Origin of the sequence: Bacillus sp. JNUCC-21 (assembly GCF_041222765.1) — a bacterium.
Lineage (GTDB): Bacteria > Bacillota > Bacilli > Bacillales > Bacillaceae > Bacillus > Bacillus velezensis.
In genome coordinates, this window is record NZ_CP166019.1 from 3,527,160 (window position 1) to 3,584,147 (window position 56,988).

A 56,988-nucleotide genomic window follows, 5' to 3' on the forward strand; every position below is an offset into this window, starting at 1 on the left:
TTTCGGTGAAAAGTGAGCCGCAAAGGCGAACGGAAGCCCGAGCTCTCCCGCAAGACGCGCGCTGAAGCCGCTTGAGCCCAAAAGCCAGATCGGCACGTCCAGCCCTTCGCCCGGAATGGCGCGGACTTGATTGCGCACATTGCCGGACGGTTTGAAGTAATTTCTCAATTCTTCAAGCTGCTCCGGAAAATCTTCCCCGCTGTTTATGTTTCTTCGTAAGGCTCTCGCCGTTAATTGGTCGGTCCCCGGCGCGCGTCCGAGCCCCAGGTCAATCCGCCCCGGATACAACGTTTCAAGGGTTCCGAATTGCTCCGCGATCACAAGTGAAGAATGATTCGGCAGCATAATACCCCCAGAACCGACGCGGATTTTTTTCGTGCCTCCGGCGATGTGGCCGATCAGCACCGCCGTTGCCGAGCTGGCAACTCCTTCTATATTATGATGCTCCGCAAGCCAATAGCGGTTATAGCCCCACTCCTCGGCGCGGCGCGCTAAATCCATGCTGTTGCGGAACGATTCAGCAACCGTTCCCCCCTGTACGACCGGCGATAAATTCAATACGGAAAACGCAGTATCTTTCAATGTATGTTCAGCCATCGTTTTCTCCTTTGCGGTTTAGTGTAAGCAGATCTTAAACAAGGTCTCTACCACACACCTTACCACAGCTTTTCCCGTGAGTTAAACAATTTGATTCGATGATCTTCGAACAATCAGTCAGCGGTCGTCACTAGTGAACTCTTTATGAATGAATCTATTACATTCAGATATGATGAGCTTTTCATCCTATAAAAGTGAAAATCTATCGTTGAAAGAACAGACCCAATAATGTTAAGATATGTATGATATTGAATAGGAAGGAAGTCATAGTCTATATGCGTAAAAAAATCTTAATGGCACTCACAACAGCTTTACTGGCAGCAATCTTCTTTACAGGAAACACCGATAAGGCATATGCCGCAGACTTTTACTCCGGCACTCAGCAGCATTTAAATGTAAGCGGATTTACCGATGCCTCCTACTACACGAAAAAAGCGAAAAGTGTCGATTTTACTCTCAGTACAGCGTATCCGTCAGATCGAACTTTTAAAGGAAACCTATACTTACAGCGAAAGTCCGGAAAGAAATGGACGACTTGTAAAAAAACAACCTTTTCTTTCTCAGTATGGGTGACTAAGTCATTCTCTTTAAAAGGATGCAAGACAGGCTATTATCGTGTCAAAGCTACGTTCAGCGGTTCAAAACTTGTCAATACGACAAACTCTTTTAAAATTAACCGATAAGATTCAGGGCCCTAAGATGATTAGGGTCTTTTTTTATTCGTTCTTTGTGAGTTCCTGTGCGATTTGAATAAAAAGTTTTGCCGCCAATGAAGCCTCCTTTACGGACGGAACGGCAAGCAGAACATCTCGGTACACCGCCTGATTGAGTTCTCTTGTCACGACATTTTCCGGCAGCGATATTCCCGACATAGACATTTGTGATAATATCGCAATTCCCAGCCCCTCTTTGATCATGCTGATGGACGTATTGACGTTGTAAACAGTGAATGCGGCAGTCAGCACAGATCCCGCCTCCTTAAACATATCAATAAACGGTGATTCGTATCCTCCGTCACAGATAATCATCGGCTGGCGGTCAAGATCTAACAGAGTGATTGACTCACAGCCGCAAAGCGGATGATCATTTCTAAGCACGACGGCCATTTTATCTTTTTTCAGCGGCAGATATTCCATGTCTTCCGTAGGAAAAAGAGTGATACCCACATCTATTACCCGGGAGCGGAGCCATTCCTTTACTTCGTTAACCGTTCCTTCATGAAGCACCAGCTCAAGCTTCGGATACCGTTTTTTAAACACGCTGATCAGCTTTGGAATGAAATAAGCGGAAGCGGCCGGAAATGTGCCGATGTGAATCGTTCCCTGTTCAAGCCCTCTTTCCGCGGCCGCCAGCTGCTCGGCTTTTTCTATGCCTTTGAGCACCTCTCTGATATGGACGAGAATTTTTCCGCCCGTGTCCGTGAGCCTTACGCCGTTGCGGCGCTCGCGGATGATCAGCTTGATGCCGAGCTCTGACTCAAGCGCAGAAATGGCATGGCTGACAGCGGGCTGCGTCATATTCAGCGCCTGCCCCGCTTTTGTAAAGCTTCCCGTTTCAGCGATTTGAACAAAAACCCGCAGTTGTGTAATCGTCATAACGTTTTACTTATGCTCCTTATAAAAAAGATTCATTTTATTTATCTTACTGATTACCGTATCATATGATGGAATTGTTCTACAAGGAGTGAACGACGTGAAACAGCTTTCGAAAATACAGACGGCTCTTATGCTGGCGTTTCTAGTCACGGTATGGGGAATTAACTGGCCGCTGACAAAGGCCGCGCTTGCCTATTCGCCGCCTCTTCTGTTTGCCGGAATCCGCACTCTGATCGGCGGACTTCTATTATTAATGGTGGCGCTGCCCCGTTTTAAAAAGCTGCGTTTTAAAGAAACGTGGCCGATCTATCTTATTTCTGCCATTTTAAATATTACTTTATTTTACGGCCTGCAAACGGTCGGCTTGAATTACCTGCCTGCCGGCTTATTTTCAGCCATCGTGTTTTTCCAGCCGGTGTTAATGGGCGTTTTTTCTTGGCTGTGGCTCGGGGAATCGATGTATCCTTTAAAAATAGCCGGTCTTATTCTGGGCTTTGCCGGTGTCGCCGTCATCAGCGCAGCCGGTTTCGGAGGCCATATTTCCATCGCCGGCATTCTTTTGGCCTTAGGCTCCGCGGTCAGCTGGGCGCTCGGCACGGTATATGTGAAAAGAACGGGCGGACGCGCGGACTCTATCTGGATGGTCGCTCTGCAGCTTCTGATCGGCGGCGTGCTGCTTGTCAGCTCCGGCCATTTTTCAGAAAGCTTTTCAGCGATTCAATGGAAAGCTCCGTTCATTCTCAGCCTTCTGTTCATTTCAGTTTTTGTTATCGCGCTCGGCTGGCTCGCCTTTTTTACGCTTGTCGGTTCAGGGGAAGCAAGCAAGGTTGCCTCTTACACCTTCCTGATCCCGCTCATATCCATTACCGTCAGCTCGATATTCTTGCATGAGCCGCTGACCGTCAGCCTTTTAGCCGGACTGCTTCTGATCGTCACAAGCATTTGTTTTGTGAATATAACACCAAAGAAACTGAAAACACCTGCTCTGGCCGCAGAAAAAAAGGCCGTTCATTAAAAAAACTCTTGCCGCGGGGCAAGAGTTTTTTTATTTATTGACGTCTCCCTTTCACGAGATACGCAGCCGTAATGAGGAGATAGATGGCCGCAGTGATGCATGTGATGACGATGGATGTCGTCGCAATTACGCCGATCAGGATGGCCAAAAGCGCAAGCACCGCAAACCATGTCGTGTACGGGAACCATTTGACGTAATAAGCCGGCTGTTCTGTTGAATGTTTTCTTGATTTCAAATGGGCGAATCCGATAATCAGCCAGATGAACAGCACGGTATAGCCGAGGGAACCCATCAAATAATTAAACGTCTGGCTTCCTGCGAATAAAGAAATCAGGACGCCTACATATAAAAATGACGTACAAGTCAGAATCGCATAGACGGGAACCTTTTTCTTCGACAGTTTTGAAAAGATTTTCGGCAGCCGGCCGTCAGAAGCCTGCGTAAACAAGACACGGGATGATCCGTACAGTCCCGAGTTCATAGACGAGATAATCGCAAGAAGAATGACGGCATTCATAATATGGTCGGCACCCGGAATTCCGATCATCTTAAATACTATGACAAACGGGCTTTCGGGAACGCTGTTAACTTGATTCCAAGGAATCAGGCTGACGATGATGAAAAACGGCAGCAAGTAAAAAGCGACAATCCGCGTTAACGTGCTTCGGACAGCTTTCGGGATCACCTTTTCGGGGTTTTTTGTCTCCGCCAGCGTGACGCCGATGATTTCCGTTCCGCCGTATGAGTAGATCACGACGAGCATCGCCGTAATGACACCCCCCGCTCCATGCGGGAAAAACCCTCCGTGATCCGTTAAATGAGACAGCCCCGGCGCCGTGTGATTGCCGAATGAGAAAAATAATAGCAGAATCCCGCATAAAATAAAGATGACAATCACTGTAATTTTAATGAGCGCGAGCCAGTACTCCGTCTCGGCAAACAGTTTCACAGAAAGCATGTTTACGACCGTCACCACAATGGAAATGATCAAAGCCAATATCCATATCGGACATTCCGGCAGCCAATATTGAATGAAAATGGCGGCTACGACCGCCTCAGCAGCAATATTGAGCACCCACATTTTCCAATAGATCCAGTCTAAAAAGTATGCAGCGTACGACCCGAGAGACTGCTGAACCAAATCACGGAACGTCCTTGCATGTTTGTTTCTGACTGCCATTTCGGCCAGCCCCTGCATAATAAACAGCAGAATGATTCCGCCGAGGAGGTAGGCCAGCAGCACGGACGGCCCCGCTTCATCAATCGCCGTGCTGCTGCCTTTAAAGAGCCCGGCCCCGATTGCGCCTCCAAGCGCCATCATCATAATGTGTCTGGACGACATCGTCCGTTTTAACGTTTGCTTGTCCTTTTCCATCTATCACACGCCCTCTCGCAAAAAGTGTTCATCACATAAAAAAGCACGCCGCCTCTTTGGGAAAAGAGACGGCGTGCCTCAGGCAGCCGCGGTACCACTCTTGTTGATCCCGAATATCCGGAATCCAGCTTAAAAACCTTTTAACGAAGGTCAGCCGTTAGGACATAGGGAATATTTCGACAATTCCGTTCCGCCCTGCCACTTCCGGGCGAGTTCAAAGAACAATCAGTCCGCGTTGCACCAACCCGCGGCTCTCTTTTTCTGACTGGATTCTTTTACTGCTCCCGTTCACAGTGTTTTATGTTAAATGAATCTCTTGAGTTTTTATTTTCTGAATATAGTAACATAATATACAGTCTTCTATTTTCAAAGTCAATACTAATTTTTTCCGCTGGTTTTCTTATCACCTATTTAAGACATTTTGACTGACCATGTTTATATTCATATGCGGGGTGAGCCGGCCCCTAATATAGCGTAATCAGCACTTTATATATATTGTTCAAACAAAAATTCCGACGAAAGGTTTTACTCTTATGCTGGTATCCCAGCTTAGTAACTGTACACATTTCATTTCTAATCGTTCAACTCCAATGACTCCGCAAGGTTCTATACCCGGAAGTCATATTCCATTTATTAAAGCTATTGACATGAAACCAATTCCATAAATTAAACTCGTGGAGAACACTATTTGGCGTAACACGAAACTGTATAGAAACATTAGTGGCGTTACAGCTAGTGTTTTTGAGTTTTTAAAGGAGATTTTCAGGATACAAATAACAATAACGAGAAAATCAGGTGTAGAAAGATGAATGATACACCTATTTTTTTACAAAAATGATAATAAAGGGTTGATATGGTACGGGTTTCACACTTTAAGATGATGATGTGTCTTCACTGAATACTAAATAAATATTTCCAGGAGGAGTTTCCTATGCAGTCCAGCACATCATTTAACAGCCCAGCTTACCTTGAAACAAATGGAGTAATGAAAATCGCTGATATAACCTATAGTAATAACGAATGGCTGAACTTCGACATTGGAGGAGAAGGAATTTTTAAGAAATCAGGTTCTTATTTAGTTCCATCTCTTCCAGTAGAATTTCATTGTCATGGAATCGGTCACTATGATTTTAGCAATTTAGATCAATTAGATATTGAAAAGATCAATACACTAGCTGAAATAGAAGGGATTTTCTGTGTACCCTCTATTTTTCTTCCTCATAATCAATTAGATCAATTTGCAGCCTTTATGAAAGAGTTCCATACACAAAAGAGAAAGGGACGTTACCGTAATATTTTAGGTATTTCACTAGAAGAACCATTATTGGCCAGCTTTGCAGGCACACCGGAAAAAGGGAATTGGGCACCCTTAAAAGAAGAATGGGAAAAGATCGCTTCTTGCGGAGAATACGGTCTTATTTATACTGTACTGTCCCCAGATGCTATGACTGAAAACTCCTATCTAAAGAAATATATGACAGAAGAACATCCGAGTTTAGAATGGATTGTGGATACACTTGTGGAGGCTGGAGTAAAACCGGCGCTGGGTCACTTCCAAAAAGCATACCCGGAGGAAACCTCTGAACTTATAATGAAAGTTATAGATACAGCGCAAAAACGCAGCAATTACACTGGATCAGATGCCGTTTTAACAGATCATTTGTTTAATGATATGCCAAACAATTTTAAACACACCTGGAGAACACCCCAAGAAAGAGTACATAGATTAGAGGGGTTAAAAGATGCTCGGTTAGATAAATGGAACATAGATAATATCAACACACTTGTCGGAGAAGTTCCCGGTACTTTGATGAGAGCCGCGAAAGAAGGTTTACTAACCATTTGTATGAATTTTGATAGTGAACATGTAGACTTAGAAGTTGCACGACGGGTTGTAGAACTTGTTGGCTCTAAGGGTATTATAGCAATGACAGATCGCATTGACACAGATTCCATGTGCGGCCAATCACTGGAGAAAATTGAAGGGAATAATCTGTGGTATCAAGGGAAAGGGTATGTAGCAGCAGGGTCTTACACAATTGATCGGCTTATGCATAATATTCGTGCTATAGGTTTTAATGAGAAAGTTGTATGGAATATGACATCATTTGTACCATTAAAAGCTTGTCATTTCCTAAATGAACTTGAAAACCTATCCATGAAGCCCTTCAGTTTTATAGATGAAACGAAAAAAAGAGCTCATTTCAAAGCGCCTGCCCCAGAGCTGGTTCTGCGCTAAGCAAAAAAGACCACCATAAAGTGGTCTTTTTAAGTTGACTTTCTTTTCATAAGTTTTAGGTTCAACTTATTTATATTGGGGACATCTTTGTTATTCATTAAGTTATATAATAAATTTGCTGCTGTTTGTCCCAACTCTTTAATAGGTTGATGTATCGTTGAAAGTTCTATTACCTTAGATATCGGCTGATTATCAAATCCTATAACCGCCAGTTCTTCAGGTATTCGTATTCCCTGTCTTTTCGCTTCATAAATGATCCCCGCCGCAACATAATCACTTCCTACAACCATTGCCGCAGGACGAGGTGACTTATTTAGCAATAATTTTGCTATTTCTATACCATTCTCAATAGTGTACTGTTCCTCAAAGTACCAATTATCACTCCATTTCAATCCGTATTCATTTTGAAAGTGAAAAAATGATTTTTTTCTGCTTATGCCAACACCGCTCTTAGGATTTCCTATACACAGACCAATGGATTGATGTCCTTGATTTCGCAGATGATCAATTGCCATTTTGATTCCTGACTCATGATTAATAAATATATGTGCAACCTGTTTGCTTGCAGAAGCTTCACAGGAAACAATATTGCCAAACCCAGATATCTCGTCGAGTACGTGAGGGGGGCTTACACAGGATCCCAAAATAAGACCGTCAATAAGTTTGTATTTCAGTCTGTTAAAAAACTCCATTTCTTGTTCAGGATCGTTATTTGATTGGTGCACAAGCAAACTGTAATTATGTTTATTACACTCTTCGCCTATTCCGGCAATCAGTTTACTGAAAAACGGATGGTTGATTTTAGGAACAATGACTCCGAATACATTTGTCTTCCCCCTGGATAGGTTAATCGCGTTGAAATTCGGTACATAATTTAATTCCTTCATAGCTTTTAACACAGCGTCCCGCTTCTCAGGTTTTACATAAGGATGATTATTGAGAACTCTGGAAACTGTTGTCCGAGAAACGTTCGCTTTCTTTGCTATCTCTGTAATGTTTGTCATTACTGTTACTCCTTCTTAGACAGCGTTATCAGGATTTTACACTGAACAACACAAGGGAAAATAAGCATTTAATGAATTGTTTTATCATGGCCTGCATGAATATGTGCGCCTTCCTGTCCCACACTATAAATAGAACGGGGCTTCCCCATCTTGTGTAATAGTTTGTCAAATAAACCTACTAATATCCCCAGACATAGCAGCACAATGATGGTTCCTATCCCAATCGGCCCCTGAAGAATGATTGCAAGCACAAAAGCTAAAGCTTCCCCTATCGTCTTTGTAATATTAATACCCCAACCTGTGCGTTCAGTAATAGCCAACATTAATTCATCATTCGGTATCGAAGGAAAAGATGCTCTTAAATAAATAGCGATTCCCATAGCCAATATACACAACCCTATCAAAAATAAACTCCATTGAAGAATTACAGCATCTGTTTTTAAGAACGAAAGAACCTTTAAGTTTAAAAGGTCAACAAAACTTCCAATAATAAAAATCGGAATAAAACCGGCTAGATTAGGAAACCGCATTTTTATGAGGCTGTTTATAAAGATAAGGATTCCTCCGACAATGAAGACCCATGACCCGATTGTAAGGCCAATGAGTTCTGATAAAGCCACGTTCAGAGCATCCCAGGGGGCAATCCCGGTATTAGATTTAATCATACATACAACCCCTACGGATAAAATAAACAATCCGACAATATAGATTAAACATCTTTTCACAAAATGGCTCATGGCTGTATACTCCGCGGTTTAGGGTCTACTTCTTTCGTCAGAATGTAATGATCAAAAGCATAAGATACACCACACTCATCATTCGATAACGTTTTAAAAGCAGCCAATTGAATAAGCTTCTTATCTGCATTCCCCATGGCTATCCCTATTCCTGCTGCATGAAACATAGGCAGATCATTTAAATTATCACCTATTGCGATTGCATTCTGCGCATCCGTTCCATAATGTTCACAAAGTTTATTTAATGACGCTCCTTTATCTACTCCTGCACTTGTGATTTCAAGATTGAATGCTCCTGAACTCGTTACGGCACACTCCTTCAGTTGTCCAAAATATTCTTTAGCTTTTTTTAATTTTCTTTGGTTTGGCGAAACGATCATACATTTTATGACATACCGATAATCGATAGGGTCAATTGTACCCGGTATTTCCTCTAACCCGTATTGATGGATTTGAGCTTTAATAGAATTCCAAAATACTTCTTGATTAAAATGAGGTTCTTCCATTACTGTATTGTAAAGTTCTTTTTCAAGCTGCTGAATTCCTTGATTTGATACAGCAATTTTGTCAGATAAGTAAAGCTGATAATAGATTTCCTCTTTATTTAACCATGTGATGATAGGTTGGATTACATCTGAATCCATAAAATGTTCGAATATTACCTGATTTCCCACATCAATTTGAGCGCCGTTTGAAGCAATGATCGGAAAATCCAAATCATATTTATTGATGATGTGTTTTGCATCAAATAAAGCTCTCCCTGTAGCGATTGTTACAAGATGACCTTGTTTTTGTCCAAGCTTTAAAGCTCTTACATCTTGTTCTTGGATAGTTAAGTTCTCTGATAACAGCGTGCCATCTAAGTCAATTGCAATTACTTTCATGTGAATTTCCTCCTCAGAGTTTAAAAATCATTGAAAGTATAATGTATGGTACGCGTTTCAGAGCAATTAGATTATTATATCAATTTGAAGTTTTTCTCCAGAAGCTGATTAGACCTGTGCTTCTCAAGTGTTCTCCTGCTTAGTGATCGTTCTCTTTTGATCAATCCAGTTAATAAAGAACTGACTGCTTTTGGCGGAACACTAATTTGAAGAAATTCATCTGGAATTTCAAGCGCCGGCAACTCACTAGAAACTGGACTGTAACAGGGCGGCTTACCATCATGAGTTTGACTTATGGCCGGCGACTTGGGCACCGGCACTTTTCAGAGAACGATCACTTTTTGTAAAAATCGGATGTATGAAGTGTCATTGAGGCGATGTCCCCGATATACTTTTCTCTTTTCTTTCATTTGCGGTAAAGAAAACAAAACCTGATTCCCTTATGACAGAACTTGCTTTATCATAAAAGTATGCGTTTACATTCGAGTAGGGAGGTTATAGCATGACCCCTGTGAATTCAAGCAGCATCGGGAAGATTCAGGCGGCCAGCAAAGGTTTGTCGCCAAAATTGAGAGCGATTGCAGACCATATCGTGAAGGAACCGAAAGACGTGATTCACCTTTCCATCATTCAGCTGGCGGAAAAAACGAAAAGCTCTGAAGCGACGATTTTCAGGCTGTGCAAACGGCTCGGTTTTTCCGGCTATCAGGATTTAAAAATCGCGCTTGCTCAGGAGATCGTTCAGGAGCCGGTGCAGCACATTCATGAAGAAATGAGCCCCGACGACGATATCGAAGTCATCATCCAGAAAGTTTTCCGCACAAACATTTCCGGGCTGACCGATACCTTTCAATTATTAGATCCGGCCGACGTTGAAAAAGCGGTAGAAATGATCCACCGCGCAGACAGAATCGAATTTTACGGAAACGGCGGTTCCGGGCTGATCGCCACAGACGCGTATCACAAATTTATGCGTACGGGTATAAATTGCATCGCGCACACGGATTCTCACTTTCAGGCGATGTCAGCGGGTCTTCTCGGTCCCGATAGCGCAGTCATCGGCATTTCTCATTCTGGAAGCAACAAGGACGTGCTCGACGCGGTGAAAACGGCCAAATCGCTCGGCGCCGGCACGATCGGCATTACAAGCTACCAAAAGTCGCCGCTCACCCAGATTTCCGACGTGGTGCTGTATACGTCAACAAGGGAGACGGCTTTCAGAACGGAAGCAATGTCCGCAAGGCTTGCCCAGCTTTCGGTCATTGATACACTGTATTTCGCCACGGCCCGGCTGCGGCAGGAGAAAACGCTCGCCAACTTGCAGCAAATCAGAAAAATGATCGCGCACAAACGTTTGTAATATTTATTTTTCAAAAGAGAGAATGCCGATACAGCGGGAATTGAGACAATTTTATGAAAAAATTTTTCTTCTTCATCGTTGATTTATAAAAAAATTATTCCTATAATTGACTTTGTAAGGGCATACATTATCAATCTATCTTATTATTCAATCAGATTAGGCGGGATATATTATGAAGGAAACCCAAGCTGTTATCGGTCTGGATATCGGCACGACCAGTACGAAAGCCGTTCTGTTCGGACCAAGAGGCAAAGTGTTAGCCAAGCATTCGGTTCACTATGATTTAATACAGCCAAAGCCGGCATGGGCCGAGCAGGATCCTGAGCACATTTTGGAAGCGGTTATCGGAAGCATCAGGGACGCCGTCACAAAGGCCGGACTGAGCCCTGACAATCTGCTTGCAATCGGCATCAGCACCGCCATGCACTCATTGATAGCTGTCGATCAAAACGGCGGACTGCTGACCAAAAGCATCATTTGGGCGGACAACCGCAGCGCCGAGCAATCAAAACGGATTTTAAAAGAGATGAACGGTTTTGATATTTATAAAAGAACGGGTACGCCGATTCACCCGATGTCTCCGCTTTCCAAAATTGTGTGGATGAAAGAACAGGACAAGGAGACATTCGCGAAAACCGCCAAATTCATCAGTATTAAAGAATATATTCTGCACGAGTTTTTCGGAACTTATGTCGTCGATTATTCGATCGCTTCGGCAACGGGGCTGTTCCGTTTAGATACGCTTTCCTGGGATGAAGAAGCGCTCCGGATTGCCGGAATCCGGGAAGATCAGCTGTCGGACATCGTGCCGACCACTCATCAGCTGCGCGGCCTTGCGCCGGAAATCGCTGCACGGATGGGCATTCATGCGGATACACCGTTTATTATCGGCGCAAATGACGGCGTGCTCGCCAACCTTGGAGTCGGCGCGATCGGCAAAGGCGAAGTGGCCGTTACGATCGGAACAAGCGGAGCCGTGCGTTCGGTGACGGATGCGCCGATTACGGATGAAAAAGCGCGGACATTCTGTTACGCGCTGACTGACAAGCATTGGGTCATCGGAGGCCCGACGAATAACGGAGGCATTATGCTGCGCTGGCTTCGAGACGAATTCGCTTCTCCGGAAGTCGAAACGGCGAAGCGGCTCGGCATTGATCCGTACGATTTAATGATTGATATCGCTGATAAAGTGCCCGCAGGCTCTGAGGGATTGCTGTTTCTGCCGTTTTTATCAGGGGAGCGCGCGCCGTTTTGGAATCCGAATGCCCGCGGAACGTTTTTCGGCATCAGCCTCCGCCATAAACGGGAACATTTTATCAGAGCGGTGCTGGAAGGCGTCATCATGAGCGTCTTTTCAATCGGTGTCGCACTGAGAGATTTGGCGGGCCCTGCAAAAGACGTGCGGGCTTCGGGAGGATTTGCGAGATCGCCGCTTTGGAGGCAGATTTTGTCCGATACGATGGGACGGGAAGTCCTCGTTCCGGAAAGTTACGAAGCCTCGGCGCTCGGAGCGGCCGTCCTCGCTTTGCACAGCCTTGGCGAAATGGAACGGATCGAGGATGTTCAGGACTGGATCAGAATTTCTCACCGCCATGAACCGAACGTCAAAAACAGCGAAACATATATTGAGCTGTTTTACTTATACGAGCGGCTGTATGACAAGCTCAAAGATGAATTTGACGTCATCAGTGAATTTCAGCTCAAACAAAGCCGTTAATTCTTCTTTGAAAGGGTGAAAAGGTCATGTTACTGTTTATTGTCATTGCCGCTATTATCGTTTTACTCTTATTGATTACGGTCGCTAAATTAAATCCGTTTATCAGTCTGCTGATTACATCCATCCTTGTCGGTTTCGCAACGGGCATGAATCTGCCGGACATTATCGCTTCGATGAAAACCGGGCTCGGCAATACGCTGTCACTGCTTGCGATCGTGCTGGCCCTCGGTACGATGCTCGGAAAAATGATGGCTGAATCAGGCGGTGCGGAGCGGATCGCCCACACCCTGATCGGCCGCTTCGGCAAAAAGAAAGTGCATTGGGCGATGATGGCCGTCGCTTTTATCGTCGGCATCCCGGTCTTTTTCCAGGTCGGCTTCGTCCTGCTTGTGCCGCTTTTGTTTACGATTGCGATTGAAACCGGGGTTTCATTAGTGACGATCGGGATTCCGCTCCTTGCGGGACTTTCCGTCGTGCACGGATTGGTTCCGCCCCACCCGGCGGCGATGGCGGCTGTCGGCATTTATCACGCCAATGTCGGAAAAACGATTTTGTTTTCTTTAATCGTCGGCATTCCGACTGCCATCATCGCAGGGCCGCTTTACGGAAAATGGATTGGTAAGCGCATTCACAAACCTGTTCCCGAACTGTTGAAAAAACAATTTATTGAACGGAATGAAAAACGCAAGCTTCCGGGATTCGCAAATACATTGTTTACGATATTGGTACCGGTGATCCTGATGCTTATGGCAACGCTTGCCGAAATTGCGCTTCCGGAAAAAAGCACGCTCTATGAAACTTTTAAATTTATCGGCGACCCTGTCACGGCGCTTTTGATCGCAACGGTTTACTCCTTTTTCAGCCTTGGTTTTTATCAGGGCTTTGACAGAGAAAGCATTTTAAAATTCAGCAATGACTGTCTGGGACCGATTGCTTCCATTCTGCTTGTGATCGGAGCCGGCGGCGCTTTTAACAACGTCCTGATTGATTCAGGCGTCGGCACGTATATCGCTGACATGGCGAAGCATTCAAGCTTCTCTCCCGTTCTTTTAAGCTGGACGATCGCGGCGGTCATCCGTGTCGCCACAGGTTCAGCGACTGTCGCCATGATGACGGCGGCCGGCATTGTTGCACCGATTGCATCTGTCATGCCGGGCGTCAGCAGTGAGCTTCTCGTATTGGCAACGGGAGCGGGCTCTTTGATTCTGTCACATGTCAATGACTCCGGTTTCTGGCTCATTAAAGAGTATTTCGGAATGACGGTCAAAGAAACATTCCTGACATGGACGGCGATGGAAACGATTATTTCTGTCAGTGCGATCTGTTTTATCATGATCATTAACGCGTTTATATAAAAACAAACCCCGGCCGCAAACCGGGGTTTGTTTTTTTATCGGTCATTCACGAGGATATAAGCGGCTTTAACGGGTCCGTGGACGCCGACAACCAAATCCATTTCGATATCGGCCGAGTTGCTCGGTCCAGTAATATAGTTGATGCAGGAAGGAACGGTGACGCCGTCTCTGATCTGCTGTTTCAGTATATCGCTGGCCTGTGTCATTCTCGGCACAATGGAAGATTTCGGGATGATTGCGATATAGGTGGTCGGAAGCAGGCTGACGGAACGGCCGGCATGCTCTGACGCATACAAAACGACGGTGGCTGATTCCGCAAGCGTGATCTCGCTGAATGTGATGCCCACATTCGCTTGTTCCGCTTTTTCAATACTTTTCGCTCCTTGTTCCGCGTCCCATTCCCAAACGGGAATCCCTTCATCCGGCCACTCTTCTGTCATAAGGGTCTGCAAGCCGTACGTTTCAAACCGGCTGTCCTTCGGAATGATGACAGGCCCTCCTTCAAAGCGGTTCACCTGCGTGCGCAAAGCGTCGTAAAGCCCGGCTGCATCCGTTTCGATCAGTTCGGTATGAATGTTGACGCAGTGGTCTTTCAGCATCGTGACAAGATCGTCTTCCGTACAGCCCGCATGCGTTTGATATTGAGGCTGATACTTCCATTCAGGCAGGGACACGCCTGATTTCCTGCGCTCTCTGCCCAGACGTTCGGCGATCCGGTTTAAAAAGGATTCCTGATGTGTAACCGTCCCTTTCATCATCATTCTTCCCCCTTTTGTTTTTCCCGGTCTTTAAACCAATCTCTGAATCTCGATTTATGCGGCGCCGGGAAGTCCCGTATTGCCGTCCATTCTTTTAACGGCCCCGGCCCTTTTGATATTTTGTCATCTTCCGTAAACGGCGTCATGGCGGCAGGCGCCCATTTCGATCCCATTTTATAAAGGGACGGGGATGACGAGCCGAGCCCGAAGGCTTTCATCGCCAGTTTTTCGCTGATCGGCGCTTTGCCCTCTTTTTCCACGATGTTCTGCCGATGCTTGAGCAGCAGCTCGTGCAGCGGAATTTTAACGGGACACGCTTCCGTACAGGCCGCGCATAAGGAAGATGCGTACGGGAGCTCCTTGTATTCGTCATATCCGCCGAGAAGAGGCGATAAGACGGCGCCGATCGGACCCGAATAGATGGACCCGTACGAGTGTCCGCCGACATGCCGGTACACGGGACAGACGTTGATGCAGGCGGCGCAGCGGATACATTGCAGCACCGATTGGAATTCCGTGCCGAGTATGCGGGAACGCCCGTTGTCCACAACCACGAGGTGGAATTCCTCAGGCCCGTCAGCTTCTCCTTGCTGACGAGGTCCCGTCAGCGCCGTAATGTAACTTGTAAGCCGCTGGCCGACGGCGCTTCTCGTCAGCATGCTGACAAGCACTTCAAACTCAGAAAATGACGGAACGATCCGCTCCATTCCCATCACGGTGATCTGCGTCTTCGGCAGCGCGGACACAAGGCGGCCGTTTCCTTCGTTCGTCACGAGACTGACCGATCCGGTATCCGCGATTGCAAAGTTGCAGCCTGTAATGCCGACATCCGCTTCGAGAAATTTTTTCCGGAGAACGCTGCGCGCGTGCATGACGAGCTCTTCCGGTTTTTCCGTCTGCTTGTATTCGAGTCTCTCTTTAAACACGTCACGGATCTGCTCTTTGTTTTTGTGAAGAGCGGGAGCAACGATATGTGACGGCGGATCGTGATCGTCAATCTGGAGAATATATTCGCCGAGATCCGTTTCTGTGACTTCACAGCCCTCTTTCTCAAGCACTTCGTTCATATTGATTTCTTCTGTCACCATGGATTTGGATTTTACGATTTTTTTGGCGTTTTTCTGCCGGATGACATCGCGGATATAGGAGGACGCTTCTTCCGCCGTTTCGGCGAAAAAGACGTGTCCGCCTCTGTTGGCGACATTTTCGGCGAGCTGTTCCAAATAGAAATCAAGATTGTCCAGCACATGCTGTCTGATTTCTTCCGCATGGGAACGCCAATCCTCCCAGTTTCCCAATTCTTCGGCCGCCTGAAGCCTTCTTGTCCTGAGCCGTTCCTGCGCTCCGGAGACGGCTCCTCTCATAAACTCATTATCTATTCCTTCTGATACCCGCTCTTTAAAAGCGGCGGTACCGATTTTCATCGCCATGATTTTCCCCCCTTGTTGTTTCTCGTGTTATCTGCTGTTCAGCACTTCGGCGATGTGCATGACTCTGACGTTTTTATCCTTACGGTCAAGACGCCCGCCGATATTCATCAGACAGCCGCAATCCGCCCCGATCAGCACTTCGGCCTCCGTGTCTTCCACGCAGGCGACCTTCTCATCCACCATTTGTTCAGAGATTTGAGCCATTTTCACAGAAAATGTTCCTCCGAATCCGCAGCATTGGTGCTTTCCGGGAAGCGCGGTCAGCTCGAGCCCCTTGACATGGCGCAAAAGCTTCATCGGCTCCTCCGACACGCCGAGCAGCCTCGTCATGTGGCACGATGTATGGACTGTCGCTTTTTTATGCAGCACCGCCCCGACATCCTCCACCCCGAGAACGTTGACGATAAAATCTGTTAACTCATATGTTTTGTCCGCAAGCTGCTGCGCTTTTGCCGCCCACTTCGGATCGTCCTGAAACAGATGCGGATATTCACGGAACATCGTCGTACAGGAACCTGACGGACTGACGACGTACTCCGCTTCTTCAAATGCGGCAATCATCCGCTTCATCGCTTTTTTCGCATCCGTCACATACCCGCTGTTGTATGCGGGCTGCCCGCAGCAAATCTGCCCCTCGGGAAAATCCACCTCACACCCGAGCCGTTCCAGCACCTCAACCGTCGCCTTTCCGACATTGGTCTGGAACATATCCACAAGGCACGTGACAAATAATGAGACTTTCATGATGAACCCCTCTTTCATCCTCAATATGTGATCCGGTCATCTGATGACCTGTTTTTGGGAAAGCTCTATGAATATCCTACACTATTCTGAATATGGATTGGAAGGTTTTTCTGAAAAATCCTTTCGTCCGATGCGCTGAAGGGGACAAAAAAAGAGAAGCCCGAAAGCTCCTCAAGCTGCTCTACATCCCGTTTTCAAGCAGGCGTCCCAGTTTTTGCACACCCTCTTTTATCGCGGCTTTACCGGTATAACTGAACGACAGGCGAAGATATTCGGCACCGTCTTCCTGATGCAGAAAAAAATATTTACCGGGTACATAGGAAACGCCGTGAGAAAGAGCCCTCGCCAGCATTGCGGATGTATCCGCCCCCGGCGCTTTCACCCATACAAAGTAACCGCCTTCCGGCACGTGCCAGGATGCGGATTCCGGAAGATATCGCGCTGATGCGGCGAGCAAAACGTCACGTTTGCTTTGATATGCTTCCCGCAAGGCGGCGAGCCGTTTTTCAACATTCGTTTGTTCCAGATAGACGGCAGTCACCGCTTGGGAAAACGGGTGGCCTAAGTCTTTTTTTAACCATGACAATGCCGTGATGAATGCGGCGTCCCCTGCAATCCAGCCGATCCTCATACCCGGGGCGATGACTTTTGATAATGAACCGGCGTACAGCACCCGGCCGTTTTGATCCATGGCTTTCAAGGGCGGCGGAATATCGGTGAATCCGAGCTCGCCGTATGCATCATCCTCCAAGATGAGAAAATCATACGTTTCGGCAAGCTGAAGCAGGCGGGTTCTCCGCTTCGCTGACATTACGGTTCCCGCAGGATTCTGAAAAGCGGGTATCGTGTAGAGAAGACGGGGAAGCAGAAGCCCTTTTCGTTTTCTTTCCTCAAGCATGAACGCTAATGTTTCTGTTTGCAGGCCCTCTTGATCTGTCGGAATGCTCATGATATGCGGTGTGTAATTTTTAAAAATCTCGAGCGCTTCCATGTAGACCGGAGCTTCAACGGCAGCGGCGGTTTGTTCATCGAGGAAAACCCGTGCAGCCAGATCTATCGCCTGACAGGCGCCTGACGTCACGAGCAGCTCATCGTCCCGACAGTGAATGCCGCGGATGGCTACCCGTTCTTGAATCTGCTTTTTTAAAACGGCCGTCCTCGGGCTTCCCATATAATGCAGCGGCAGATCGCGCTCCTCATCCAGAAGGCGGGCGGCGGCTTCTTTCAGCTCCTTATCAGGAACGAGTGCGGGATCGGGATAGCCGGAATGCAGGGGGATGCACGCTTTCGGAACTGCCGGCATCCATTCCCCGGGAGGATCGTTTGTCAGAGCTTTCTTTACATGGTCAGAAAAAAAAGATTCGGCCTGCATGTGATGTTATCCCCTTTCACAAGTCAGCTTCTATACATTTTCTTCAAAATAAGCCCCCAGCACTTCTTCCACATTCGTCAGGTGCGCGGTCATCGCGGCTTCCGCTTCATCCGCGTCTCCGGCGGCGACGGCGCTGTAAATGCGTTCATGCTCTTCATACAATCGCTGCACGCTCGTTCGTTTAGAAAACAGCCAAATTTTTCTCGTTTCTCTCATCGTTTCCAAAAGAAGCGCGGAGACATGATTCATGAGATGCTTGAGCAGCCCGTTTTGTGATGCTTCCGCCAGCGCCATGTGAAAGGAGAAATCTGCTTTTTCGCCCAATTCTTCGTCTCCGTCAATGTCTTTCATCTCCAGGAGAGCTTGGCGGATTTTTTGTAAATCGTCTTCCGTGCGTTTTTCAGCGGCCATGGCGGCGACGCCGAGTTCAAGCAGCTTTCTGACTTCGAGCAGCTGTTTGACGTCCTCTTTTTTCATCAAGAGGGCGGAAGAAAGCGGCTGGGAAACATGAGACGGCTCAAATTCTCTTATGTATGTGCCTTCTCCCTGCTTCATGTCGACGAGCCCCATCGCTTTCAAAGCCGACAGCGCTTCTCTGACCGCCGAGCGGCTGACCTGAAAACTCTCAGAAAGCGCCTGAACGGAATCAAGCTTTTCACCCGGCTTAAGCTCGCCCGCTTTTATCTTCTCCAGCAATGCGTCAGCGACTTCCTCGTAGATTTTTTTCGTTTTAATTTGTTTATATTTCAACGCGATCACCCCGTCACTTGTGAATCTTGATGTTTATCGTCTATTATACTTCTTTTTTCGCACCGCCGACAGGTTCAGACAATTTGTTCAAGAAAAGTATTGTACTTTCAAAACTTTCAAAATATAATGCTAATTAACCCGGTCATCAGATGACCTTATCATAAAAAGTAATCGCTTACATGACATAAGGAGGGGTTTTTTAGGGATGCAATGGACACAGGGGTACGCTCCTTTAGGGGGAAATTTGCTTTTATCGGCAGCTTGCGCGCTCGTGCCGATTATCTTCTTTTTTTGGGCGCTTGCGGTGAAACGGATGAAGGGGTACATCGCGGGGCTTTTAACGTTAGCCGTTTCACTTTTAATCGCTGTATTTGTTTACGGCATGCCGGCTGAAAAAGCGGTGATGTCCGCTTCTCAGGGAGCGGTGTACGGGCTGCTTCCGATCGGCTGGATTATCGTCACATCAGTCTTTCTGTATAAAATCACCGTGAAAACGGGACAGTTTGAGATTATCCGGAGTTCGGTGCTGTCAATTACAGATGACCGGCGTTTGCAGGCGCTGCTCATCGCCTTTTCATTCGGGGCGTTTTTAGAAGGCGCCGCCGGTTTCGGCGCACCCGTCGCGATCTCGGCCGCTTTGCTCGTCGGACTTGGTTTTCAGCCGCTGTATGCGGCGGGAATTTGCCTGATTGCCAATACGGCGCCCGTTGCCTTCGGCGCGATCGGCATTCCGATTACCGCCGTCGAAGGTCCGACCGGGATACCGGCAATGGAAATTTCTCAAATGGTCGGCCGGCAGCTTCCGTTTTTATCCGTCTTTATTCCGCTTTACTTAATCATTTTGATGAGCGGGTTTAAAAAGGCTTTTGAGATATGGCCGGCCATTCTTGTTTCAGGCGTCTCCTTTGCGGCCGTGCAGTACGCAAGCTCGAATTTTTTAGGGCCTGAGCTTCCGGATGTGCTGTCGGCGCTTGTTTCCATGGCCGCGCTCGCTGTGTTTTTGAAATTTTGGAAACCGAAAACGGCCTTTCGTTTCGCGGCAGAACGGGAATCAGCAGCGGCCGCTGACCGGGCGCCGATCAAGTACGGGGGCGCCGCGGTATTTAAAGCGTGGTCTCCTTTCCTTCTTCTGACGGCCATGATATCCGTCTGGGGGATTCCCGGCGTGAAGGCTGCATTAACCGGTCATTACGAAGGAACGTCAATGTGGCTTTCCTGGCTGAATGCAGCCGGGCGTGCATTGACCTTCACGCCTCCCGTCCCATTTGTAAATCAGCAGATTCTTCAGGCGGACGGCACGCCGATTGAAGCCGTGTACAAACTTGAGCTTTTCGGTTCAGCGGGGACGGCGATTCTGATTGCCGCCGTCATCTCCAAGTTCGCCCTCGGCATGTCGTGGAAGACATGGGGCGAAGCGTTTATAGAAACGGTGAAAGAATTAACGCTTCCGGTCGTGACCATTGTTTCTGTTGTCGGCTTTGCTTATGTGACGAATGCTTCCGGCATGAGCACGACACTCGGTCTTGCGCTTGCCATGACGGGCGCGATGTTTACCTTTTTTTCGCCGGTGCTCGGCTGGCTCGGCGTATTTATTACCGGCTCTGATACGTCGGCCAACCTGTTGTTCGGCGGATTGCAAAAGGTGACGGCGCTCTCTGTCGGGATGGACCCGGTTCTCTCCGTTGCCGCCAATTCATCGGGCGGTGTCACCGGAAAAATGATTTCTCCGCAATCCATTGCGGTTGCCTGTGCCGCTGTCGGTCTGGCGGGCAAGGAAGCCGACCTTTTCCGCTTTACGATTAAGCACAGTCTGTTTTTGCTTCTGCTCGTCTGTCTCATTACATTTTTACAGCATCATCTGTTTTCATGGATGATCCCGTAACACGGAGAACCTCCCCGGGGTTTGGCTCGGGGAGGTTTCAGCTGTACCGTTTTCTCGCCGATGACGGCGGAATATTTAATTGGTCACGGTATTTGGCGACGGTGCGCCTTGAGATTCGGATGTCATATTGTTCATGCAGCAGATCGGCCAGCTTTTGGTCTGAATAAGGTTTCTTTTTATCTTCTTTACCGACCAATGCCTCGAGATGCGCTTTCACGGCATAATTGGAGGCGCCGCCGTCCCCCGACGATTCAGCTTTCGCCGAGAAAAATGTTTTCATTTCATACAGTCCGTACGGCGTCTGAACGTACTTCCCTTTGATGGCCCGGCTGATCGTTGATTCGTGGAGCTCCAGCGTTTCCGCCACCTCTCTTAAGGTCAGCGGCTGCATTCCGCTTTTTCCTGTGAGAAAAAAGGATTCCTGCCGTTCAGTCAGCACGCCGATAATTCTCGTGATCGTTTGTTTTCTTTGCGACAAAGCTCGGTTCAGCCAGCGCCATTCCTGATATTTTGCCGACAGATAATTTTTCGTGTCTCGGCACCCGGCAGCTGACAGCAGCGGCTGATAATGGGTATGAAGCTGGATGTCGGGAAACGAACGGCTGTTGAGCCGCGCTTGAATGATGCCGTTTTTCACTGTGATGAAAATATCCGGTTCCACGTAAAAACCCGGCTCCTCATGCGCATAACGGAGCCCCGGCCTCGGATCAAGCGCGCTGATCATGTCAGCGATGTCCTGAATGTCTTTAAGCGGAATGCCCGTTTTTAGTGTAAGCGCTTTCCAGTTCTTTCTTGCAAATAGCTCAAAATAGGCTTCGGCAATCCATTCCGCCTGTTCGTTCCGCTCGGGCAAACGGCGGAGCTGAAGAAGGATGCATTCCTGCAAAGACCGGGCGCCGATTCCCGCGGGCTCAAGGGATTGAAGCTTTTTCAGAACCGCTTCCGTCTCCTCTTGTGAAGCGGATACATGGTCGGCGGCGGCTGGTATATCCTCTTTTAAATATCCGTTTGAATCCAATGAATGTATCAGATAATTGAAAATCTTTTTCTCATCATCGGACAGCTTCATATCTAAGGCTTGCTGTTTGAGCGAATCCTGCAGCGTTTTGCGGGTAAGTCTGATCTGCTGGCTTCCGTCCCGTTCTTTCATCCTGTTTTTACTTGTTTTATGGTAAGATAGTGGCGGCGTGTCTGTTTCCTTTCGTTCAATCAGAGGGTTTTCCAGTGAGAGCTCATCAATATATCCGGCCAGTTCCGCGGAATTGTATCCGAGTAATGTGATAGCCTGTTTAAGCTCTTGCGTTAATTGAGGCTTTAACATTTGTGTTTGCTGAAGTTTGATATCCATCATGCTCACTCCCCTTTTTTCATTGTACATGATTGGTTTCATACCGTATATACTTATTAAAAGGAGTTGCTTTATAGATGTCAGAACTTTTTTCTGTTCCTTATTTTATTGAAAACTTTACACAGCACATTGAAATGAATCCGAATGAAGACCGAATTCATGCAATGAACAGCTATTACCGCTCCGTCGTCTCAACCCTTGTTCAGGATCAGCTGACGAAAAACTCGGTTGTGCTCAAAAGAATTCAGCATTTGGATGAGGCGTACAACAAAGTAAAACGCGGAGAAACAAAATAAACCTTCCGCTCATTCAAAGCGGAAGGTTTTCCTTCGTGCCGGCGGTTTCCCCGATCAGACGGACATCCGGCGCTTCGTGCATCCAGGTGTAATAATAGTTGGCGTTTTTCCCGTATGAATTATCAATGACGGTATTCGGTTTCCCGAGAAGCGAGGACAGAATGTGGCCGTGAAGCCTTGACGTTTCCACCGATTCGTACCTGCTGAAAAACAGGACCGCTTTCTTCGTTAAGAAATCGGAATAGCGTTTCCAAAACCGCGCAATCGGCAGCGGGTTTCCCGCTTTTTTATTCAAAACATTCAGCGTTTGGAGAAAAGCGATTCCCCTGCGGTCGCTTGCTGACAGCACATCCTGCCAGTCGCAGCTTTTAACGGAAGAATTGTTTTGCAGCTTCGGATTGATTTCCCCATCCGTGCGGATAAAATGAAGCCTGCCGCGTGACGGAGCCGCTGACGCCGCCATCGGATACAGCTGATGGGCCATGTCAGGCATAAGCCCGATATGATTCGCCGAAAAGAAGTGTTTTGCAGTTTCGTATGACACATAATCTCTCGTAAACAGGTGGAGATCCTTGTGCTCCGCAAAAAGCGCCGATGTCTTCTCAAGCCGTGTCTCATCCTGATAATAGATGGATTGCGGCAGGATGACGATCCTGTTTTCCGGAAAGGATTTGACGATTTTTTCCCTGAACGTCTGATAGTACGGATAGAGATCCCCGAAATTTCCGCCACCCTGACAGACGATGATCGTCTTTTTGTCCGCCCGGCGCCCGAATGGAAAATTGTCGGGATTCCAGCGCTGTTTCACGCGGATGCCGTGCGCTTTAAAAAACGCCTCCGTCCCTTTCATTATCAATAAATCCCCTACATTTCCGTAGAGGGGATAGTCGGCATAAATGATGTCAGATTGCGGCGGTATAACGCTGAGCAGACCCGTCAGCGTTTCTTTTAATCGGCTCATAACATGGCGGCTGTCCATGTTTTCTCCCCTTTCGTTTCAAACAGTTGCGCAAGTGCGTCAATGACACGCTGCTGCTCCTCAGAAGACAAGTCAGACCCGGACGGCAGACAGATGCCCCGGCTGAAAAGGTTCTCAGAGACACGCTCATGTTCGCTGTGAGGATAAAAGACGGAAGATGAGAAAAGCGGCTGCGTATGCAGCGGTTTCCACAGCGGCCGGGCCTCAATGTTCTGTTCCGCAAGACAGGCGACGGCTTCTTCCGGCGTCACGCCGTTATCAAGCGTCAGAGCCGTCAGCCAGCGGTTTGAAACCGTTCCTTCAAGCTCCGGCATCATGCGGATGCCCGGATATGTTTCCAGCGCTTCCCGATACCTGTGAAAGATTTCTCTCCTCGCCCGAACGCGATCTTCGAGCACTTCCAGCTGCGATATCCCCACGCCCGCGAGAATGTTGCTGAGCCTGTAGTTATACCCGAGCTCGCTGTGCTGGTAATGAACGGCGGCATCTCTCGCCTGGGACGCAAGAAACCTCGCTTTTTCAATCGCGGCTTCATCGTCAGACACGAGCATGCCGCCTCCCGATGTTGTAATGATTTTGTTGCCGTTAAAGGAATAAATGCCGAAACGGCCGAACGTGCCGCTCTGCCTGCCTTTATATGTTGATCCTAAGGACTCGGCAGCGTCTTCAATCAGACAGACGCCGTATGCGTCACAAAGGCTCATTAATTCATCCATTTTCGCGCTTTGGCCGTAAAGATTGACGGCGATCACCGCTTTCGGGAGTCTGCCGCGCCGCTTTGCATCCCGCAGCGCCCGCTCCAGCGCATCGGGCGACATATTCCACGTCTCCCATTCCGAATCAATAAAAACGGGCTCAGCCTGCTCATACACAATCGGATTCGCCGTGGCGACAAACGTAAAGGAAGGACAAAATACAGCGTCTCCTTTTTTCACACCCGCAAGCCGCAGGGCAAGATGGATGGCGGCCGTTCCCGAGCTTACGGCCGCCGCGCTTTTCACTCCCGCATATTCCGCGAGCCGCGCTTCAAACGAATTGACGAGCGGACCGAGCGGGGCAATCCAATTGGAACGGAAGGCTTCTGCGATGTATTCCTGTTCTTTTCCGCTCATATGAGGCGGAGACAAATAAATCCGTTTGTTTGTTTGCATGAAATCATCCTTTTTCATTATGGATAGGGGAGATGACGCGGGCCGGAACGCCGACCGCCGTCACATGGCCGGGAATCCGGCTGATGACCGCAGCCCCCGCGCCGATAACGGACCAAGGGCCGATGTCAATCTGCGGTATGACGGACGCGCCGATTCCGAGGTGCGTTCCTTCCCCGACTTTCACTCCGCCGGCAAGCGCCGCGCGCGGTGAAAGATGGACGTAATCTCCGATTGCATTGTCATGATCGGCAACCGCCCCCGTATTGATGATGCAATGGGTGCCGATGTCAGCGCCCGCCTGAATGACGGCGCCCGCCATCACAACCGTTCCGTGTCCGACGGAAGCCGTTTCACTGACGATCGCCCCGGGGTGAATGAGTGCGGCATAATCGTCATCTTCAAGCCCAAGCGTTTCAGCAAGCTGCTTTCTGACGCCGTTGCGGCCGATGCATATCGTGAATACGGCCTCGGGGACGAGTTTCCGAAGCATGGGCACGTCTTTCGTCCGGCCCGTATATAAACCGTTCCGAACGGCAAAACCGCTGAATCCGTCATCCAATACGCCCGCAAGCTCCATATCGGAACGGGCCTGCACGATTTCCTTCACGACTTTTCCGTGTCCGCCGTTTCCGATCAGCACGACCTTTTTCACGATGACATATCTCCGCTGCCTGTGAAGCGCTTTGCCGTCACATGGCCGGCTTGATGTATGCCTTCTGACACGAGAACTTTTTTCACTGTTAAAAGCAGAATCTTTAAGTCGAGAAGAAATGTGCGGTTGTCGACGTACCACACGTCGAGCTTGAATTTTTCCTCCCATGAAATCGCGTTTCTCCCGTTAATCTGCGCCCAGCCCGTAATCCCCGGCTTCACCTCGTGGCGCCGCGCCTGCTCCGCCGTGTAAAGCGGCAGATAATCCATCAGCAAAGGGCGGGGGCCGACAAGACTGATATCTCCTTTGAGCACATTAAAAAGCTGGGGAAGCTCATCGATGCTCAGTTTTCTGATCAACCTTCCCGTTTTGGTCAGACGGAGATGATCCGGAAGCAGCACACCGTTTTCATCACGCGCATCCGTCATCGTTCTGAGTTTATACAACGTAAACGGACGACCGTTATGCCCCGGTCTCGTCTGTTTGAACAATACCGGAGACCCGATGGCGCATCTGACGGCTGCCATGGCGAAGAGAAGGATGACGCTCGCGCCGCACAATAACAACATCGCGGCCGCTATATCAAATACACGTTTCGCCTTCAAATCTGAACAGCTCCTTTCACTTTTCGGCATTTCTGTAAAGCAAGCCGCCTTTCTTCTTTCGTACAAATGAAGAAAAAAGCGAATGCGGCATAGCTCATGCATACGGCAAGCCCCGCGGCGATCAGGCCGGCCCAGCTGTCAAGCGGTGAAAACAGCCGGATACCCCGGCAGACAGCCCAGGCAAATACGGCCGCCGCCAACGGGCCGAACATGCCTTTGTAAAACGCGGTTTTCTGAAAGCCCGTAATATACGAAACATACAGCGGCGTGAAGACAGCATTTTTCAAAATGAGAGAGACTGCACCGGCGATGGTGATGCCGTACAGCCCGAGATGAGCCGGACCGCTGAGAACCACGGCCAATACGACATTCAGTCCGCCTAAACATAAAGTAACGACGGCGGGCGTTTTTTGTTTATTAAAAGCCGTCCATACGTAAAAAAGCGGCATGACAGAGAGACTGACCGCCAAATACCCGGCGTGAATGTATAAAAGCGGCGCCGTCTGCACAAACGACGGGCCCAGCCAAATCGCCAGAAACGGTTCGGCAAGCCCTCCTAATAATGCGGCGGGAAGCGCGAGGAGAAGCCCGTTCATCCGCACAGCCTTATTGGCGTAAGACAGGAGACCTTCCATATCCCCTTTTGAGTAATAGGAAGTCAAAACCGGCGCAAACAGTGAAGCAAGCGTCCCGGCAAGACTTCTGAGCAGGAGCGGGAATTGAATAATCGCCGCATAGACACCCGCCTCAGACGGCCCCAGCACGAGGTTGGCCGTCATGAGGTCAATCTGCAGAAACAGCAGCACGCCGATCTGGTTGACAGAGCTCCAGGCACCGGCCGAAAACAGCACTTTGCTCGTCTGTAATGACAAGGTTTTACGGCTGAAAGAAAACCACGGAATCAATTTCTTAAAGAAGAAAAAAGTCAGCACGGCCGCACAGACGGCTCCCGCTAATGCCGAAAGCTGGATCTGCCAGATTTTCGGCGGCAGGCACGTAAACAGAGCGAGCACACACAGCACCCTGACCAGCATTTGCACGGCCTGAATGGAGCTTGTGATATAAAGCTTGTTGGCAAAAAACGGCCCCGTCGCGAACCCCGCCATAAAAAACGTCAGCATAAACAGCACGCTGCCGATCACGATAGACAGCCTCACATCCGTTAAGAGCCCGGCCGGCACATTCATAATCTTGTCAATAAAAAAAGCAGTCCCGGCGAGCGGCACAGCGAGTAATAGAGATATCACGACAGACGCGGCTAAATAATTGCTTACATACGCATTGGCCTCGTCCCTGTTCCCCCTGTGGGCGGCGACGGAGAAAAACCTCACAACGACAGAGCTCAGCGCAACGGTAATAATAGAGAAATAGTTAATGATATTCTGTGTCAGATGGACAAACCCAAAAGCCTCCACACCTAATGTTTTCACAATAAAGGGCGTCATCCACACTGATAAAAACACCGATAGTAAAAACGCCGTCACATTGGCGCCGAAATTAATGGCAAATTTCATGCTCCTTCCGCACTGCCTTTCTCTTTCGATTTCCGTTCGAAAAACGCATACAGAAGAAGAGGAAGGCGCATTTTGCACAGACCGAGCACCACGCGCTCCCCCGCCAGCAGCTGTTTATGGCGGCACGGCGTCCTGCGCACCGCCGTTTTTACCATGTCATACGTTAAGATTCTGCCGATGTGCGCCGTAATCTGATGTGACGGCTGCGGGGCGGCGCATGCGTTGGCGATCAGCATCGGAATCTGATGCTTGCACAAATATGTATCGATATCGCTCCGGCAGGCGTCCGTCAGCCCGTTTTCCTCATAAAAAGCCATTTTCGCTTTATATTGCTTTTGCAGTTCGTGATCTAAGTGGGGCTTAAACGGTGTTTCTGTAAGACTTTGCGGATTTTCCCGGTAGATATACAGCCCTTCGTCTATCACTTTGATACGCGCGGCTCGGCGGAACGCTGCCAAGTTAAACGGAGAATCTTCGGCGAATCGGATATCTTCATGGAACAACAGCCCTTGCAATGCTTCTCTCCGGTATATATAGCGCCACACATACCAAATAAACCGATGTTCGTGCGCACGGGTCAGCAATGCTGTCATTTCATCCGCTGTGAAGACGCGGCCCGGCGGAAGGGACGGCGGCATATATGTTCTTTTCTTAGACGGCGTTTCTTTATAATAGCCGCAGCCGGCGATATCCAGCCGGTTCTTCTCCGCTTCTTCATAAAGCCTTTCGAACATCGTTTCCGTCACATAGTCATCGCCGTCCGCAAAACCGATATAACGGCCGCGGGCGGCTTTTATTCCGGCATTGCGGGCCGAGCTGAGGCCGCCGTTTTCTTTATGAATCACCCGGATTCTCGCATCTTCTGCGGCGAATTGTTCAGCAATCCGGCCTGACCGATCCGGTGAACCGTCATTGACGAAAATGATTTCGATGTCTCTCAGCGTCTGTTTTGTTAAAGAAACCGCGCATTCTTTCATAAAAGGCTCTGTCTTATACATCGGCACGATCACGCTCACAAGCGGCGCGGTCATTGGGCATCACCGCTGATTTTCGAGCGCAGCCCGGCAAAATAAACACTGCGCAAAGAACCGCCTTCCTCATGCTTGCCGCTGAGCATCCGGTTTACGGCGGACGTTACGGCTTCAGGGTCTGGACGTTCAAGCAATGTCATGTTCGGTATGTTTTTCAGCCATTGATAGCCTTCCATCACTTTATGATCAAACGAACGAATGACGACACAAGGCGTTTTCGTCAGCGCACAAAAAATCATCCCGTGAAGCCTGTCAGTGACGACGGCTTCCGCGCCTTTCAGCGTATTCCAAAGCGCCTCCAGCTCTTTTTCACGTGTATGGCGGCTGACCCTCCGGCCGACCGTCGTCGTAAAGGAATGCAGCTCGCCGTACTCTTTTGCCAAAGCTTCTTTAACCATCGTTCTGTCCTCAGCCGTCAGCGCACTCTCCTTATCCTCCCGTAAACAGAGGTAGATCCCTTCCCGCGGGATGTGCCGCTCGCTTTTATCCAAATATAAGACCATGTCAGGCTGTTTGAGCACTGTTTTTCCGGGAAAATGACGCTTCATCCATTGATACGTCGTCTCATCTCTCGCCATTAACAAAAGGTCGGGATGCGCATTGTACACTTTTCGGGCGCGCTTCAGTTCCTTCCGTCCCTTTTTTGATTCAGAAAAATGAGCCGTCGCCGGAAGCTGAACGATCCGATATTCCCGGAATGTTTTGATGATAAAGCGGCGCGTCCATTCCTCATATCGGTACAAATCCCCCATGTTCCCGCCGCCGATGATGAATACCATATCATCGGGGTGGCGCTTTTTGATCAGCGCTTTTGCGGATTTGTATATATCCTTCATATCCACCTCGACAATGTCAAAATCGGGATACTCCCGTTCAAGAAACGTTTTGCTTGCGTAGGCGATGGCGTGATCGCCGAGATTATCGTGGGACGGGAGCAGCGTCAGAATGATCTTTTTTCTTGCCGCTGTAAGCCCCGCCCCATCCGCTGCCGTTCCGAAATGAAATTGGGACGGGTATTTGACCTTAAGCAACAGCCATTCCGCGAGATTGATTTTTAAAGATTGTATCGACATGTCTTCACCCTCTGATTTTCATTTTGTACTCGATTGCCCGCTGATACGCGGCTGATGCCAGCGACACGAACGGAATCAGCTTCAGCTTCGCCAAAAGCAGAAGGCATGAGCGTTTGGCGTCAAACGGCGCCGTTCCGGTTTTGGAAAGGCTCAGGCGAAACACGGGATCAGCGCATATCCGGCTGATATTCTTCCACTTCTCAGAAAACCGGCCGCCGTTATTCCGCTTCCATTCATTCAGCAGGCAGACTGTTCCGTGCTGAACGATGAAAAAATCCAGCTCCTGCCGGTATTCCTGTAAGCAGCCGTTTTCACGCAAAAAAGCCTCGTTCAGCCGATAGAGAACGAGACCTGAGTCAAACAGCTTTTTCTGATAGCTTTGCACAATGGAAGTCAAGTGAATCCGATAATGATAGAGCGGCTGATCCACGTACGAGACCGCACCTGCGAAAACATGCGCCCGGAGGCTGAAGTACTGATCCTCCACGTGCTCCAGCTCATCACGAAGCGGAAAGCGCAGCTGATGATGCTCGATCATGGTTCTTTTGTACAGCTTGTTCCATGAAAAACCGCTGACTCTTCCTTCAAATAAATCTTTCAGGTACAGTTGTTTCGGGCGCCCCGCGTACGCTGAAGCGATCGTTGAAACGGCGGTTTTCCCCGTATCCGCAAACTCGGCCGCATATTCGCAAATCACGAGATCAGCCTGATCAGCCTTCGCTTTTTCATACATGCGCAGGCAATAATCAGGTTCAACCCAGTCGTCCGCATCAATAAAAGCGATAAATTCGCCGCGCGCCGCCTCGATCCCCCTGTTGCGGACCGCGCCGAGCCCACGGTTTTGCTGATGAATGACCCGGATTCTCTCATCCCGCTTCTGATAGGTTTCAAGAATCGCCGGGCTTTGATCCGTTGACCCGTCATTAACAGCCACGATTTCGATATTGGCGAGCGACTGATTGAGCAATGAATCTAAGCATCTTTCTAAATAAGTTTCCGTATTATACACAGCAATTAATAAACTGACCGCGGGTGTTTCCATATAAACCTCCAATGTCCATTACCGGGAAAAAATCGTTCTGTACGGAAGCACAGACGAATCGACCGGCATAAGCAAGTAACTGTAAAGAAAATAACAGACAATAATGGCGATATAAATCAGCGCATTTGATTTTTCATCAAAAATTCTCACAAAATAAGGGATCAAGATCATTTGGTACAGGCCGAAATATATATTAAACCGGGCGAAAATAACATCCTTTGTCGCCAAAAGACCGAAGAGCAGGCCGAGCAGACAGAAATTCACGATGACATCAATGTCAGGCCAGAGCTTCCGCAGCCGCTCCCGATAGCAGAAAGCCAAAAACAGCGGCAGAAGCAGCACCGCGATTTTTACGACGTTCATCCCATTCGTATTGGTCATCAGCCATTTCTCATAATGGCCGTACGAGCTGTTTTCCAGCACGACGACAAACAGCGAAATGAACTTCTGATACAGAAACGTCATAAGAAGAAACAATGCCGACAGTCCGAAAATCGCGGGCGACCAGGCTTTTTTTCTGACGAGAAAATAAACCGGAATCATAATCAGCGCTGAGGAATGAAAAAGCGAACACAGCAGCACGATTGACATATAACGCTTCCAGCTTCCGCTGATCACGTAGCGGACTGCCCAAAACAAAACGGCCGCCACCATATACTGCCTGATCCCGTTAAAGGAAGCGTAATAGTGATACGTGCCCAAAAACAAAAACACACTCAGCTCAAACGGACGGCCGAACTCAACGAGCCCCTTTAAAATAAAGCTGCACGTCACGACCGCCACGGTGAAATACATGATTTGCGGATCTTTCGTGATAAAATTCATGAGCCAGATGAGAGCCGTAAACCCCGGATCAACGGCTGCTTTTTTCGCTCCGAACCCGAAGATCTCCCAAATGCTTCCGTAATTTCCCGCCAGCTTGTACATCAGCGCGTACGTCTGAAAATCCGTCCCGACTCTGTAGCGCAAACCGGAGACCAATACGAGCGAAAGCAGCGGAACGATCATGACGAGCTGATTCGGCCGGTATCCGGTCGAAAGCGATTGATCACGCCCGCCGCACATTTTCGCGAACCATGACCAAATATAAACAATTCCCATATTGACTACATATACAATCATTCGTTACTGTTCCTTTTTCCAATTCATATTGTAAAGCTTCATAACAGCCCCCGCATTTTCTCCCGCGTCATAGCCCTGCCGTCTGAGGGTTTCTTTAATGCGCTCCCCGTCAGGCTTTGCCGCCTCTGCTGCCCGTAACACCGCGGATGCCCATTGTCCGGGCGGTTCTTTGAGGCTGAGCCTTTTGACCAGCCCGAGCCCGGCATCGGCTTCTTCCGTTATGCCGTCTGATATTACGCACGGCACCCCGGAGGCCTGCGCTTCAACGAGCGTGACGGGCAGCCCTTCATAAAGAGACGGCATGACAAATACATCCAGCGTTTTCAGCAGGGCATGAACGCGGTCTTCTATGCCGATAAAACGCACATCATCATCAAGCCCCAGCTTCGCCGCCAGATTTTCCATATCGGTGCGAAGCGGACCGTCTCCGGCGAGAATCAGCTGTAAGCCGATGCCCCGCTCTTTCATATCAGCGGCCAGCCGGAGCAGAAATTCGTGGTTTTTTTCTTCTGTAAAGCGGCCGATATGGCCGATCACCAAACGGCCGCCTGCAATGCCCCGCTTCCTTTTTTCAGCTTCTGTGTCCGCGCACCCGCCGGCAAATAAGTCGAGATCAATGCCGTTCGGCAAAAGATGCACGTCTTTTTCTTTCCCGAATAAGAAACGGCCCGCGTCTTCTCCGCAGGCGCACAGTGCCGTGGCGTTTGCCGTGATCAGCCGTCTGAAAACAAACAGCTGCATCCCGGCAAGCCGCGACGCCCGCCCCCGCCACGACGTACTGTGCGAATGGCAGATCCGCACCGGGACGCCGGCTAAACGAGCGGCAAGCGCGATGAATCCCGACTGAAAATCGGTATGGGCGTGCACGGCGGCAAACGGGCCTTTTTCCTGAATCACCCGCTTGACCTGTTTCACAAATGTAATCGGGTTTGTGCTGCCGATGCTCGGCACATAAAAAAGCCGTCCGCCGAGAGCGAGAATTTCCTCATCATAAGCGCACGGATCGTTCCTATGGGTTAAAAAATCAAACTGCACCTTCGTTCTGTCCATCTTCCGGTACAAATTCATCATCATCGTTTCTGCGCCGCCCCTGTTCATCCCGCTGAAGATGTGCAGCACCCGCATCGGTTTGTCAGTCATGTTCGGCAAGCCCTTCTTTTTGGCGGATGTCCCTGTTTTTATGATAACGGTTCATGACCGCGGGCGGCGTAATGGCGCGGATGAGCGGTTTTGCGATATACGCGTAATGGGAAAGCGGCAGCTTCAGCCGTCTGCATGCCTGAAAAACGAGGACCGCGTTATCAATGGAATACGTAAACGATCTCCTTTTAAACGCATCACTGTCCTCTCTGACTTTATACAGCGTTTCTTGAAGATTGTACCCCCGGAAACCCGCTTCAAAAAAGCGCAGCCACAAATCGATATCCTCCATCCGCCGCGTCCGCCTGACTGACCGGTAGCCGCCAAGCGCTTTGTACGCTTCGGCCCGCATCATAACGGTGCCGTGGCAGAACGGTGTGCCTTTCGCCATAATTCCCGGTTTCGGCACGGGCGGCAAAAGCCGGGCGCCCCTTACGCCGAATTCGTCAAATACGAGCATCCCCGTGCCTACGACTTGATAGTGGGCGTGCTTGTTTAAGAAAGCGGCCTGTTTTTCCAGTCTCCTCGGGTTGGAGATGTCATCACCGTCCTGCCTGGCGATATAATCCCCCGTTGCGTATGTCAGACAGCGGTTCAGCGAAGCGGCAAGCCGTTGATTTGTCTGATTTTGAATCAGCGTAATCCGGTCGCCGTAATGATCCGCGTAACGGCGCGCAATCTGATACGTTCCGTCAGTTGACGCGTCATCACACATAATCAGTTCCCAATTCTTATAAGATTGGCTCAGGATGGATTCAATACTCTCCGCTAAAGTCTCTTCGCAATTATAAATTCCCATGATGACGGAAATTTTCGGTTGTGCTCCTGGATTCATACGCTTTTCTCCTTTTTATCCATATAACCGGCGTAAATGTGCGCCATTTCCTTTACCGTACGTGTTTCCGAAAAACATTCCGCCGTCCTGCGCCCTTCTTGTCCCATTGCTTTTCGCAGACACGGGGAGCGGTACAGCTTTTCAATCCGATCGGCAAACGCCGCGCTGTCCCCGGCCGGCACGAGAAAACCGTTCACACCGTCTTCGATGATCTCACGGTGCCCCCTGTTGTCCGCGGCAACGGCCGGCTTTTCGGCAGCCATTCCTTCAAGCAGATTCATGCCGAGCCCTTCGCGGATGCTTGAGGCGACAGACAGATCAGCAAGCTGAATCAGTTCATGAATATCGCGGCAAAAACCGTAAAACCGCACCATGTCGGGTACACCGAGTGATTCAGCCTTTTTTCTGTACGGCGCTTCCATCCCGCCTTCTCCGGCAAATACGAGTTTCAGCTCCGGGATGCGGTTCTTCAGCAGTGCCGCAGTCTCAATGAGAAGTCCTTGGTTTTTATTGCCGTTTAATTCAGCGGGGTATACGAGAATAAATTCCCCAGCGCCGAAGCCGTGTTTTTCTCTCAGACGTTCACTCTCTTCCCGGCTCACAGGGCGAAACCTGTCTGTATTCACCCCGATGCCGTGTATTTTTTTCGCGCCGCAAGCTGTTTTTTTCATTTGCTTGGCCCGTTCGTAATCCTCTTCATTAATCGTAATTAAACAATCCGTGTAAGAAGAAAGAAATTTTTCGATCGGGTAATAAAGAAGCCAGTTTTTCAGGGGCGCTCCGTCGCAGAAGTGAAAGCCGTGCGCGGTGTACAGCACCTTTGTCCCTTTTTGGCGCGCTTGTCTCGCCGCAAGGCGTGCGAGCACGCCGCCGACCGGCGTATGGCAGTGAATCATGTCGTAGCCGTTGTCCTGAATAAGCCGTTTCAGCCGCCTGTAAACAGAAAGATTTTCGGGATGAAACGGCGAGCGCCGGATCGGAATGGAAAACTTTTCATCAACGAACGGAAGATTCATATTGCCGCCTGCCGCGACGTGCACCTCCCAGCCCATATCCTGAAACCATTGAAAATACGGAAGATGAAAGGCTTTAAAATGATAATCGACAGTGGCGCAGAATAATACTTTTTTCGTCATCTTTCTGTCCTCCCATCACACGCCTGCGGCCGCTTCTTCATGTACTGATTCGATCGCCTCAAACAGCCTTTTTCTCAGCTCTTCTTCAGGCAGACGGCTGAATTCCTCCATAAAACGGATGAGCACGGCCCAATTCCCGTCCACCGCTTTCCCGATATGGATTTTCGGAAAAATCTGCTCCGTATGTACTTCATTATGATTCAGCAATTCTTCATACATCTTTTCTCCCGGGCGGATGCCGGAGAATTCGATGGGAATCTGTTCTGTCGTATAGCCTGATAAATGAATCAGGTTTTTTGCCAGATCGACGATTTTGACGGGTTCTCCCATATCCAGAACGAAAATCTGCCGCCCTTTTGCAAGCGCCCCGGCCTGAATGACGAGTCTTGACGCTTCGGGAATCGTCATAAAATATCTTGTCATCGCCGGATGCGTGACGGTGACGGGTCCGCCTTTTTCAATCTGCTTTTTGAAAATCGGAATGACGCTGCCGCGGCTTCCGAGCACATTTCCGAAACGGACGGCGGCGAATTTGGTGCTGCTGACCTTTCCGAGGTTCATGATGACCATTTCCGCAAACCGTTTCGTCGCGCCCATGACATTGGCCGGATTGACCGCTTTGTCAGAAGAAATCAGCACGAAGGTTTCCGTTCCGCACATGTCGGCGGCTTCGGCGACATTTTTCGTGCCGATAATGTTGTTTTTAACGGCTTCTTCCGGATTATGTTCCATTAACGGCACATGTTTATGGGCAGCCGCATGATAGACGACGTGCGGCTCGTATTTTTTCATCAAAGTAAAGATTTTATCTCTGTCCTGAATATCGGCGATCTCCGCGTGAAAGAGGACCTCTTTGCCGAAGCGTGCGGACAGCTCGGTATGTACGGAATGAATGCTGTTCTCCCCGTGGCCGAGAAGGACGATTTCCCGCGGAAGAAACGCGCTGATCTGGCGGCAGATCTCAGAACCGATTGAGCCGCCGGCGCCTGTGACCAGAATCGTTTTTCCCTTGATGCTGTCAGAAATTTTGCTCGTATCAAGGGTGACCGGCTTTCTGCCGAGCAGATCTTCGGCTTTTACATCTCTGATGTGTCCGGCAGCCTGCGTTCCGAGCAGGATCTCATCAAATTGCGGCATGATTTTAATATGGGCGCCCGTCTGCACACATTCTTTGTATAACGTCTGAAGCTCATGGGTGCAAAGAGACGGAATGGCAATGATAATATGGTGGATTCTCAGCCTCTGCACCGCCGGCATAATGCTTTCTTTTCCGCCGATGACGGGCAGGCCCATGATTTCGAGCTTATGCTTCGTCTGATCATCATCAATAAAAGCCACAGGCATGATTCCGAGATCGTTTTTCTGGGTAAGCTGACGGACGAGCAGCGTCCCCCCCGCACCTGCGCCGACGATCAGCGCCCTGGAAGAGTCATTTTGCTTCCTGCCGATCGTTTCTTTCAGCACCCGTGAAATCATCCGGCTTCCTCCGATGAACAATAACTGAACCATCCAGCTGACGGCCAACAGCCGGAACAAAATCGTGTGGAACACCCCGTATTGGACGGCGGCTGTCACAGCTGCTGACAGCGTGATCCCCTTCATTAAGGCAAGCAGCTCGCCTATTCCCGTGTACGTCCATACCTGCTTATACTGGTGAAACATAAAAGCGCATACATGATGGCTGATCAGCATGCTCACGGCAGTCAGCAGCAACGCTCCGGAGTCATAAAAGTGATAAGAATCCTCAAAAAATTGATATCCTATAACAACGGAAAGTAAAACGAGATACGTATCCAATGCAAAAATCATTGAAAGTCTTCTCCGGTAAGTCAATCTTTCCCCTCCTCATTTATCGGTTTAGCTGATACGGTTTTCGTAAAAACAGACATAACAGCTAAGCCGATAACAATGCATCATCTTAAGATAAAATTGGGCATTTAACCCGTCCTCACACCCCGCCACCGACGACCAGCATCTAAGGCGGCGAAAAACGCCGCCCACAGCAGAGCCGAGTGCCTCCGTTGATAAAGGTAAGGAGACATCACCTGCACCCCTCAATACGAGTAGTGCTCCGTTTTTTTGATTTTCTTTTTATTCAGCAGCGCCCCCAAAAGCTTTGCCTTTGACTGCTGGAGAGCGTCTCTCGCCTTTTGGACGGTATCCATTTTCGTTTTTCCGCTCAAGACGACGAGAACGCTTCCATCTGTCTGGTTCGCTAAAATCTGTCCGTCCGCCACAGCCAAAAGCGGAGGTGAATCGAAAATAACCAGACTGTACCGGCTGTACATCTCCTGAATCAGCTCTCCCATCGCCTTTGAAGATAAAAGCTCAGCCGGATTCGGCGGCGTCGGCCCGCTCGTTAAGACGTAAAGGTTATCAATCAGCGTTTTTTGCACCGTTTCGCCGAGGGAAGCGTTTCCGACTAACACATTCGTAAGGCCTTGTACATTTTCAAGCTGATAGGTCTCGTGTATCGTCGGTTTTCGTAAATCCGCATCGACGAGCAGCACCTTTTTTTCCTGCTGCGCAAATACCGCGGCAAGGTTGGCGGCGCTGAATGATTTTCCTTCTCCCGGAACGGAAGAAGTGACGAGAATAGAGCGCAAATGGGTCTGAACAGAGGAGAACTCAATATTTGTCCGAATGGTGCGGTATTGTTCAGCCACCAATGATTTGTGATGTAAAACGGATATTTGAGCCAGTCCCCTTCTTGATTTCTTTTTTCTGAATCCCAAACGCCTCACTCCCCGAAATGTTTTTCATCAGACCGTGTCTGCTGATTTTTGATGTCATACACAACCCCTAAAACAGGCAAGTCTGTTTTTTCGCTGAGCTGCCGCTCGCTTTTAACGGTTTCATCAAGAAAGTGGAGAAAAAACGCAAGCGTCACACCCGCCATGAGAGCCGCACCGAACGCCATCATGATATTCCTGATGCGCGAAGGCTTGACCATCGGGCTTTCCGATGCTTTTGCCTCAGACAAAACAATGACGCCTTTTATATTCATCCTGTCACGGACTTCTTTTTTAAATGTCTTCATCAGCGTGTTCGCTATAGCGGCGGCCTGTTTCGGATTTTCGTCCTGCACCGCTATGGTTATGATCTCTGAATCGGTTTCGCTGCTTGTCGTGATCTTTGCTTTTAAAGCGGATGCCGTCTCAGAAAGATGCAGCGTCTGCTTCACTTTCTCAAGCACTACCGGGCTTTTCATTATCGTTTGAAACGTATTGTTGTAATGAAGATTCAGCTGAACGTCGCTGAGATTCGAATTTTTTTCACCGCTTGTTTCATGAATGAGCACTTGGGTTGATGCCTGATAAACGGGCGAAATCACCCGGAATTGGATGTATCCCGTCACCAGCGTTACAACTGCTGTCATGATAAAAATCAGTAAAAATCTGTGTTTAATAATGTCAAATAATTCTTTAAAACTCATATTCTCATTCATGTAATTACAGCCTCATCCTTATTGCATCAGGCTTAAACGCCCCCTTCTGTTAATGATTGGATTATAAAAGAAAAGGTCGAAATTTGAAAATTTCAAATTAAGCCATTTAGTTCTTTTTAAAGAACATTATCATGATTTTCCTCTTATTTACTGCACTTACCTTATAATTTTAAATTTTATAAAGAACAAAAAATTTCTTATAATGAACAAAAAAACGCCAGTATACAGGGGAGAATTCAGCACAATGATTGGAAGAATAATTCGTTTATACCGCAGAAGAAAAGGCTACTCTATTAATCAGCTAGCAGTTGAAGCAGGTGTCTCTAAATCTTATTTAAGCAAGATAGAACGGGGGGTTCACTCAAATCCATCCATCCAATTTCTGAAAAAGGTATCTGCCACCCTGCAGGTCGATCTGACGGAGCTTTTTGATGCCGAAACGATGCTGCATCACATGGGAGGCACGGAAGATGAGTGGCGCATCCACCTTGTGCAGGCCGTGCAGTCAGGCATGCCGAAAGAAGAACTGTTCACCTTTACGAACAAACTGACTGAAAAACGCCCGGAGCCCGCACCCTACCGCAACAGAAAACTGACTGAATCCAACATTGAGGAATGGAAAGCGCTGATGCAGGAAGCCAAAGAACTCGGCTTGTCCGTTCAGGAAGTCAGATCATTTTTAGAACGGAAGCGTTACTGATGATATGCTGATGAAAAGGCTTTTATTCGCTTCATGTCTTCATCTCTGTTTATAATGAAAAGAAAAAAGGGGATGAAATCATGACAAAACTTACCGTTCAAACCCGCTCCGGCGCACTGAAAGGAACTGCCGGCCGCGGTGCCCGCACATGGAAGGGCATACCGTACGCGAAGCCGCCCGTCGGAGAGCTCAGATTTAAAGCGCCGGAGCCGCCCGCACCTTGGGACGGCGTAAAACATGCCGATTCGTTCGGACCGGTTTGTCCGCAGCCGGATGATATGCTGTCTATATCGTTTTCCGGAGATGTACCGCCTCAATCTGAAGATTGCCTTTACCTCAATGTTTTCGCCCCCGATTCAGAGGGCGAAAAAAAGCCTGTCATGGTATGGATACACGGCGGAGCATTTTATTTAGGTGCCGGAAGCGAACCGCTTTACGACGGATCTGCCCTTGCCGCTGACGGAGATGTCATTGTAGTGACACTCAATTACAGGCTCGGACCATTCGGCTTTTTACATTTATCTTCTATTCATGACACGTATTCCGCCAATATCGGGCTGCTCGATCAGATTGCCGCGCTGCGCTGGGTGAAGGACAATATCTCCGAATTCGGAGGAGACCCGGATAACGTCACGATATTTGGTGAATCGGCAGGCGGCATGAGCATCGCCGCCCTTATGGCAATGCCTGACGCAAAAGGCCTGTTTCATAAAGCCATTTTAGAAAGCGGCGCCTCTCATACGATCCCGGCGGACATGGCAAAAGACATTGCGGCGGCATTTATTCATGAAGCCGGCACTGATCAATTGCAGGAGCTTTCCGTTAATGACCTGCTTAAGACTGCGGATAAAGTGCGGCGCTCACTAGATCAAAACATTTTTCAGCTTTTGTTTCAGCCCGCCATCGATCCGGCCACATTGCCTGCGGAACCGGTGAAAGCCATAGCAGACGGGGCCGCAGAAGGCATACCTATGATCATCGGAACCAATCGTGATGAAGCATATTTGTTTTTCACCCCTGATACAGACATTCATTCCGAGAAAAAGCAGCAAGATTATTTGCATTATTACCTCGGAGAGAACTGCACCGAGCAAGCAGCAGATTTATATCCGCATTCATTAAAGGGACAAATCGATATGATGACGGATCTGATTTTCTGGCGGCCGGCTGTCGCTTTCGCACAAGGACAGTCGCAGCACGCACCGGTCTGGATGTACCGCTTTGATTGGCATGGCGAAACACCGCCGTTTCATAAAGCCGTTCACGCTCTGGAATTGCCGTTTGTGTTCGGAAACTTTGATTCTTTGAGAAAGACGCTGCAAGAACCGCTCGGTGATGACGCAGAACAGCTTTCCAAACAAATCCAATCCGCATGGCTCGCTTTTGCAAAAACCGGAAACCCGAACACCTCTCACTTCAATTGGCCTGAATATGATACCGATTCACGCGAAACTTTGCTTTTCAACACGGATACCGCTGTCGAAAGTGATCCCGATTCAGCAAAACGCCGCATCTTGTTTCAAGCATAAAAAACGCCAGGGGAGCCGGCTCCCTTGGCGTTTCGTTTTCATCTTACTTCAGACATCGCAGAAAATCCATTTCCGCATTACCCTGATATGTTATATTCTAACCCAATAAGTTAACCAAACATTCATAAAGGAGTTTTTATATGGAGAAATCAAGTATTATCGGCACAGCTGCCGTTATAATCGGGGCGCTTATGACCTTAGTTTCATTTATCTTCCTGCGCGACACTGATTTCTATGCCGTGAGGTGGATAGGGGTTGTTATCATGGTTGCAGGATTTTCATGCGGGCCGGCCCACACCATTTCAAAACATAAAAACAAACATGAAAAAGAAACACGGTAACCTTTACTGGGTTTCTTTCATACACTTCATTTTATCTCACTTCATAATGCAACTCCGCAAATTGCTTATAGCGCCTGACATCAGTCAGCTTCAGCCCTGTCTCCCGGTCTCCGGGTTTGAACAAAGAAATTCCGCGGCCGAGCAGAACGGGGGCGATCTGAATGATAAACTCATCGACAAGTTTTTCCTCCAAAACCGGGTGCAGCAGATCACTCCCGCCGACAATCCAAATCCGCTTGCCTTCTCGGCGTTTCAATGCTTTTATAAAATCGGCAGGCTCTTCATGAATAAACCGCACATGTTCAGTGCCCCCGGTCAATTTCCGCGAAAACACATAGCATTCTTTACCTTTGTACGGAAATTCCTCAGGCAATAAAACCAATATGTCCTCGTATGTTTTTCTGCCCATGATGATCGTATCGACAGATTCATAGAAAGCTTCATAATCGGTGCCGTCTTCACCTTCAGTTCCGATTAACCAATCTAAAGAGTGATTTTCCCGCGCAAGGTAGCCATCTGCGCTGACAGCTCCGTAAAAAACGAGCTTTCTTTGACCGCTCATAAAAATCCCTCCCCCTTTTTTATTATACCTTGAACATGCGGATGAAATGAAAAATGATAGAATCGGGTAAAAACCCCCGTTACCGGGTTTTCGTTTCTTCCTGCTTTGGAGATGCTGTTAATATGCCGTCTATCCATCTTCCGGTAATCGGCATAAAGAAATGGAGAATGACCCCTCCTAAACAAACGGTTAATAACGTTCCGATGCCTACCGGACCTTTTAGCATCACGGCCAGTATGAAAAATATGAAGTAAATGACCGTTCTTGAAAAAAAGATGCTTCTCCCGGTTAATTCGCGGACAATTAACGTTAACCGATCAACCGGGATCGGTGCGAAATTTGTGTGCAGATAGGTTGCGGTTCCTATCCCTATCACAACTAAACCGATTGCAAAACAGCCCGCCTTTCCGTACCATAGTTCAGGCGTTATGACTCGATGCAGAAAAAAAAGCCACATATCAATCCCGATTCCCGTTATAAACGCCGTAATCATCCCTGAAAATTCCGGCCTTTGCCTTTTTAACATTGAATTACAGCAAATTAACAGGAAAGCGATGATGATTTCCCAGCTTCCCACGGTAAGCCCTGCATGGACGGATAATCCCACAATAAGCGCATCAAAAGGCGACGTTCCAAGATCTGATTGAATCGTGACAGAAACACCAAAGGTCAAGATCATGATTCCTAAAACATAAAAAACATATTTCACTTTAACGCCCTCATTTTCTTATTTTATGTTGTAAATACAACAAAACTACGATATGATTACTATACGGTATTTTCATTGCAAATACAACAAAAATCAGCTGATATGATAAATGAAGAAAGGAGCTGTATGACCATGAGTATTCAATTAAAAAAGTGCAGCCTTAACGATATAACAGAGCTCCGGGAGATAAGCATTGAAACATTCAATGATACATTTAAGGATCAAAATTCACCAGAAAATATGAAAGCTTATTTGGAAAATGCATTCCGCTCTGAACAGCTGAAAAAGGAATTATCCAATCTGTCTTCTCAATTCTATTTTGTTTATTATCATGATGACCTTGCGGGGTATGTAAAAGTCAACATGAACGAAGCACAATCAGAAAAAATGGGTGAAGATTCTCTTGAGATTGAGCGAATTTATATAAGAAAAAACCATCAGAAACACGGACTCGGCAAATATCTGCTGAATGAAGCTGTGAAAATCGCAACAGCACACAATAAAAAGAAAATCTGGCTGGGCGTATGGGAAAAAAACGAAAATGCAATCGCCTTTTATCAAAAAATGGGGTTTGTCCAAACAGGAGAACACTCTTTTTATATGGGGGATGATAAACAAGTCGACTTTATCATGACCAAAACCCTGTCGTAAAAGAATACAAAAAACCCGGCCAAGCTGCCGGGTTTTTTCTCTTATTTTAATTTTCCCGCACGGATATCATCGGTCATTCCTTCGTACGGCGCTTCTGAAATCAATGTTTCGTTATTGATTCCCGCATTGTTGAGATACGTAATATCCGCAAACTCGGGAACGACATATTTCGGGTACGTTTCATATTTCTCACGTGACTCTTTCATCACGTCAATGTAATCATTTTGGTAGCACACCGTGATTTCCGGATGCTCATGCACCCATTTCGGGAAGAAAATAATTCCGTGCATCCGTTTTTCATTCGGCATAAAGTTTAAGGAAACATCTGTGCCTGTCGGTTCAGTCCATGACACTTTGTATACGCCTTCTGTCAGCTTGACGATATTCACTTCCTGGTCGCGCACCCAGCGGCCGCCTACCATTCCGCTATGAATCCGATAGTCGATCGTATGATCATTTTTAATATAGATTTCATACTCCCAGCCGTTTTCATACGTGTAAATCATATGGCTTCCGATAAAGTTTTCCATGTTGACTCACTCTCCATATTATTATTGAACTTCATAAACATCTAACCGAATGTCATCCGGCAATCGGACCGCAGCCCCGATAAACAGCCGATCCTGCAGATGCTGACATGCCTCGCTGCTTGTTTCAAACACAGGCACAGTGCGGAAATACACGTGCTCGGGATTAATGATGCGGTTCACTGACTCATAAATGACTTTTTTAAAGAAGGTTCATTCAAGACGTATCACCTCCCGAGGTATTATGTTTATTTAAACATGTAACTATTTACATGTTTAATTGTAACGCTGTTAAAATGGACTGTCAAATAATGAGCTGTTTCCGGTTATGTTTTTCAGTGTTCAATAAAAAAAGACAAGGGCGGCACATGCCGAAACCCTTGTCTTTTTCATTTGCTGTATGCTCATATATCAAAAAACGCCAGACGAGCGTCTTCTTAGTAATCGCAATCTTTATCTCTGCATTCTTTCTTTCTTACAGCGCCTGTTGAGTGCCCCATGATCTTGTCATTTGCCTTATCGTAAATACCATCGAATTTATTCGATGTATCACCGTTGTAATAGCCAAATACCTCTATCCCGCCCATTGGATCTATTTCGTATTTATCTTTAAATGTAACGTTATGTATGCCTTCATAATTCGCTTTGATAAATTTCTCCATTCGTTCTTGAGCAATCTTTATCTCTTCAGCCTGAACATTTTTATCATGCATACTCTTCATTATAAAACCTCCGGCTGCTATTAAGATAATGAACATAATAATATATTTTTTCACAGAAACATCCGTCCCATGAGTTATGATGAAGCTCGCGGACTGGAAAAAATGGTCAGTAACATCCAGTGCATTTAGGCGTCTTAAGATTTTTCTTCCGCATCCACAGAGGAGCTCCTTATTTTGTCTCCTGCAGGATCATATAAACCGTCAAATTCCTTAGTTTTATCGCCGTTTAGATACCCCTCAACTGTAATTCCGCCGGTTGGATCAATAAAATAATCATCATAAGAAATTTTATCTATACCCTTGTACTCGCTACGCAAGTATTCGGTCATTTTACTTTTGGCTTTTTCGAAAAGAGCATTTTCTTCCTTTTTGACATCATATTGATGCTTCATAATCAGCCCTCCAACAGTTATAATTAACACTAGTACAATAATAAGGTATTTTTTCAAAAAAAATCATCCTTTCCTTACCCTATTTTACATGACAAGAAAGGTGCTATATCTTGAGCAAGAAAATCAGGACTTCAAACCTGACAGATGAAACATATTACAGGATGAGTCAACGAGCTTATAACTATGACTATCTTAAAAGGAAATTAGAGAAGAACGATTATTTACGCATTAATTCTTCCATTTCAAAACCTACTTACTGGTACGTCGATCAAATAAAATCGGACAACGATACCGGACTTGATGCGGTTGTATTAGTACAAGCAGTGAAGAGTAACGGTAACTGGATAAAATCAAAAACCCCGAAAACGTGGTCGTCGCCTTTGCGGGAACCGATATCGGAAAAGACCCGATCAATGACGGCGAGAATATTGTTTTCGGAAATGATCCGAGAAAAGAAGTATATTATTTTGTAAAAGAAGATGCGGAGGATACATCGAACGGTCGGAACCTACAATAGGATTTGGTTCATCATAAATGTTTGATAGCTTAATATTGCAGTGCTTCTTTGACTTCCCCTCATGGATTAAGTGAACACAACTACTGAAAACTTGATATGAATATACTTTCAGCATGTCAAAAGCAAAGCTAACCAATTCAGAATTCATCGCGATTGTTGCTGACAAGTTAAGATTGGAACTTAAAGCGAGTGAAATGCTGATCTGACGTTTTTCCTATCGTTGAGTTGTCATGATATTTGTACCGTTAATATCGGGGATACCTCGACAAATGAGACGGTAGAGGCGATTGGTCTCAGGAATAGGTTTGAACTGTATGAGAAACATATCACGAATTTTGTAAGATAATTAAACAAAATAAATACCCACTCATCCCTGAGGTGGGTATTTTACCTTTCTTCGGCATTGACCACTGAAATACCTATCTCCTTGTTCGTCGGATCATATATACCGGAAAATTCTTTTTCTTTATTATTATTTATGTAGCCTGAAACTTCAACTCCGCCTGTCGGATCGATATTGTAGTCTTTTGAAAAGTGAACTTCCTGTACATTTTTATAGTCTTTTTTTAAGTAATTCCTCATATGATCTTGCGCCTCAATCACAAGTTTTTCTTCGTTTTTATGTTTATCATATTGATGCTTCACGAAAAAACCTCCCACTGCTATAATTATAACAATTAGGATAATAATGTATTTTCTCATGCGTATCATCCTTTCGGAACTATTTTACAATATAAGAAAGGTGATGTATATATGCCAAAAGGAAAAGAAATAACCGTCTCTGATGTCACAGATAAAGAATATTACCGTTTGAGTCAAGCAGCTTACAATTATAAAATGTTAGCCCTGCATATGAAATATAAAACTCCTTATAAAATAAGTAAGACGTCATATTGGTACGTTGAGAAAGTGAAGCAGGATTCTGATACGGGTCTTGATGCCTTTGTATTCTCAAAAGGCATCAAGTCCAAAAACGGAAAATGGATAAAATCAAAAAACCCCGAAAACGTGGTCGTCGCTTTTGCGGGAACCGATATCGGAAAAGACCCGATCAATGACGGCGTAAAAGCGGACGGCGGGAATATTGTTTTCGGAAATGATCCGCAAAAAGAAGTGTATTATATTGTAAAAAAAGGCGCGGAGGATACCTCGAAAACACTCGGAAAATATAATGGAACGCCCTCTCAAGACGCCATGCTCACAACCGGAAAGTATAAGCTGATAACGAAAACATCGCAAATCGATCAAGCCGATCAGCTGGTACGCAGCGTAAAGAAAAAGTATGCCGGAACGTCAACGATTATTTCAACAACCGGCCATTCACTCGGCGGCGCTGAGGCCGAATACAGCGCGGTGAATAATGATGTGTACGCCGTCGCGTTTAACAGCCCTTCCGTCGTAAAACTGCACGATGAAGAAACACAGAAAGACATCAACAGCGGCATATACGATCCATACATCCGGTCAATTATCAATCCGGACGACATGGTCGGGGCGGGTTATTGGAACGAATATGACCGCCACAACGGGACAACGATTTATACGAAAAACCCCTCGCTCTCACAGTTCAGCCGGAAGCAGCGGCTTGATGGGAACTTGAACGAGCAGATCGGCAAAAATCTCGCTTATTTCTTTACTACCGTCATTCTGAGAAATCCGGATACACACGGCTTAAACGAAGCAAATTTCGTGTTCGACAGAAACGGCACTATTGCAAATCCGAACGGAGATGAGTTAGTCTTCGATAAAAACCTCGGCGCTCTTCTGCCGGCCGGTGCGATCGGAAGCGCAGATACAATAAAAGTAACGCCGAAAAACGCAAAGAAGCTGGCTGAAAAGGTGCAGGCTATGACTGAGGATTTGCGGACGATGAAAAAAGAAGCGCAAAACGCCTATCAGGAGCACGATGAAAAAGTCGCCGAGCTGAAAACAGAATTTTACGGCCAAGTCGGACACGGCTTGTTTGATCAGCTTCAAGCACAGGACGTGACCAATACCATTGAAGATATTGCGCAATCCTACGATAAAGGCCCGATTTTTTATGACACTCAGGCTGAGCAGGCGTTTATTGATTCCTTGCAGGCGGCGATTACGGACCTTGAAGAAATCGGCGGATTCTTACATAAAATAGCAGACGAATTTCAGGAAAAAGACCAGATGCTCGCAAACTGGTTAAGATGATAGAGGTGGATACATAATGCCGACATTAGACGAACTTTTAGAACACAAGGACGACCCGATGAAGAAAAGGCTGCAGCGGCAGATGCTGAAAACCGCCATGACACAGGCAGCGGGGACAAAACTGGAGACAGTGCGCCGAACGCTGAAACCGACATTCGAAATGGATACGTTGAAAGATGAATTATATGAAGTGTATTCAGCACTATTGAACAGCTTTGAAGGTAAGGCGCAAAAAGCTCTCGCACAGCGGATCAGTGAAAGTGCGCGGCTGATTGCCGGAACCGAACATAACAGAGACACATTCGTTAACAGTTTCAAAACAAGATAAAATAAAAAAACCCCGCAGATTTATCATCTGCGAGGTTTTTTCTATCGTCTTAACTGAGACGCGCTCGGAGGGATTCGAACCCCCGACAGACGTGGTACCGGAAACCACCGCTCTATCCAACTGAGCTACGAGCGCACATTTTTTCAATCAGATACCTTTATATTATAATAAAGAAACGCGCAGAAAGCAACTCTTTTTTGATAATGCACAACAGGATTATGCAGCGCCCTCATGCAGCATAATCCTGCATCGTTTAACGGCATTGATTTTCACAAAAAGCCCATTTCAGGCGTACTGCCTCCCGGCTCGGTTCATTTTCAATCACTGCAGAAAAAGCGGTAATCACCCGTTTCAGCTTTTTTTCCAAATATCTTTTAACGTCCAATAGGTGAATTCCTCAACTTTTACGGCGCCTTTCTCAGAAAACAGCTCAATCCCCAATCTGCCTTCATTCGGATAGATACGGCTTGTCATCGTTGTTTCTCCATGATTGGCGAATACTTCAATCGAGGATCTGTCAATAAAGATACGCAGCGCCAGCTTGCCGTTTGCATCCGTCTGCACCCTTCTTACACCGTCTTTCGCTTTCCCCATCTTGGTGCAATCAAGTGTCAGCTTTTTATCCGTTAGATTGTATGTCAGCACAAGTTCTTCTTCGTCAAGGCCGCGAATCTTAAAACCTGCCGTTTCGGCATCAGAATCGTTTACATCAAACACGACTCGGGCTTCAAGCAGGTCTTCGGATGTCTTTGCCAAGTAACTCCCTGAAAGCGATCGTCCGGCACATTCCCGGTATTCCATTTTCCGCAGCTGCTTGGTTTCTTCCACGGGATTCATCAAAAGTTTATGATCATCACGCAAAGTCAGTTCTCGCGGCAAAGTCAGTGCACCGCACCATCCGTCCGCTTTTGTCGGCATCTCAGATTCCCACATATCCATCCAGCCGATAGCAATTCTGCGTCCTTTATCATCTAATAATGTTTGCACGGCGTAAAAGTCATGGCCGTGATCCAGTTCTTTAAAAGCGCCGTGTGTAAATTTGTTTGTTTCATCATGATAGTCACCGATTAAATAACCGGTTTGATGTAAATTTTGATATGAATCACCGTCCGCCTCGATCCCCTGGGGCGAAATCAACAGGACATGCTTGCCGCCTAATTCAAAGAAATCAGGACATTCCCACATATAGCCGAGATTACCGTCACTTTGGGCGAGAACCCCGCCGTATTCCCAATCACGCAAATCAGGTGAACGGTATAAAACGACCCGTCCGACGTTTTCTTTTGAAGAGTTGCCGATGACCATATACCAAACATCGCGATGCTTCCATACTTTCGGATCGCGGAAATGACGGGCGCTGTCTTCCGGCGGTTCCGCAATAACAGGGTTTTCCTGAAGCTTTTCAAACACGATTCCATCTTGGCTGACAGCGATATTTTGAGTTTGATAGAATAGGTCTTTCTCTTGATCAATTATATTATGTCCTGTATAGATGAGGGCTAATCTGCCATGATCATCGACCGCGCTTCCCGAAAAACAGCCGCTTTGGTCGAATGCATCGCCCGGAGCTAAGGCAACCGGCAGGTGCTCCCAATGAATGAGATCTTTACTTTTTACATGTCCCCAATGCATCGGCCCCCAATGCTCATCATACGGATGATGCTGAAAAAAGACGTGGTATTCTCCTTTAAACTGAATAAGCCCGTTCGGATCATTGATCCAATTCGCCCGGGGCATAATATGGTACCCCAATCGATATCTTTGTTTCACTTTATCCTCGGCTTCCTTCAAAGCTTCTTCCGCCTGCTGAATTCTATCCATTTGTAACATCCTCTCTATCCGATTTTTTGCAGACGCTGGACACGCCTGCTGTTTTGTTTCGGGCCCAATAAAGTAAATATGGAGATGACGGTAAAACCGAAGACGACGATTCCCATGATGAGATAGGTTTGACGGAACCCCGCACTGTCATATAATCCTCCCGCAAGCGGCGACAGAATCGACGCGCCTGCCTGAGATGCGAATTGAAAACCGACGAGATAAAGGACGGACGACAGACGCGTATCAAAATTGGCAGCCAAATATTTAAAAACGGCGATCAGCATAATCGGCAATTCCAGTGCGTGGATGAGTTTCATTGATGAAATGCCTACAGGCTCAACTGCAATTCCGGACCCGACGATGCGGAAAGCCATTAAAAACCCCGCTAAAATCAAACTGTTTTTCGCCCCGAACTTATTGACGATAAAAGGCGCAAGAAACATCATGCCGGCCTCCAAAAACACCTGGAATGAATTAAGATAGCCGAATACTTGGTTACCCATCGACACTGAAGGAAACAAAGACGCATAGTAGATCGGGAACTGCTGATCATATACGCCGTAAATGCAAGTCACCCCGATAATGTACATCATAAAAAACCAGAAATCTCTTAGTAAAAAGAGCCGCCCCACATCTTTTAACCGGACCGAATCCGCTCTGTTTTTCTCATGATCGGTCATTTCAATTTTCACGGACATGATAATGGCCGTTAATATGACGGCTGAAACAGACGCGATCCAGAAGTTGATATTGGGATTGATATTGAAAAGCTGCCCTGCAAAAAATGCAGCCGCCGCCCAGCCCAGCGAGCCCCACATTCTTGATTTTCCATACTCAAAATCATACTTACGGCTGACCTTTTCAATGTACGTTTCAATCGCGCCTATCCCTGCCAAAAAAGCGGCTCCCAAATATAAGCCTCCGACAACGGCACCAAGAAAGACGTTGTATTGTAAAAGCGGCCCATAGACGAAGATATAAAACGGACCCGTGAATATGAGAAGACAGCTGATCATAAACAATATCTTTTTCTTCAGCCCCAATTTGTCAGAGATAAAACCGTAAAGAGGCTGCATGCACAGGGCAAATACGGCGTTTACAGAAAAGATAATGCCTGTCGCTGATCCGTTTAAATTGATTTCCTGCCCTAACCAAATCGCAAATAAAGAATAGCTGGAAGACCAAGTAAAAAAGAAAAAAAAGAAATAAGCACTCAGTTTCCAATACAGACTTTTTGAGCTTTTCATTTGCACCGCTCCTTTAAGAGGACCTTTTAATAGCCGTTTTAGAGCCGCATACTTCCTTCTTCATTTTCATCACATACATGCGACCTCTGAGTAAGCGCTTACTTTCCATCGCTGCTTGATTCTTTCACTTTATTGCCGCCAGCCTTCTCTCCATACCCGTCACTTCCCTTCACTTCGCAAATAAAGCGCTTTCAAAAAGAATTGTATGTCAACCGGTTTCATATGTCAATCGGTTGACATGTAATTTTCTGATTATTTCAATCAAACAAAAACGCACCCTTTTTATATGAAAACAGAAACATGGAATGTCCTTGCACATGTCAGCCTGATTCTCTAAAATAAGTGCGTGACGGAAATTGTAAGCCATTTCAGTAAGCAGGAGGGCACGGGAATGAAGCCTAACATTCATGATGTTGCGAAAATAGCGGGAGTTTCATCTACAACCGTTTCGCGGGTATTAAATAACCGCGGCTATATCAGCGAAAAAACAAAAGAAAAAGTGTACAAGGCGATGGAAGAAATCAATTACTTTCCAAACGATCTGGCCCGCTCTTTATTCCGAAAACGAACCAATTTAATAGGACTTATCATCCCAAACTCCAGCAATCCGTTTTTCGGCGAACTCGCCTTTCATATTGAAAGCATTTGTACGTCCATGGGCTACAAACTGCTGCTTTGCAACAGTTTACATCGAAAGGATAAGGAAGAAAAATATTTGGAGATGCTGATAAGAAACCAAGTGGACGGCGTGATCGCCGTGACTTACAACCGGGGAATTCTCAATTATCACAAGCAAAATCTGCCGATTGTCGCCATTGATCATTACTTATCGGACACGATTCCCGTCGTCGGCTCAGACAACTATGACGGCGGAAAAAAGGCGGCAGAACTGCTGATTGAAAAAGGGTGCCGGCACATCGTCCATATCAACGGCCCGCTTGAACTCGAGACACCGGCAAACCTCAGAAGAAAAGCATACGAAGACGTCATGCATGAACACGGACGGAAGCCTATTACATATGAAGTACCCTTTTATCAGCATTACCATGACATTATTTCAACATTATTCGATGAACAGCCTGACACCGACGGAATTTTTGCCAGCGATGATATCATGGCGGCTGCAGTGATGACCGAGGCCAAAAAACGGGGAATAGACATCCCGAATCAATTAAAAGTGATCGGTTATGACGGCACTGAAACCGTTCAATCGGTTCTGCCGGACTTGGCAACCATCCAGCAGCCGATTGAATTGATTTCCAAAACAGCCATCGAGATTTTAGCAAAAGAAATTGAAGGCGAATTTGATGATTTGCCGCTGGAAACGTATTTGCCGGTACGGCTTTTGGAAGGGCGGACAACGTAGTCAGACTCTTCAGCCGTACGTACCGACGCGATTGCGGTCTATTTTGAGCGCTCCGGCCATATCATTTTCTCAAGCGCCGGCGCTGATCATCCTCATTTCCACTTTGCTGTTTGAACTTTTTGTTTTATGGGAAAAATGGTGTTAGAAGAAAAGGTTGGCATTTTGGTCAGCGTTTTGTTTGACCTTTATTGACCAAAAATGTATCATGTAAATACATACTTACCTAAAAGGTGAAGGAGGAGCATTATGAATTTAATACCTACAGTCATTGAACAAACGAACCGCGGAGAAAGAGCTTATGACATTTACTCCCGTCTTTTGAAGGACCGTATTATCATGCTTGGATCTGCGATTGATGACAACGTTGCGAACTCCATCGTGTCACAGCTTTTATTCCTTGAAGCGGAAGACCCTGAAAAAGATATTTCCATTTACATTAACAGCCCTGGCGGATCAATCACTGCCGGTATGGCAATCTATGATACAATGCAGTTCATTAAACCGAAAGTATCCACGATCTGCATCGGTATGGCCGCTTCTATGGGAGCATTTTTACTTGCAGCCGGAGAAAAAGGCAAACGTTACGCGCTTCCTAACAGTGAAGTTATGATTCACCAGCCGCTTGGCGGAGCGCAAGGACAGGCGACAGAAATTGAAATCGCGGCAAAACGCATTCTCTTGCTTCGCGACAAATTAAACAAAGTGCTTGCTGAACGTACCGGCCAGCCGCTTGAAGTCATTGAGCGCGATACAGACCGCGACAACTTCAAATCAGCTGATGAAGCCTTAGAATACGGCTTAATCGATAAAGTGCTGACACGCAATACAGAAGACCAGAAGTAATGCCAAAAAAACCTGCAAGAGCTGATGTCTCTTGCAGGTTTTTTTATGCTTTATTCCCATTCAAAAAAGTAATGAATGCTTTGACGACAGATAATTCTAACGCTGAAGAATCATACATAAGCCAAGTATCGCGTATCACAGGCTCGTTATTTTTATAGGATAGCGCCAATGTGTATAATTCATCAGAAGGCTGAAGACAGATTTCCGGCACAACAGAATAACCGAGACCGTTTTTCACCATCTCTTTACAGGTTTCCTGCCTGTCTACCTCCATCGCAATGAAAGGCGGTTCAGTAAATTGGTTATTCCACCATTTTTGAATCAAACTTTTCAAAGAAGCATCAGTTTGATAATAAATCATCGGCAATTTGGGAAGGTCCTTACTGTTGATTTCAGTTTTTGAAATAAGGTACAGTCTCTCTTCATTTAGCAGTTGTTTTTCCCCTTGCCAATCATAATTTCCCCTCATAATCCCTAGGTGTACCCCCGAATGATGAAGCAGATCCATCACCTTCGCACTCCATCCCGTATTGACGTGGAATTGAACAGACGGATACTGATCAGAAAACCGTTTTAAAATCGCCGGGAGCTTATACTGAGCAAAATTGCTTGAGACTCCTAATCTGAGAACCCCGCTGACTTCATGGCTCATATTGAGCATATCATCCTTCACTCTTCTGAATTCCTGCAGCATCTCTTTCGAATAATCAACCAGATGTTCACCTTCTGATGTGAACTCCATCCCTTTTTTTCTTTTATAAAAAAGGCGCACTCCGAATTGTGCTTCCAGGTTTTTGAGCCGATAACTTAACGCCGGCTGTGTCATATATAATCGCTCTGCCGCCTTCGTCATATTTTTTTCTTCGAATAATGTAATGAGCACAATCCAATCCTTTTCATCCATATGAAATCCCCCAAAATATTTTTCTGCTATAAAATTTCCTCCTATTATAAAAGTTTTTTATTCAACTTTATAAAAATTATATGTTTTACTTATAATCCTTATTTATCATACGATATTTTCCAAAGGGACCGGTACCTTTTTATCCACACAAAATGATGTAAGGATGAGACAGCATGGAAAAAGTTCCTGTAACCGTCATGAGAGGCGGCACCAGCAAAGGCGTTTTTATTCATCAAAAAGACATGCCAGACGATACAAACCTATGGAGCGATTTTCTTTTAGACATTATGGGGAGCCCTGACGAGAGACAAATTGACGGTCTCGGCGGCGGCCATTCTCTCACAAGCAAGGCAGCCATTATTAAGAAATCCGCCAGAAAGGATGCAGATGTTGAGTATACGTTTGCTCAGGTCAGTTTGACTGACCATTTTACCGACTTCAAAGGCAATTGCGGAAATATCTCTTCTGCCGTAGGCCCTTATGCTATTGAGAAAGGGCTCGTTCAAGCTGAAGAGCCGGTTACAAAAGTCAGAATGTTAAATACAAACACTCAAAAAGTGATCGTAGCAGAAGTTGAAGTCAGAAATGGAACATTTCATTACCAGGGGGACTGCTCTATCCCCGGGGTTCCAGGTACAGCTTCTCCTATTTATCTTTCATTTCACCAGGCTGAAGGAGCGGTGACCGGTAAGCTGTTTCCCACTGGTCAGCCTATTGATGTTCTCGATACACCGTATGGAAATATCTCGGTCTCGATTATTGATTACGCTAATCCGCTTGTCTTTGTAAAAGCAGAGGACACGGGGCTTACCGGCTTAGAACTTCCGGATGAATATACTCCGGATATATTGGAAAAGCTCGAAATGATCCGATCGATTGCAGCCGAGAAATGCAGATTCGCTCCGAGACATGAGGCTGCTGCAAAATCACCTGCCGTACCAAAACTAACATTAATCTCATCTCCAGCGGATTATATCGATACAAAAGGGATAAAGAGACACGCAGAAGAGATGGATCTTGTCATTCGTATGATGTCCATGCAAAAACCGCATCAAGCTTTAGCCATTACAGGGGCGGTTTGTACGACTGCCGGCATGCTATTGCAGGATACAATATTATCTGAATTTTCATTCTATGGCAGAACGATTCGATTGGGACATCCAAGCGGCATTTTAGAAACCGAGGCAGATGCTGATCCGGATGGAACAACGATTAAAGTAGTACGCACAGCAAGAAAAATCTCTGAAGGCTATGTGTTTACAAAGCAAAGTTACAACCTGAATACGCTGAATCACATTGGTTAATACCAGTCTTCAGACAAGTCAAAGATAAACGGAGGAATACGAGATGATCAATGTAAATGCGTCTAATCGATTAAACAGACTGCCTTTTTCAAGGGCCCATCAAGCAGTGCTCGTTATCCTTTCATTCGCTTACTTTTTTGATTTTATCGATTTAAATACGTTTTCATATGCGGCGCCTTCACTTTTAAAGGAATGGAACATTTCGACTCATACCATCGCTTTTATTACGTCTGTCTCCTATTTCGGAATGTTTATCGGCGCCTCTGCCGGAGGATGGTTTTCAGACCGTTTCGGAAGGAAAAAAGGTTTAATTCTGGTTGTCACTTTTTTCTCTTTCTTCTCCCTCCTCTCTTCTCTGGCTTGGAACCCAGAAATACTCGGTGTTTTTAGATTTCTTACGAGTTTAGGTATCGGCGCCACAACGATTGTGGCAAGTACGTATATCAGCGAATTTTTCCCATCCGCAACTAAGGGTAAGTACCAGGCAATCTGTATTACAATCGGCATATGCGGAATTCCTGCAGCCGGCTGGGTGGCTAAATTGGTCGTGCCGTCCGCCTCTTACGGCTGGCGGTTTATCTTTCTATTCGGCGCGGTCGGTATTTTTTTTCCGCTGATCGCCAGAAAACTGGAAGAATCACCGAAATGGCTGGACACGAAAGGAAAAAGCGAACAAGCACACCGCATTCTGCTTGAACTGGAGGCAAAAGCAGAAAAAGAAAAGGGTGAACTGCCTGAACCAGCTCCGGCTCTGCGAAGCAGACAAACCGCTGTAAAATCCGTTCCATATCGGACGTTATTTCAAAAGCCTTTGGCAGGAAGAACTTTTGTTTTAATGACGATGTGGGCAGCTTCCACGATTGCAATTCAAGGCTTTGGCACGTGGGTTCCCACCCTTTTGGTAAAAGAAGGCGTATCAATGGATGAGTCTATCGTATACGTCACTCTGGGAACGATCGGTGCCCCGCTGGGCGCTCTCATTGCGTCGCAAATCTCTGACCGTGTGGATCGAAAGTGGGCCATTTCTGTTTTATCGTTAATTATTATGGCGCTTGGATTCTTTTACGGCATCAATCCTTTGCCGATGGTCATTGTCATATGCGGATTTCTCATGCATATGTTTGAGCGTACTTTCAGTTCGATCGCATATGCCTATACGCCGGAATTATATCCGGTTGAAGCCAGGGCATCTGGAAATGGCCTCACTTACGGCGTAGGACGTCTTGCGAATGTAGCCGGTCCCTTTGTCGTCAGTTTCCTGTATTCAGGCTACGGATTTTTAAGTGTTTTCTTGTTTTTTACGGGCTGCTGGTTTCTTTGTGCACTGACAGTCGGTATATTTGGAATCAGTTCAAAAAAACAAAAGATGCAGCAGGATGATTTCATATCGGAGGAAACATTCGTGCAACAAAAGTTGTAAACGCATACAGTCTGCAAACCGCAAAACATCCATCTCCTCTGAGGAAATGGATGTTCTGCTTTCAACCCCAACAGCATTCTCTTTCTCATCTTATTCTCATACATATGTCTTATCATGAAGAAAGGTGTGATACGCATGAGAAAGAGAAAACGATTTCCAGAAAGAAAAGGTATTCTATAGGCGGAGAATTTTCCATCAGAATGGTTAGATGCAACCGCCGAAACATATTTCAGACCTCTTTCTTACAATTCCTGCCATTTCTTATCTAAAATCGGGTATGTATACCGATTCATCTGCTCAATCAGCTCATCCGGCCGGGAGGAACTGTGTATCAGCTTCAAATGAGACTCATTCGAAAATCCTTCCTGAATGCTGTACTTGACCATTTTCATCATCGGCTCAAAATACCCGTTCACATTGTACAGTCCGATCGGTTTTTGATGAATGCCGATTTGCGCCCAGCATAGCACTTCAAATAACTCTTCATATGTTCCGAAGCCGCCGGGCATGGCAATGTACCCATCGGCAAGTTCACTCATTTTCGCTTTCCGCTCATGCATGCCGCTGACTTCAATCAGCTCCGTCAGATTCTGATGAACAACCTCTCCGCTGAACAGTCCGCTCGGCATGACGCCGACAGCTTTTCCGCCGCCTGCCATTAACGCGTCGGCGACGGTTCCCATCAGACCGACCCGTGAACCGCCGTAAACAAGGCCGATTCCCTGCTCCGCCATATAT

55 protein-coding genes, 1 tRNA gene, 3 pseudogenes and 1 other annotated feature (2 of these 60 running past the window's edge) are annotated in these 56,988 nt (G+C 47.0%); of the genes and pseudogenes, 20 read left to right on the plus strand and 39 right to left on the minus strand.

Annotated elements, in window-relative coordinates; all coding sequences use genetic code 11:
* Positions 1 to 597, minus strand: the 5' portion of a protein-coding gene (locus tag JNUCC21_RS17925) for an LLM class flavin-dependent oxidoreductase (protein WP_007613877.1). It extends 411 nt beyond the left edge of the window; 597 of the gene's 1,008 nt are visible here — the first part of the coding sequence; it begins with the start codon at positions 595 to 597; the stop codon falls past the left edge of the window.
* Positions 598 to 872: 275 nt separating this feature from the next.
* Here JNUCC21_RS17925 and JNUCC21_RS17930 point away from each other — a divergent pair, with 275 nt between their 5' ends.
* Entirely contained in the window at positions 873 to 1,280 is a 408-nt protein-coding gene (locus tag JNUCC21_RS17930) for a hypothetical protein (protein WP_150941434.1), read from the plus strand.
* 33 nt (positions 1,281 to 1,313) lie between these two features.
* Here JNUCC21_RS17930 and JNUCC21_RS17935 read toward each other — a convergent pair whose 3' ends face one another.
* Positions 1,314 to 2,192 (minus strand): LysR family transcriptional regulator, encoded by an 879-nt coding sequence (locus JNUCC21_RS17935; RefSeq protein ID WP_150941435.1) that lies wholly within the window; start codon positions 2,190 to 2,192, stop codon positions 1,314 to 1,316.
* A gap of 97 nt (positions 2,193 to 2,289) precedes the next feature.
* On the opposite strand from JNUCC21_RS17935, the gene JNUCC21_RS17940 reads away from it, so the two are divergent.
* Positions 2,290 to 3,207, plus strand: coding sequence for a DMT family transporter (locus JNUCC21_RS17940; RefSeq protein ID WP_032876372.1), 918 nt, complete (start codon positions 2,290 to 2,292; stop codon positions 3,205 to 3,207).
* 34 nt (positions 3,208 to 3,241) lie between these two features.
* Here JNUCC21_RS17940 and JNUCC21_RS17945 read toward each other — a convergent pair whose 3' ends face one another.
* Positions 3,242 to 4,582, minus strand: a complete 1,341-nt coding sequence (locus JNUCC21_RS17945) for an amino acid permease (protein WP_007407366.1) — start codon at positions 4,580 to 4,582, stop codon at positions 3,242 to 3,244.
* A gap of 61 nt (positions 4,583 to 4,643) precedes the next feature.
* Positions 4,644 to 4,883 (minus strand) — a binding site (T-box leader).
* A 630-nt stretch (positions 4,884 to 5,513) separates the two neighbouring features.
* Here JNUCC21_RS17945 and JNUCC21_RS17950 point away from each other — a divergent pair.
* Positions 5,514 to 6,821 (plus strand): N-acetylglucosamine-6-phosphate deacetylase, encoded by a 1,308-nt coding sequence (locus tag JNUCC21_RS17950; protein WP_150941436.1) that lies wholly within the window; start codon positions 5,514 to 5,516, stop codon positions 6,819 to 6,821.
* A gap of 29 nt (positions 6,822 to 6,850) precedes the next feature.
* Here the strand turns inward: JNUCC21_RS17950 and JNUCC21_RS17955 are convergent, their stop codons facing one another.
* The 3 genes from JNUCC21_RS17955 to JNUCC21_RS17965 all read right to left on the minus strand — a co-directional run bounded on the left by JNUCC21_RS17955 (position 6,851) and on the right by JNUCC21_RS17965 (position 9,446).
* Positions 6,851 to 7,825, minus strand: a complete 975-nt coding sequence (locus JNUCC21_RS17955) for a LacI family DNA-binding transcriptional regulator (RefSeq protein WP_007407368.1) — start codon at positions 7,823 to 7,825, stop codon at positions 6,851 to 6,853.
* A gap of 68 nt (positions 7,826 to 7,893) precedes the next feature.
* Positions 7,894 to 8,562 (minus strand): YitT family protein, encoded by a 669-nt coding sequence (locus JNUCC21_RS17960; protein WP_072589591.1) that lies wholly within the window; start codon positions 8,560 to 8,562, stop codon positions 7,894 to 7,896.
* Positions 8,559 to 9,446, minus strand: a complete 888-nt coding sequence (locus tag JNUCC21_RS17965) for a Cof-type HAD-IIB family hydrolase (protein WP_072589592.1) — start codon at positions 9,444 to 9,446, stop codon at positions 8,559 to 8,561. Before JNUCC21_RS17965 ends, JNUCC21_RS17960 begins: the two co-directional genes overlap by 4 nt.
* Before the next feature lie 502 nt (positions 9,447 to 9,948).
* Here JNUCC21_RS17965 and JNUCC21_RS17970 point away from each other — a divergent pair.
* The 3 genes from JNUCC21_RS17970 (at position 9,949) to JNUCC21_RS17980 (ending at position 13,878) form a co-directional block, all read left to right on the plus strand.
* Complete coding sequence (locus JNUCC21_RS17970) at positions 9,949 to 10,806, plus strand: MurR/RpiR family transcriptional regulator (RefSeq protein WP_130571454.1); 858 nt, start codon at positions 9,949 to 9,951, stop codon at positions 10,804 to 10,806.
* Between the two features lie 172 nt (positions 10,807 to 10,978).
* A complete protein-coding gene (gene gntK / locus JNUCC21_RS17975; protein ID WP_032876357.1) occupies positions 10,979 to 12,523 on the plus strand; it encodes a gluconokinase in 1,545 nt (514 codons plus the stop codon).
* Between the two features lie 26 nt (positions 12,524 to 12,549).
* A complete protein-coding gene (locus tag JNUCC21_RS17980; protein ID WP_007407373.1) occupies positions 12,550 to 13,878 on the plus strand; it encodes a GntP family permease in 1,329 nt (442 codons plus the stop codon).
* 35 nt (positions 13,879 to 13,913) lie between these two features.
* On the opposite strand, the gene JNUCC21_RS17985 is transcribed toward JNUCC21_RS17980, so the two are convergent.
* The 5 genes from JNUCC21_RS17985 to JNUCC21_RS18005 all read right to left on the minus strand — a co-directional run bounded on the left by JNUCC21_RS17985 (position 13,914) and on the right by JNUCC21_RS18005 (position 18,932).
* Positions 13,914 to 14,636 carry a lactate utilization protein C gene (locus JNUCC21_RS17985; protein WP_072589593.1) on the minus strand — a complete coding sequence of 241 codons (723 nt, stop codon included), beginning with the start codon at positions 14,634 to 14,636 and terminating at the stop codon, positions 13,914 to 13,916.
* A complete protein-coding gene (locus JNUCC21_RS17990; RefSeq protein WP_369878384.1) occupies positions 14,636 to 16,066 on the minus strand; it encodes a LutB/LldF family L-lactate oxidation iron-sulfur protein in 1,431 nt (476 codons plus the stop codon). Before JNUCC21_RS17990 ends, JNUCC21_RS17985 begins: the two co-directional genes overlap by 1 nt.
* A 27-nt stretch (positions 16,067 to 16,093) precedes the next feature.
* Entirely contained in the window at positions 16,094 to 16,810 is a 717-nt protein-coding gene (locus JNUCC21_RS17995; RefSeq protein WP_007613889.1) for a (Fe-S)-binding protein, read from the minus strand.
* A 181-nt stretch (positions 16,811 to 16,991) separates the two neighbouring features.
* Positions 16,992 to 18,182, minus strand: coding sequence for a PLP-dependent aminotransferase family protein (locus JNUCC21_RS18000; protein ID WP_369878385.1), 1,191 nt, complete (start codon positions 18,180 to 18,182; stop codon positions 16,992 to 16,994).
* 30 nt (positions 18,183 to 18,212) lie between these two features.
* Positions 18,213 to 18,932, minus strand: coding sequence for a FadR/GntR family transcriptional regulator (locus tag JNUCC21_RS18005; RefSeq protein WP_017418877.1), 720 nt, complete (start codon positions 18,930 to 18,932; stop codon positions 18,213 to 18,215).
* A 205-nt stretch (positions 18,933 to 19,137) separates the two neighbouring features.
* Between JNUCC21_RS18005 and lutP the strand changes: the two genes are divergently transcribed.
* A complete protein-coding gene (gene lutP / locus JNUCC21_RS18010) occupies positions 19,138 to 20,814 on the plus strand; it encodes an L-lactate permease LutP (protein WP_007613900.1) in 1,677 nt (558 codons plus the stop codon).
* 37 nt (positions 20,815 to 20,851) lie between these two features.
* Here the strand turns inward: lutP and rpoN are convergent, their stop codons facing one another.
* The gene (gene rpoN, locus JNUCC21_RS18015) at positions 20,852 to 22,162 is read right to left on the minus strand and encodes an RNA polymerase factor sigma-54 (protein ID WP_369878386.1); all 1,311 of its coding nucleotides are present in this window, start codon (positions 22,160 to 22,162) and stop codon (positions 20,852 to 20,854) included.
* A 77-nt stretch (positions 22,163 to 22,239) separates the two neighbouring features.
* Here rpoN and yvfG point away from each other — a divergent pair, with 77 nt between their 5' ends.
* Positions 22,240 to 22,458, plus strand: a complete 219-nt coding sequence (gene yvfG, locus JNUCC21_RS18020; RefSeq protein ID WP_003151570.1) for a protein YvfG — start codon at positions 22,240 to 22,242, stop codon at positions 22,456 to 22,458.
* Between the two features lie 13 nt (positions 22,459 to 22,471).
* Here yvfG and JNUCC21_RS18025 read toward each other — a convergent pair whose 3' ends face one another.
* The 15 genes from JNUCC21_RS18025 to JNUCC21_RS18095 form a co-directional block, all read right to left on the minus strand.
* On the minus strand, positions 22,472 to 23,437 hold the full coding sequence (locus JNUCC21_RS18025) for a polysaccharide pyruvyl transferase family protein (protein ID WP_335394729.1): 966 nt from the start codon (positions 23,435 to 23,437) through the stop codon (positions 22,472 to 22,474).
* Positions 23,416 to 24,588, minus strand: a complete 1,173-nt coding sequence (locus JNUCC21_RS18030) for a DegT/DnrJ/EryC1/StrS aminotransferase family protein (RefSeq protein ID WP_017418873.1) — start codon at positions 24,586 to 24,588, stop codon at positions 23,416 to 23,418. The genes JNUCC21_RS18025 and JNUCC21_RS18030 overlap by 22 nt, the downstream gene beginning before the upstream one ends.
* A gap of 4 nt (positions 24,589 to 24,592) precedes the next feature.
* On the minus strand, positions 24,593 to 25,240 hold the full coding sequence (locus JNUCC21_RS18035) for an acetyltransferase (protein ID WP_072589595.1): 648 nt from the start codon (positions 25,238 to 25,240) through the stop codon (positions 24,593 to 24,595).
* Entirely contained in the window at positions 25,237 to 25,845 is a 609-nt protein-coding gene (locus JNUCC21_RS18040; protein WP_012118505.1) for a sugar transferase, read from the minus strand. The genes JNUCC21_RS18035 and JNUCC21_RS18040 overlap by 4 nt, the downstream gene beginning before the upstream one ends.
* Positions 25,842 to 27,359 carry an MATE family efflux transporter gene (locus JNUCC21_RS18045; protein ID WP_369878387.1) on the minus strand — a complete coding sequence of 506 codons (1,518 nt, stop codon included), beginning with the start codon at positions 27,357 to 27,359 and terminating at the stop codon, positions 25,842 to 25,844. The genes JNUCC21_RS18040 and JNUCC21_RS18045 overlap by 4 nt, the downstream gene beginning before the upstream one ends.
* Entirely contained in the window at positions 27,356 to 28,390 is a 1,035-nt protein-coding gene (locus tag JNUCC21_RS18050; protein ID WP_072589596.1) for a glycosyltransferase, read from the minus strand. The genes JNUCC21_RS18045 and JNUCC21_RS18050 overlap by 4 nt, the downstream gene beginning before the upstream one ends.
* Positions 28,387 to 29,463 (minus strand): polysaccharide pyruvyl transferase family protein, encoded by a 1,077-nt coding sequence (locus JNUCC21_RS18055; RefSeq protein ID WP_072589597.1) that lies wholly within the window; start codon positions 29,461 to 29,463, stop codon positions 28,387 to 28,389. The genes JNUCC21_RS18050 and JNUCC21_RS18055 overlap by 4 nt, the downstream gene beginning before the upstream one ends.
* Before the next feature lie 4 nt (positions 29,464 to 29,467).
* Positions 29,468 to 30,505, minus strand: a complete 1,038-nt coding sequence (locus JNUCC21_RS18060; RefSeq protein WP_031378303.1) for a glycosyltransferase family 2 protein — start codon at positions 30,503 to 30,505, stop codon at positions 29,468 to 29,470.
* Between the two features lie 18 nt (positions 30,506 to 30,523).
* On the minus strand, positions 30,524 to 31,627 hold the full coding sequence (locus tag JNUCC21_RS18065) for an EpsG family protein (RefSeq protein WP_032867035.1): 1,104 nt from the start codon (positions 31,625 to 31,627) through the stop codon (positions 30,524 to 30,526).
* Positions 31,628 to 31,630: 3 nt separating this feature from the next.
* Positions 31,631 to 32,767, minus strand: a complete 1,137-nt coding sequence (locus JNUCC21_RS18070) for a glycosyltransferase family 1 protein (protein ID WP_007407389.1) — start codon at positions 32,765 to 32,767, stop codon at positions 31,631 to 31,633.
* Positions 32,760 to 33,602, minus strand: coding sequence for a glycosyltransferase family 2 protein (locus tag JNUCC21_RS18075; RefSeq protein WP_369878388.1), 843 nt, complete (start codon positions 33,600 to 33,602; stop codon positions 32,760 to 32,762). The genes JNUCC21_RS18070 and JNUCC21_RS18075 overlap by 8 nt, the downstream gene beginning before the upstream one ends.
* Positions 33,599 to 34,738 carry a glycosyltransferase family 4 protein gene (locus tag JNUCC21_RS18080; RefSeq protein ID WP_039063686.1) on the minus strand — a complete coding sequence of 380 codons (1,140 nt, stop codon included), beginning with the start codon at positions 34,736 to 34,738 and terminating at the stop codon, positions 33,599 to 33,601. The genes JNUCC21_RS18075 and JNUCC21_RS18080 overlap by 4 nt, the downstream gene beginning before the upstream one ends.
* Positions 34,739 to 34,753: 15 nt before the next feature.
* Positions 34,754 to 36,571 (minus strand): nucleoside-diphosphate sugar epimerase/dehydratase, encoded by a 1,818-nt coding sequence (locus tag JNUCC21_RS18085; RefSeq protein ID WP_257726554.1) that lies wholly within the window; start codon positions 36,569 to 36,571, stop codon positions 34,754 to 34,756.
* A 221-nt stretch (positions 36,572 to 36,792) separates the two neighbouring features.
* Positions 36,793 to 37,473, minus strand: a complete 681-nt coding sequence (locus JNUCC21_RS18090; protein WP_007407393.1) for a CpsD/CapB family tyrosine-protein kinase — start codon at positions 37,471 to 37,473, stop codon at positions 36,793 to 36,795.
* A gap of 5 nt (positions 37,474 to 37,478) precedes the next feature.
* Positions 37,479 to 38,186: a YveK family protein gene (locus JNUCC21_RS18095; protein ID WP_012118514.1), complete on the minus strand. Its 708-nt coding sequence runs from the start codon at positions 38,184 to 38,186 to the stop codon at positions 37,479 to 37,481.
* Between the two features lie 244 nt (positions 38,187 to 38,430).
* Between JNUCC21_RS18095 and slrR the strand changes: the two genes are divergently transcribed.
* The 3 genes from slrR (at position 38,431) to JNUCC21_RS18110 (ending at position 40,756) form a co-directional block, all read left to right on the plus strand.
* Complete coding sequence (gene slrR, locus JNUCC21_RS18100) at positions 38,431 to 38,886, plus strand: HTH-type transcriptional regulator SlrR (RefSeq protein WP_003151541.1); 456 nt, start codon at positions 38,431 to 38,433, stop codon at positions 38,884 to 38,886.
* Positions 38,887 to 38,966: 80 nt separating this feature from the next.
* Positions 38,967 to 40,415, plus strand: coding sequence for a carboxylesterase/lipase family protein (locus JNUCC21_RS18105; protein ID WP_216061897.1), 1,449 nt, complete (start codon positions 38,967 to 38,969; stop codon positions 40,413 to 40,415).
* 140 nt (positions 40,416 to 40,555) lie between these two features.
* The gene (locus JNUCC21_RS18110) at positions 40,556 to 40,756 is read left to right on the plus strand and encodes a hypothetical protein (protein ID WP_014418938.1); all 201 of its coding nucleotides are present in this window, start codon (positions 40,556 to 40,558) and stop codon (positions 40,754 to 40,756) included.
* A gap of 31 nt (positions 40,757 to 40,787) precedes the next feature.
* Here the strand turns inward: JNUCC21_RS18110 and JNUCC21_RS18115 are convergent, their stop codons facing one another.
* Together JNUCC21_RS18115 and JNUCC21_RS18120 are read right to left on the minus strand one after the other, a co-directional pair.
* On the minus strand, positions 40,788 to 41,318 hold the full coding sequence (locus JNUCC21_RS18115; protein WP_369878389.1) for a dihydrofolate reductase family protein: 531 nt from the start codon (positions 41,316 to 41,318) through the stop codon (positions 40,788 to 40,790).
* Positions 41,319 to 41,397: 79 nt separating this feature from the next.
* Positions 41,398 to 42,027, minus strand: coding sequence for a YitT family protein (locus tag JNUCC21_RS18120; RefSeq protein WP_369878390.1), 630 nt, complete (start codon positions 42,025 to 42,027; stop codon positions 41,398 to 41,400).
* A gap of 132 nt (positions 42,028 to 42,159) precedes the next feature.
* Between JNUCC21_RS18120 and JNUCC21_RS18125 the strand changes: the two genes are divergently transcribed.
* Positions 42,160 to 42,678 (plus strand): GNAT family N-acetyltransferase, encoded by a 519-nt coding sequence (locus JNUCC21_RS18125; protein WP_007407399.1) that lies wholly within the window; start codon positions 42,160 to 42,162, stop codon positions 42,676 to 42,678.
* A 41-nt stretch (positions 42,679 to 42,719) separates the two neighbouring features.
* On the opposite strand, the gene JNUCC21_RS18130 is transcribed toward JNUCC21_RS18125, so the two are convergent.
* From JNUCC21_RS18130 to JNUCC21_RS18145, 4 genes and pseudogenes are all read right to left on the minus strand, one after another.
* Positions 42,720 to 43,208: a phenolic acid decarboxylase gene (locus tag JNUCC21_RS18130; protein WP_014305882.1), complete on the minus strand. Its 489-nt coding sequence runs from the start codon at positions 43,206 to 43,208 to the stop codon at positions 42,720 to 42,722.
* 21 nt (positions 43,209 to 43,229) lie between these two features.
* Positions 43,230 to 43,379 (minus strand): annotated as a pseudogene (locus JNUCC21_RS18135) (DUF3237 family protein); the annotation flags it as partial.
* A 263-nt stretch (positions 43,380 to 43,642) separates the two neighbouring features.
* Positions 43,643 to 43,927: a DUF1433 domain-containing protein gene (locus JNUCC21_RS18140; RefSeq protein ID WP_038456352.1), complete on the minus strand. Its 285-nt coding sequence runs from the start codon at positions 43,925 to 43,927 to the stop codon at positions 43,643 to 43,645.
* A gap of 134 nt (positions 43,928 to 44,061) precedes the next feature.
* Positions 44,062 to 44,376 (minus strand): DUF1433 domain-containing protein, encoded by a 315-nt coding sequence (locus tag JNUCC21_RS18145; protein ID WP_015240645.1) that lies wholly within the window; start codon positions 44,374 to 44,376, stop codon positions 44,062 to 44,064.
* A 53-nt stretch (positions 44,377 to 44,429) separates the two neighbouring features.
* Here JNUCC21_RS18145 and JNUCC21_RS18150 point away from each other — a divergent pair.
* Both JNUCC21_RS18150 and JNUCC21_RS18155 read left to right on the plus strand, forming a co-directional pair.
* A pseudogene (locus JNUCC21_RS18150) lies at positions 44,430 to 44,834 on the plus strand (lipase); the annotation flags it as partial.
* A 97-nt stretch (positions 44,835 to 44,931) separates the two neighbouring features.
* Positions 44,932 to 45,042: pseudogene (locus tag JNUCC21_RS18155) on the plus strand (sporulation transcription factor Spo0A); the annotation flags it as partial.
* A gap of 181 nt (positions 45,043 to 45,223) precedes the next feature.
* Here JNUCC21_RS18155 and JNUCC21_RS18160 read toward each other — a convergent pair.
* Positions 45,224 to 45,538, minus strand: a complete 315-nt coding sequence (locus JNUCC21_RS18160) for a DUF1433 domain-containing protein (RefSeq protein WP_014305887.1) — start codon at positions 45,536 to 45,538, stop codon at positions 45,224 to 45,226.
* A 51-nt stretch (positions 45,539 to 45,589) separates the two neighbouring features.
* Between JNUCC21_RS18160 and JNUCC21_RS18165 the strand changes: the two genes are divergently transcribed.
* Positions 45,590 to 47,017 (plus strand): lipase, encoded by a 1,428-nt coding sequence (locus tag JNUCC21_RS18165; protein WP_216061900.1) that lies wholly within the window; start codon positions 45,590 to 45,592, stop codon positions 47,015 to 47,017.
* 16 nt (positions 47,018 to 47,033) lie between these two features.
* On the plus strand, positions 47,034 to 47,345 hold the full coding sequence (locus JNUCC21_RS18170) for a hypothetical protein (RefSeq protein ID WP_216061901.1): 312 nt from the start codon (positions 47,034 to 47,036) through the stop codon (positions 47,343 to 47,345).
* 59 nt (positions 47,346 to 47,404) lie between these two features.
* Here the strand turns inward: JNUCC21_RS18170 and JNUCC21_RS18175 are convergent.
* The 3 genes from JNUCC21_RS18175 to JNUCC21_RS18185 all read right to left on the minus strand — a co-directional run bounded on the left by JNUCC21_RS18175 (position 47,405) and on the right by JNUCC21_RS18185 (position 50,413).
* Positions 47,405 to 47,480 (minus strand) — tRNA-Arg (locus tag JNUCC21_RS18175).
* A gap of 216 nt (positions 47,481 to 47,696) precedes the next feature.
* Entirely contained in the window at positions 47,697 to 49,166 is a 1,470-nt protein-coding gene (locus tag JNUCC21_RS18180; RefSeq protein ID WP_216061902.1) for a glycoside hydrolase family 32 protein, read from the minus strand.
* 14 nt (positions 49,167 to 49,180) lie between these two features.
* On the minus strand, positions 49,181 to 50,413 hold the full coding sequence (locus JNUCC21_RS18185) for an MFS transporter (protein WP_025285330.1): 1,233 nt from the start codon (positions 50,411 to 50,413) through the stop codon (positions 49,181 to 49,183).
* A 391-nt stretch (positions 50,414 to 50,804) separates the two neighbouring features.
* Between JNUCC21_RS18185 and JNUCC21_RS18190 the strand changes: the two genes are divergently transcribed.
* On the plus strand, positions 50,805 to 51,779 hold the full coding sequence (locus JNUCC21_RS18190; RefSeq protein WP_029325818.1) for a LacI family DNA-binding transcriptional regulator: 975 nt from the start codon (positions 50,805 to 50,807) through the stop codon (positions 51,777 to 51,779).
* Positions 51,780 to 52,025: 246 nt separating this feature from the next.
* Complete coding sequence (gene clpP / locus JNUCC21_RS18195) at positions 52,026 to 52,622, plus strand: ATP-dependent Clp endopeptidase proteolytic subunit ClpP (protein WP_003151513.1); 597 nt, start codon at positions 52,026 to 52,028, stop codon at positions 52,620 to 52,622.
* A 43-nt stretch (positions 52,623 to 52,665) separates the two neighbouring features.
* Here clpP and JNUCC21_RS18200 read toward each other — a convergent pair whose 3' ends face one another.
* Complete coding sequence (locus JNUCC21_RS18200; protein ID WP_025285332.1) at positions 52,666 to 53,526, minus strand: LysR family transcriptional regulator; 861 nt, start codon at positions 53,524 to 53,526, stop codon at positions 52,666 to 52,668.
* Between the two features lie 173 nt (positions 53,527 to 53,699).
* Between JNUCC21_RS18200 and JNUCC21_RS18205 the strand changes: the two genes are divergently transcribed.
* Both JNUCC21_RS18205 and JNUCC21_RS18210 read left to right on the plus strand, forming a co-directional pair.
* The gene (locus JNUCC21_RS18205) at positions 53,700 to 54,830 is read left to right on the plus strand and encodes a 2-methylaconitate cis-trans isomerase PrpF family protein (protein ID WP_015418286.1); all 1,131 of its coding nucleotides are present in this window, start codon (positions 53,700 to 53,702) and stop codon (positions 54,828 to 54,830) included.
* A gap of 43 nt (positions 54,831 to 54,873) precedes the next feature.
* Positions 54,874 to 56,250, plus strand: a complete 1,377-nt coding sequence (locus tag JNUCC21_RS18210; protein ID WP_015240656.1) for an MFS transporter — start codon at positions 54,874 to 54,876, stop codon at positions 56,248 to 56,250.
* A gap of 242 nt (positions 56,251 to 56,492) precedes the next feature.
* Here JNUCC21_RS18210 and JNUCC21_RS18215 read toward each other — a convergent pair whose 3' ends face one another.
* Positions 56,493 to 56,988, minus strand: partial view of a TIGR00730 family Rossman fold protein gene (locus JNUCC21_RS18215; protein WP_020956392.1) — the 3' portion only. Its footprint extends 80 nt past the window's final position; only the last 496 of its 576 coding nucleotides appear in the window; its start codon lies beyond the right edge, outside the window; the stop codon is at positions 56,493 to 56,495.

Coding starts and splice junctions, on each gene's coding strand:
- JNUCC21_RS17930 (WP_150941434.1), top strand. CDS start 873: ATGCGTAAAAAAATCTTAATGGCACTCACAACAGCTTTACTGGCAGCA.
- JNUCC21_RS17935 (WP_150941435.1), bottom strand. CDS start 2,192: ATGACGATTACACAACTGCGGGTTTTTGTTCAAATCGCTGAAACGGGA.
- JNUCC21_RS17945 (WP_007407366.1), bottom strand. CDS start 4,582: ATGGAAAAGGACAAGCAAACGTTAAAACGGACGATGTCGTCCAGACAC.
- JNUCC21_RS17950 (WP_150941436.1), top strand. CDS start 5,514: ATGCAGTCCAGCACATCATTTAACAGCCCAGCTTACCTTGAAACAAAT.
- JNUCC21_RS17955 (WP_007407368.1), bottom strand. CDS start 7,825: ATGACAAACATTACAGAGATAGCAAAGAAAGCGAACGTTTCTCGGACA.
- JNUCC21_RS17960 (WP_072589591.1), bottom strand. CDS start 8,562: ATGAGCCATTTTGTGAAAAGATGTTTAATCTATATTGTCGGATTGTTT.
- JNUCC21_RS17965 (WP_072589592.1), bottom strand. CDS start 9,446: ATGAAAGTAATTGCAATTGACTTAGATGGCACGCTGTTATCAGAGAAC.
- JNUCC21_RS17970 (WP_130571454.1), top strand. CDS start 9,949: ATGACCCCTGTGAATTCAAGCAGCATCGGGAAGATTCAGGCGGCCAGC.
- gntK (WP_032876357.1), top strand. CDS start 10,979: ATGAAGGAAACCCAAGCTGTTATCGGTCTGGATATCGGCACGACCAGT.
- JNUCC21_RS17980 (WP_007407373.1), top strand. CDS start 12,550: ATGTTACTGTTTATTGTCATTGCCGCTATTATCGTTTTACTCTTATTG.
- JNUCC21_RS17985 (WP_072589593.1), bottom strand. CDS start 14,636: ATGATGAAAGGGACGGTTACACATCAGGAATCCTTTTTAAACCGGATC.
- JNUCC21_RS17990 (WP_369878384.1), bottom strand. CDS start 16,066: ATGGCGATGAAAATCGGTACCGCCGCTTTTAAAGAGCGGGTATCAGAA.
- JNUCC21_RS17995 (WP_007613889.1), bottom strand. CDS start 16,810: ATGAAAGTCTCATTATTTGTCACGTGCCTTGTGGATATGTTCCAGACC.
- JNUCC21_RS18000 (WP_369878385.1), bottom strand. CDS start 18,182: ATGCAGGCCGAATCTTTTTTTTCTGACCATGTAAAGAAAGCTCTGACA.
- lutP (WP_007613900.1), top strand. CDS start 19,138: ATGCAATGGACACAGGGGTACGCTCCTTTAGGGGGAAATTTGCTTTTA.
- rpoN (WP_369878386.1), bottom strand. CDS start 22,162: ATGGATATCAAACTTCAGCAAACACAAATGTTAAAGCCTCAATTAACG.
- yvfG (WP_003151570.1), top strand. CDS start 22,240: ATGTCAGAACTTTTTTCTGTTCCTTATTTTATTGAAAACTTTACACAG.
- JNUCC21_RS18025 (WP_335394729.1), bottom strand. CDS start 23,437: ATGGACAGCCGCCATGTTATGAGCCGATTAAAAGAAACGCTGACGGGT.
- JNUCC21_RS18030 (WP_017418873.1), bottom strand. CDS start 24,588: ATGCAAACAAACAAACGGATTTATTTGTCTCCGCCTCATATGAGCGGA.
- JNUCC21_RS18045 (WP_369878387.1), bottom strand. CDS start 27,359: ATGAAATTTGCCATTAATTTCGGCGCCAATGTGACGGCGTTTTTACTA.
- JNUCC21_RS18050 (WP_072589596.1), bottom strand. CDS start 28,390: ATGACCGCGCCGCTTGTGAGCGTGATCGTGCCGATGTATAAGACAGAG.
- JNUCC21_RS18055 (WP_072589597.1), bottom strand. CDS start 29,463: ATGTCGATACAATCTTTAAAAATCAATCTCGCGGAATGGCTGTTGCTT.
- JNUCC21_RS18060 (WP_031378303.1), bottom strand. CDS start 30,505: ATGGAAACACCCGCGGTCAGTTTATTAATTGCTGTGTATAATACGGAA.
- JNUCC21_RS18065 (WP_032867035.1), bottom strand. CDS start 31,627: ATGATTGTATATGTAGTCAATATGGGAATTGTTTATATTTGGTCATGG.
- JNUCC21_RS18070 (WP_007407389.1), bottom strand. CDS start 32,767: ATGACTGACAAACCGATGCGGGTGCTGCACATCTTCAGCGGGATGAAC.
- JNUCC21_RS18075 (WP_369878388.1), bottom strand. CDS start 33,602: ATGAATCCAGGAGCACAACCGAAAATTTCCGTCATCATGGGAATTTAT.
- JNUCC21_RS18080 (WP_039063686.1), bottom strand. CDS start 34,738: ATGACGAAAAAAGTATTATTCTGCGCCACTGTCGATTATCATTTTAAA.
- JNUCC21_RS18095 (WP_012118514.1), bottom strand. CDS start 38,186: ATGAATGAGAATATGAGTTTTAAAGAATTATTTGACATTATTAAACAC.
- slrR (WP_003151541.1), top strand. CDS start 38,431: ATGATTGGAAGAATAATTCGTTTATACCGCAGAAGAAAAGGCTACTCT.
- JNUCC21_RS18105 (WP_216061897.1), top strand. CDS start 38,967: ATGACAAAACTTACCGTTCAAACCCGCTCCGGCGCACTGAAAGGAACT.
- JNUCC21_RS18110 (WP_014418938.1), top strand. CDS start 40,556: ATGGAGAAATCAAGTATTATCGGCACAGCTGCCGTTATAATCGGGGCG.
- JNUCC21_RS18115 (WP_369878389.1), bottom strand. CDS start 41,318: ATGAGCGGTCAAAGAAAGCTCGTTTTTTACGGAGCTGTCAGCGCAGAT.
- JNUCC21_RS18125 (WP_007407399.1), top strand. CDS start 42,160: ATGAGTATTCAATTAAAAAAGTGCAGCCTTAACGATATAACAGAGCTC.
- JNUCC21_RS18130 (WP_014305882.1), bottom strand. CDS start 43,208: ATGGAAAACTTTATCGGAAGCCATATGATTTACACGTATGAAAACGGC.
- JNUCC21_RS18140 (WP_038456352.1), bottom strand. CDS start 43,927: ATGAAGAGTATGCATGATAAAAATGTTCAGGCTGAAGAGATAAAGATT.
- JNUCC21_RS18160 (WP_014305887.1), bottom strand. CDS start 45,538: ATGAGAAAATACATTATTATCCTAATTGTTATAATTATAGCAGTGGGA.
- JNUCC21_RS18165 (WP_216061900.1), top strand. CDS start 45,590: ATGCCAAAAGGAAAAGAAATAACCGTCTCTGATGTCACAGATAAAGAA.
- JNUCC21_RS18170 (WP_216061901.1), top strand. CDS start 47,034: ATGCCGACATTAGACGAACTTTTAGAACACAAGGACGACCCGATGAAG.
- JNUCC21_RS18180 (WP_216061902.1), bottom strand. CDS start 49,166: ATGGATAGAATTCAGCAGGCGGAAGAAGCTTTGAAGGAAGCCGAGGAT.
- JNUCC21_RS18185 (WP_025285330.1), bottom strand. CDS start 50,413: ATGAAAAGCTCAAAAAGTCTGTATTGGAAACTGAGTGCTTATTTCTTT.
- JNUCC21_RS18190 (WP_029325818.1), top strand. CDS start 50,805: ATGAAGCCTAACATTCATGATGTTGCGAAAATAGCGGGAGTTTCATCT.
- clpP (WP_003151513.1), top strand. CDS start 52,026: ATGAATTTAATACCTACAGTCATTGAACAAACGAACCGCGGAGAAAGA.
- JNUCC21_RS18200 (WP_025285332.1), bottom strand. CDS start 53,526: ATGGATGAAAAGGATTGGATTGTGCTCATTACATTATTCGAAGAAAAA.
- JNUCC21_RS18205 (WP_015418286.1), top strand. CDS start 53,700: ATGGAAAAAGTTCCTGTAACCGTCATGAGAGGCGGCACCAGCAAAGGC.
- JNUCC21_RS18210 (WP_015240656.1), top strand. CDS start 54,874: ATGATCAATGTAAATGCGTCTAATCGATTAAACAGACTGCCTTTTTCA.